Origin of the sequence: Faecalibacterium sp. Marseille-P9590 (assembly GCF_017377665.1) — a bacterium.
Classification (GTDB): Bacteria; Bacillota; Clostridia; order Oscillospirales; family Ruminococcaceae; genus Faecalibacterium.
The window spans coordinates 1-55,067 of sequence record NZ_JAFREF010000011.1 but is presented as its reverse complement, the minus strand read 5'-3'; the positions used below and the strand labels follow the sequence as shown (position 1 = coordinate 55,067).

Sequence of the window (55,067 nt, the reverse complement as noted above, 5' to 3'; positions counted from 1 at the left end):
CGTGACCGTGGGCAGCGACGGGGCATTTACCGGCGCGGCTACCTGTATGGGATACGCGCTTTTCTTCAAGGAAAACACCCTTCACAAGCTTTACGGCTCCAAGCCCTCGGATTTCCAGCTCAGTAGCCTGCGCTGCCGGGGCGTGGCAAAGGGCGCTGCCCGGAGCCTCTGCGTCATCAACGAGACGCTTTATTATCTCTCGCCCGACGGCGTGATGGCCTGGGACGGCAGCATCCCCACCAAAGTCTCGACGGCCCTCGACCCGGCCCGGCTGCGGAACGTGAAGTCGGCGCTGGGCGGTGCGCTGGACGGGCGGTATTATCTGCACCTCGTGCGGGGCAGCGGCGAAGCCCAGGCCGTGCGGCTGCTGGTCTACGACACCGAGCGGGGGCTCTGGCAGGAGGAAGATGTCTGCTCCTACGAGATGGCCGGAAGCGGCGGGCAGCTCTATCTCTGGGACGGAAAGGCCATCTGGGCCGCAGATGCAGACCGGGAGGAGAACTGGCAGCAGGCGGGCGGCATCGAGGACGGCGTGAGCTTCGAGCTCGTCAGCGGGAACATCGGGCTGGACAGCCCGGAAGAGCTGTATCTCTCCCGGCTGACGCTCCGGCTCGAGGCCGAGGTGAAGAGCCGCATCGAGGTGGCTGTGAGTTACGACAGCGGAGCGTGGGAGACACTGGCCCAGCTGACCGCCGACGGGCGGCGCTGCTTCGATGTTCCGTTTGTGCCGAGGCGGTGCGGGAGCCTGCGGTTCCGGCTGAAGGGCAGAGGTCAGCTCACCCTGCGCAGCCTGACCCGGACGAGCGCCGCCGCGAAGGGCGGCATTCTGGCACAGGAGGTGAACTGAACATGGCAAGTGTCACGGGACTTTCGAAGATCGGACTGCCCCATCTGAGCGAGAACATGGACGCGGAGGATGCCCGCGCCATCCGTAACTACTTATACCAGATGCAGGAGCAATTACAATATGTGCTCTGCAATCTGGACGTGGAAAATATGTCGGAGCCGCTGCGCGCCCGGCTGAACAGCATCCAGTGAGAAAGGAGAATTTATGAGCACCGAGAAAAAGAAAGAACAGCAGCTGCTGGAAGATGTGACTGCCCAGCCTGCAGTCCAGTCCTCCTACAGCACGGCGGGACTGAACAGCCGCAAAGAGGTGGAGAATGCACTGGCAAATGCGGTGTACACCCCCGGTCAGAGCGTCACCAACGCAGCAGCGGACCTGAAAAACTGGCAGCAGAACCGTCCGGGCAAGTATGAGAGCACCTATCAGGGCCGCATCGAAGACCTCATCGGTCAGCTGCTGGAGCGAAACAGCTTCCAGTACAGCTATGCACAGGACCCGCTCTACCGCCAGTATGCCCAGCAGTACACCCAGAACGCCCGCAACGCCAGCGCGGACGCCGCCGCACAGGCTGCGGCCCTCACCGGCGGCTACGGCTCCAGCTATGCGGCCAGTGTGGCCCAGCAGGCGTACCAGCAGCAGATGGGCGTGCTGAACGACGCCCTGCCGTCCCTCTACCGGCTGGCGTTGGACACCTACAACAGTGAGGGCGACGATGTCGTGACCCGAATCGACCAGCTCAACACGCAGGAGCAGAACGCACAGGCGCAGTATAACGCGGAGCTGTCGGACTATTACAGTCAGCTCGACCGGAAGGGTAGCGCCTACAACGCTGCCTACGAGCAGGACTATGGCCGCTATCAGGACTATCTGGGCCGGCTGGACACCCTGTACGGCTACTATTCCAATCAGGAGCAGCAGGCCATCGCCAAGCGCCAGCAGACGTTCAATAATGTGCTGAGCATTCTGGGCGTTATCGGCGACGCGGTGCAGCTGGCCATCACCGGAACCACCGGCATCGGCTCGCTGATGGGTACGCTGGCCAACACCGGGTATAATATGTATGCCAAAGACCGCGCCTACGCGGCCGAGCGTGCTGACGCTGCGTGGGACCAGCAGATGCAGGAGACCCAGCGGCAGGACAGCCTTGCCCAGCAGAAGTATAAGAACGAGCAGGCGGAGCGGCAGTATCAGGACACCCTGCGCCAGCAGGAGTTCAACAACAATGTGACCAGCGAAAAGCTGAATATCGCCAAGGGCGAATGGGCGCTCAAGCAGTCCAAGGCAGCCCAGAGCGCCCAGCAGGCTGCGGCAAACGCCGGGGCAAAGAGTGCGGGCAGTTCGGGAGGCTCGGGCAGCGGGTCAGTGCTGTCGTCCGGAGGCAGCACCATCGTACCTTACAGCGCCGCCCGTCTCTACCGGCAGGGCAGGAGCGATACGGCCATCCGCAGCGAACTGCTGAAGGAGGGCTACTCCAACGATGAGGTCGCCAATATCCTGAAGCAGTTGGGAAGCTGAGAAATACGAAAAGGCCGCAGCGTGGAACACGGAAAGGTGTTCTGGGCTGCGGCCTTGGTTTGTTTATAAAGTAGAAGAGGAGGGAGAGTAGCTCACGAGTTGCGCTTGCTGATTTTTCCGCAGCCCCTTGGCGGGGCCTTGAAAAATCAGAGCGCGGCCCCAGCCTCACCTCCCTGTTTCCGCCGCAGGCGGCGGTCGGTTCGGCTGCACTGGGCATCCCCACAATAGAAAAAGACCCGCAAGCATATGCTCGCGGGTCTTTTTAGTGGGGTGCCCAGTGGGACTCGAACCCACGGTCTCCAGATCCACAATCTGGCGCGTTAACCGACTACGCTATGGGCACCACATCAATGCGCCCGAAGGGACTCGAACCCCCGGCCCACTGCTTAGAAGGCAGTTGCTCTATCCACCTGAGCTACGGGCGCACGTTGTTATCCCATTGGGTTCTGATATGGTTCGCAGCTGTGAGTCGAAGCACGCTGCGAGAAGTATAATACCATAGCCCCGGGGTTCTGTCAAGAGAAATTTGAAACTTTTTTGCGCTTTTTGCAAAAGGCTTCTCACAGCAGCCACATCCCCACAAAGCCGAACGTAAGCCCGAAGGCTGCGCCTGCCAGCACATCCCGGACGAAGTGCGCCCCAGAAAGCACCCGCAGCAGACAGATGAGAGCGGCGATGGCCAGCATCACGACGCCGACGGCAGGGTAGAAGTAGAGCCACACCATCCCGAGGACGGCGGCACTGAGTGCGTGGCGGGAAGGGCAGGAATTGCCGTGGGTCTCCTTAGATACCAGCGGCACGAAGCCCGGCTGCTCATAAGGGCGGGGAAAGTTGAGCCTCGCCCGCAGGATGGTTCCCAGCCAGAACGCCAGACCCGGAACGAGAATGGCCCGGGCAATGACCTGCATAAAATCAAGAGCGCCGCCGCCCCGTCCGATGGTGAGCATCGTGAACCACCGGAGGTTGAGCAGTACCAGAAGCACCGGATAGCAGACGAAAGGCACGAGGGGGAGCCAGCGGTTGAGCAGGATGATGCCCTCCCGCAGGGCGGGATGTCCCTCGAGCCAGTCTGTCAGTCTTTTATATCGTTCCGGTGTCATGCAATTCCCTCCCTGAGAGATTCATTCAAAACAGGTGTTGAGGTAGTTTTCCACATCGAAAGGCTCCGGTGTGGAGTCCTTGCGCAGGTAGAGGGGATGGTGGGGGTGGCCCTTTTTGCTGCGGGGGCCGAAGGTCACCCAGGGGATGTTCTTTTCCCGCGTCAGGGCAACCATCTCCCGCATCAGGTCGGGCAGATAGTCCCGCTTTTCAATCAGAGTACCCCATGCGGCCCACATGGTGGGCTCGGTCTGGGCCAGCACGGCCTGCAGCCAGCGGAGATTTTCGTCGCAGAGGGTGCGGTCAGGCGTTTTGTCCATGTCGTTGGGGTTGGTGGCCCGCTGGGGGTAGACGTTGAACATGATCCAGCTGTCGAAGCCGTTGGCGTTGGCCAGACGCTCGACGCTCTTCAGAGTGGGGTCCAGCGCACCGGGCTGGGCGGTGCTGGGGTTGATGCCGATGCACACCAGCGGGCGGCGGCCCACCCGCCCCAGCACATAGCGGTAGGGCTGGTAGGTGTGGGGCTCGTAGTACCACAGACCGCCGGGATATTCGTCGGCTTCCAGCCGGGGAAGAGTTTCACAAAGCATAGCTTACCTCACAAGAAACGTGTGTTTCTTTTATCGTACCTTAAAATTTGTGCGAAAGCAACACCTTGCGGCGAGAAAGTCTCCCATAATTTCGATTTTCATGCTATACTATCCCTTAGAGGAAAGTATCCCTCTTCGCTTGCTGAAAAAGCAGAAGGAGTTTTGTTTATGATAGAAGATTACCGCAGCGCCCAGCGTGCGGGCCAGCGCGCCTACCGGGCCAATGTGGCCCGGGGGCAGTCGCCCTATCTCGCGGTGCTGGACGACATCCTCACCGATGTGGACATCGTGGCGCAGGAGCCTCTGGGGCTGGTGGACATCCCGGCCGAGAGCATCGTGGGTACCAAGACCGCCGGACGCCACACCGCCTTTGCCTCCAATTTCATGCCTCTTCTGGACGACGACACCGAGTTTGCAGTCAAGTGGTCGAACCTCTGTGACGCCCATCTGGAAGAGGGCATCCACACCCCTATTATTGCCTTCGAATACCTGAACAAATTCTATGTGCAGGAGGGCAATAAGCGTGTCTCCGTCCTCAAATACTATGAGGCCGTGAAAATTCCCGGCACTGTCACCCGGCTCATCCCGGCAAAGAACGACACGCTGGAGAATAAGCTCTATTACGAGTTCCTTGATTTTTACAAGTTTTCCCGCATCAACTACGTCAGCTTCTCCCGGCTGGGGGGCTATGCAAAGCTGCAGACGCTGGCCTGTAAGGCCACGGGCGAGGCGTGGACGGACGACGACCGGCTGAATTTCTCGTCCCTCTACACCATGTTCAGCCAGCAGTTCTATGCGCTGGGCGGCGGCTCACTGGGCCTGACGCCGGGCGACGCACTTTTGGTGTACCTGTCGGTGTACCGTTATGCCGACGCCTGCGAGTCCACCCCGACCAAGGTGCGGGAGAATCTGGCCCGCCTCTGGGACGAGGTGAAAATTCTGGCAGAGCCCCACGCTGTGGAACTGCTGCTGGAGCCGAAGCAAAGCTCGGAGCCGCTGCTGAGCAAGCTGAATATTTTCAGCTCCCGTCCCAGCGAGCTGCGGGTGGTGTTCCTCCACGAGCACAACGCCCAGACCAGCGCATGGGTGCGCGGACAGGACAAGGGCCGTGCCGCGCTGGTGAAAGCTTTCCCGGATAAGCTCTATGTCAGCTGCCGGGAGAACGTCAACCCCGAGGTGGATGCAGAGCAGGTGCTGGAAGAGGTGGCCCATGACCATGCGGACATCGTCTTCACCACCAGCGCCCGGATGCACACCGCCTGCCTGAAGGTCGCGGCCCAGCACCCCAAGACCCGTTTCTTGAACTGTTCCCTCAATGCGCCTCATCCGCTGGTGCGCACCTACTACCCCCGCACCTATGAGGTGACCTATCTGCTGGGAATGCTGGCGGGCATCGTCTCCCACAGCGACAAGGTGGGCTATGTGGCTGCAAACCCGGTGTACGGTGTGCCTGCGGCCATCAATGCCTTTGCTCAGGGCGTGCGTGCCGTCCGGCCCGACAGCCGGGTGGTGCTGCGCTGGGCCTGTCTGTGCGATGCGGCACACCCGCAGGATTTCTCTGACAGGAAAGACATCGAAGTCTTCTACAGTCAGGACTTCCGGGAGCCGGAAGGCACCTACCGCGATTACGGCCTCTGCCGCCGCCTGCCCGACGGCGTTCTGCAGCCGCTGGGCCTGCCGGAGTGGCGGTGGGATGTGTTCTTCACCGAGATCGTCCGCTCCGTGTTCGCCGGGACATGGGACAGCGCCCCCGGCGGCAGGGCAATCAACTACTGGTGGGGCCTCAAGAGCGGTGCCGAGCGGGTGGAATACCCCACCCGGCTGAACGACGGCACCATGCAGCTGCTCAAGATGGCAGAGCGCCAGCTCTGCGATGGGGAGATACAGGTTTTCCCGACCGAGAGCTACAGTCAGGGCCATGCCCTTCACCATGCGGCTTCCGGCATCTATACGCCCAAGGAACTGATGGAGATGGACTGGCTGGAAGAGTGCGTGGAGGGCGAACTGCCCAGCTACGACGAACTGGACGCCAAGACCCGCAGCCTTTTGAACATCAATGGTCTGGACAACGTAAAGGGAACGCCGCAGTAACAGGCAAAGACCCAAGGATAGAAAAGAATGGAGCAAAAGCATCGTGAAAATACTTGCGATTTCGGATGTGCCATCCAAACTGCTCTGGGACGAGAGCGTCCGCAAGCGGCTGGAAGGCATCGACCTTATCCTCTCCTGCGGTGATCTGCCGAAAAAATATCTCGAATACCTCACAAACTTCACCACCGTCCCCATCCTGTACGTCCACGGCAACCACGACGGCAGTTACAAGGAGTCAGAACCGGGTGGCTGCATCTGTGTGGACGATGCGGTCTATGTCTGGAAGGGGCTGCGCATCATGGGTCTGGGCGGGTGCAATCGGTACAACAGGGACGATACCTTCCAGTACACTGAGGCTGAAATGCGGCGGCGCGCCCGGAAGCTCTGGCTCGCGGCCCGGCGGGCGGGCGGCATCGACATCCTGCTGACCCATGCCCCGGCATCCGGCCTCAACGACGGCACCGACAAGGCACACAAGGGGTTTCAGGTGTTCAACGATCTGATGGACCTGTATCAGCCCAAGTGGTTCATCCACGGGCATATGCATCTGAATTATGGGGCAAACCTGCCCCGTGTCTGCACCCGGGGCGGCACGACGGTCATCAACGCCACCGAGCGGTACGAGTTTGAGATACCCGATCCCGTTCAGGTGCCGAAGCGGAAGCTGTTCGGTTGGGGATAAAAATCAAAGAAAAAGGAGAACGACAATGGAGATAGAACGCGCCTTGCAGCAGCTGGAATTGCTGCAAAAGAAGCTGTACGCCTACCACTGTGCGGACAGCTCCCTTTATCTGGACGCCGTGACCACCGCGCCCAGCGATACCTCCGAGGGCCGGGGCGTGGCCATGAGCATTCTGGCGGGAGAAAGCCAGAAACTGATGACCTGCCCCGAGACGAAAGCGCTGCTGGATGAGCTGAGCGCCCGGGCCGGGGAGCTGGACCTCGTCCACCGCCGCGAAGTGGAGGAGCTGCGCCGCAGCTGTGAGCAGCTGACCCGCATCCCGGCTGACGAATATATGGCCTACAAAGAGCTGTGCAACCGGGCGGACGACGTCTGGCACAAGGCCAAGGCACAGGACGATTTTGCATTGTTCTGCCCCGTTTTGCAGGAGCTTGTAGACTACAATCGCCGCTTTGCCGGTTATTATGATGCCTCGAAAGCGCCCTATGACGCTCTGCTGAACGAGTATGAACGCGGCGTGGATATGAAGATGCTGAACAGCTTCTTTGCGACGCTGCGGGAGGGGCTGGTGCCGCTCATCCACAAAATCGGCGAGAAGCCGCAGATCGACGACAGCTTCCTGCATCAGGAGTACCCGGCAGCACAGCAGAAGGCCTTCGCCGACTATCTGATGGAGGTGATGGGCCTCGACCGCAGCCATTGTGGTCTGGGTGAGACGGAGCATCCCTTTACGCTGGAATTCAACAATAAGGATGTCCGCATCACCACCAACTACGACGAGCACAATGTGGCATCCTCGATGTACTCTGTCCTCCACGAGGGCGGCCATGCTCTGTATGAACTGGGCATCCGGGATGACCTGCAGTACACCTGTCTTGCGGGCGGCGTCTCAATGGGCGTCCACGAGAGCCAGTCCCGTTTCTATGAGAACCTCATTGGCCGGTCGCGGCCCTTCGTGGAAGCTATCTATCCCAAGGTGCAGGAGTTCTTTCCCCAGCAGCTGGGCGGCGTGAGCGCAGAGCAGTTCTACCGCGCTGTCAATAAGGCTCAGCCCAGCCTCATCCGCACCGAGGCCGACGAGCTGACCTATTGCCTCCACGTCATGGTACGGTATGAGATCGAAAAGCAGCTCATCGGCGGCACGCTGGAAGCAAAAGATGTGCCGGCTGTCTGGGCGAAGCTTTATAAGGAATATCTGGGCATCGAGGTGCCGAATGACCGGGATGGCTGTTTACAGGACAGCCACTGGTCGGGCGGCGCGTTCGGCTACTTCCCGTCTTACGCGCTGGGCAGTGCCTACGGCGCTCAGATGCTCCGCCGGATGGAGCAGGACGTGGACGTCTGGGGCGCGGCGGCAAAGGGCGACCTCACACCCATCACGGCGTGGCTGCGGGAAAAGGTCCACCAGTACGGCGGGCTGATGGAGCCTGCCGACGTGGTGAAGAATGCCTGCGGCGATTTCAGTGCTGAGGATTATATCCAGTACCTTACCCGAAAGTACACCGGGCTGTACGGCTTATAAAAAGAAAAGGCGTCTGCACAAATGACTGTGCAGACGCCTTTGTTCGTGTTGAGGAACATCACAGCTCCAGCTTGCCGGAGACTTTGTTGATGACATAGTAGGCCATACCCTCTTCAGGCTTGACGTAGACCTTGCAGGACTGGACGCCCACTTTATGAGTGGCGCGGTAGTCGGCCTTGGCGCGCTCGATGACATCGGTGATGTTGTACTGGTTGGTGCCGAACTCGACATAAACCTCCGGGGAGAGCGGGGGACGACCGCGCCGCTGTGCAGCACCAGAAGATTTGCGCTTCTTCGGCTCTGCCGCAGGAGTCTCAGGAGCAGCGACAGCTGCGGGGGCAGCAGACTTTTTCTCAGACATAGCTTATACCTTCTTTCCTGTATTCCACTGCAAATTGGAAACGTGGATGATTTCCGGGCCGGAAGCTGTATTACCGGTCAATCCGACCGCTTTCTGTTCGTGCCAACGATTGGAAGCACTATACTTATATAATAGTTATTTCTTTGACGTTTGTAAAGTGTTTTTTGGAAAAAGCATCCCCATATTTCTGCGCCCGGAGCACTAAATTCCGACAAAAAGGGGAAAGAATGCCCTATAAAAAAGAAACTGTCCGGATTTGTGTGCGGCGCAGCGGAGAGAAAAGAAATGCAGCGCGCGGGGAAAAGCAGAAATTTCCGGGGAATTTACCCGGCACAGCAGTCCTCGGCCCGCTTCACGACGGGGGCGAGAAGTTCCTCGTCCCAGTCTTCGGCGAGGACAAAAAGGGCCTGATCAATGACCTCCTGTGCGCAAGCATCCGGGCGGCCCTGTGCCAGCCGGAATACTGCTGCCAGCAGCCGCAGTTTGAGGGCGCGGATGTCCTCCGGCGCGGCCCAGAGCCGGGCGAGGTCGTAGTTGTCGGTGTTGCCGCAGCGCATGGTGCAGGTGGCGCAGTTGGGGGCGACGCGGTGCTTTTCTGTCTCGACGATGCTGTACATCCGGCGCAGCGCGTCTTCGGCAGCGTCCGGGTCTGCAGCCAGCCGGAGACCGGAGGCCAGCACACGGTCGGTGTCCTCGGTCTTCGGCTCGTTGACGGTGGAGCGGGCCAGCCCCACCAGCGCCCCTAACAGCGCGTCGCGCTGGCGCTGGGCGTCGGTAACGGGGGCAGAAAGAAAATGATTCATAGAGAGTACTCCTTTGGGTACGATGTTGTCTCTCTCAGTATACACGCCCGCGGCCCAAAAAGGGAGAGGAAATTTGCAGAAATTTGATGAGTTGTGAGCTGCATCTTGATTTTGAGAGAAAAATCCGCTATAATAACTATGTTGTCTGTAAAACAGAATACGCCGGTGTGTCGGAATGGCAGACGAGGGGGACTCAAAATCCGCTTCGTAATTTTTCGTGTCTGTGCGACAAATCTACGAGTGTTCGTTGAATTTTGATAGTTTGTCGAAGCAGGATTTCTTACATCCCTCCTGAACATCCCTCCAATCTTCAGAAACCGGTACTAATGTCCCAAAATTGAATATAAGCCGATGTGGCGGAATGGCAGACGCAAACGACTCAAAATCGTTCGGGAAACCATGTGGGTTCGAGTCCCACCATCGGCACTCCATCATAAAACAGCTTAGAATCAAAAGATTTTGGGCTGTTTTTCTTTTTCTGCTCAGTTTCTTATACTTTGGTGTTTTCTGGGAAGATATTGACGATTGCATTCGCCGAGGACACCTTACTGGAGAAATCCAGATGTGTATAAATGTTGCTTGTTGTGCTGATGTCACTGTGACCGAGCCACTCCTGAATCTCCTTCAGGCTCACGCCATTGGCATAGAGCAGACTGGCACAACTATGGCGCAGATCGTGAAAGCGGATACGCTTCATCTGGTGTGCGACCAGAAAATCCGGGAAATGCTGACTCAGAAAGTCGGGCCGAATCCGCTTTCCAATCGGGTCTACATAGATATAGTCAAGATAATCGTTGCAATAGCTTTTGCCGCAGACCTTCCGATTCTGCTCCTGCTCCTTTTTCATTTTATTGAGCATCTGCTCACAGGCAGGGATTAGGGGAAGTGTCCGGCAGCTCGACTTTGTTTTTGTCTTATCTCGTGCGATTTCCGTTACCGTTCCGTTGACCTTTGCGGTCACAACCGTATGCTGAATGCTGATTTTCTTGTTCTCAAAGTCAATGGCATCCCATTTCAAACCAACAATTTCACTGCGCCGCAGCCCGTAGAATGCAGCCATGATGACGCCAAACTCCGAAGGGTCACCTTGAATCACCTTGAAAAGTTGCTCCAGTTCTTCACCGCTGTAAATCTCCGACTTGAACTTTTCCTTACGAGGACGTTCAACGCGATCTGCCGGGTTGGAACGGATCATGCCGATTTGAAAAGCATACTGTAAGCATTTGCGGATGTTGGCGTGATAGTGAATGACGGTATTTGCCGTAAGGCCACGATCCAACTCATGCTGGTAGAAGTCTTGGATGTATTTGGGATGCTGTTCCATATCCTGCAATGTATAGTGGAGCGGTTCAAAATATGGGACGATCTTATAACTGCGTCCTACACGCGCCGAGTGGATCTTATTCTGCTTGACCAGCAGATACGCATTCTTCCGGCAGATGCCAAGCATTTCCTGAAGAATGTCTACGGATACCACATCCGGGTAATCCTTGAACATCATCATGTACCGCTCTGTCTTGCGGTCGGGCTCTTCCTGAATCAAAGTGCAGGCTGCGATCTCGCTCATTCCGGTCCTCTCCTTTCCAGTTCAATATGTCAATTATTTGAAAGAAAATACTATATGTAAAGAGCAATGGCCTTTTTCCGGGTACCATCGCCCTTGCCAAAGGAGATATTTGAGTTTAGAACTTCATCGGCAGCGCATCCTTCCTGCACTTGCCGTTGTAGGTGGTGTAGATGGGGTAAACGTACCGCCGCCAGCCCGGAAGCTTGGCGGGATTATCCCGGCTGATACGGTAGAGCTCCATGGGATGGACTCCGCTCAGCGCACGGACAAGCCGCTCCGCGCTGTACTGTCCATGATACAGCTGCACAAAGTACATCACGCCCCGCAGGACAGCCGCCCGGAAGGAATCCGGTCTGCCCTCCCACGCTTCCACGATGTGCCGCAGGGCTTCGCAGTAGATTTCTTCGCCCAGCTGGTCGTACAGCTTCAGCGCCGTGCCCACGCAGCTGATACGGTAGTCGCTCAGCTGCATGCTGTCGTAGTTGAGGGACAGCCCCACCCGGTTGGTGGCTGCGACGAACGCCTTGGAAGGCGCATCGCCGCCCACTACCTTGGCGCGTAGCTTGATGCCCGCCGACAGGGGTGCGGAGTGACCGTTCTGCTCCGCAAAGAGCAGGGCCTCCTGCTCCATCGTCAGACCGGTGTAGACCTTGCAGAGGATCGGGCGGTCCTCGCCGCCGTTGAGGAGGATGCAGCCCTCGATGGTGTGCTGCCCGTCCATCACATAGTACCTGCCGTTGCGGAAGCTGACCTTCGGCTCGTTGACGATGTACTCATTGAAGTCTCTGGCAATCAGCTCCACCCGCTTGCGCTCCACGCCCCGCTGGTAGATCTCGCGGGGATAGATCAGCTTGCTACTGTGGATGACCGAAAGCTGGTACGGCGGGTTGATACCGATGAAAGAATTGTTGTCGTTCAGGCGCATCGCATTTCCTCCTTGATTCTCCAAATGTACTTTTCGGCTTCCTCTAAGATCTCAGTCACCTGCTGCTTCCGCTTCGGGCTGGTGAGCAGGCTGGGATTAAAGGTGAAGCTGTATTCCAACCGCTGGATCATGGCATGAACCGCGGATTGTAGCTCGGTGTACAACATCATTTCCTCGATGCTTCCAGCGTTCTCAAAGGACGACCGGATGGGCGTATAGGGGTAGACAGGCGGTTTGCCATCCACCACCTCAGGCGGTGCGTAAAGCGCCGTAGAGCGCCGGATAGGCTCTATCTGCTGGATGCTGCCCATGGGGTTCAGCGCAAGGCTGATCCGCACCGCATCATCCACCCGGCGCATTTCCTCCGGGGTCAGATGTCCCAGATACTTCAGTACCCGGCTCTTGTCGATGGTGAAGATCTGCTCTGCCTGCACAACGGACGGCATATTCAACCCTGCGTTTTCCAACAGGCAGTGGGTCGGCTGATTTACTTTCTTTTCCGCCTTGCTTGTCATGGTCGCAACGATCAGGGTCGGCGAGTGATAGTTGCCCACGTCATTCTGAAGAATGACCGCCGGACGGTCGCCGCACTGTTCCGAGCCAGTGCTCGCCCCAAAATGGGTGAAGAAGATGTCTCCGCGTTGGAATTTCCAGTTTTGCTGCAAAATTGTACCTCCATGTTGTTATGTGCAAAGCCCGCTGCCGGATGTTCCGCAGCGGGCTTCGTTCACGGTATGGTGGTATGGTTGGGTCAGCGGTGCATGACCACATAATCGTAGCCGCGCCGTATCTGGCAGACGGTGCAGGTGTCCATGCTCCGGTCTGCGCTGGGTACAAGTGCGATCTTGAATGCCTTTGCATCCACAAAGTGCCGCAGACAGGTACCGCAGAGGGTGCGGATGGACCTGATCATCTCAGGGGTCAGCTCCATCTCCTCGTAGATCTCCTGCTCGCGCGCCGTGGGGTTCAACTCGTCCATAAAAATGTCCTCCTATATGTATCAAAGTGGATATTCGGGTAAAGATTAAATTGGGATACGTAAAAAACGGGAACTGCCGAATGCGCAAAAACGTACCCGGCAGTTCCCGGATCAATATGATTAAAGGTCTCGCATATTCGCCCTCGGCCCCCTGCGAGTGGGGCATGAACATCTGGCAGCGGACTTGTACCGCTTCATTGGCATTTCAGCCACCCCGTCTGCTTTGTGACCGGGCCGCGAATTACGGAAGTATCATTATCGGAGTACCAGATGATGGAACTATTCAGTTTTCAAGGTTCATGAGGTCGGACGCTTTGCCCTGCGGTGAGTGCCGCTTGGGAAATTGTCCCTTCACTTACGAGCCATCGAGAAGGGGCAAATTGTTACCTGAAAAAGAAAATAGTTCAAAAGTTCTTCAAAAACATAGTCATTCGCTCGATTCGCTTATGAATCGTAATCCTTTTGGATTCCAAGGCACTTGCAATCTCGGACTCGGTGTACCCGGCATAGACATAGAGCGTAAGGATTTTGAGATCAAGTTCCGATAAGCTTTCAAGAGCAGCCAGCAACCGCTCATTCTCGATTTCGCCGATCCATCCAAAGCGGCTCTTGGTTTCGTGGTAGGTATCTGTTACCGTGATCGCAGCCTCATATTGCTTAAGATCTGCTGCTTTCCTTGCGTCAACGTCATCTTCGCCATCACAGACTGCCACCGTGCTGGCATCATAGGCGCGTTCACTGTTCAGGACGCCCAAATCAAACTCATACATCGCCTGAATTGTCTCTTCGCTCATTCCGGCTTCGCGGTACTGCACACGGAGTTGCTCCCACTTTGCGTTCAGCTTGCGACGTTCATTACCATTATTGAAACTCATGTGTAACCTCCAAATTTTCGATAAAGCGTAAAAAGTCGAAAATTTGGAAGGCTACGGATATTTCGCCGCTTGGGGCATCCACGAAAAACGGACAAACATAAAGCCTGCTCCTTTTTGCGGGAGCAGGCTTCCTGAAGGCTAAAAAATAGCCGGACAACCAACTAACAGAGCGGTTCTAAAAGCAGAATCACTCTATCAGCTGTTGCCCGGCTATTTGGTGCGTGTTTCATACATTGCCTTGCGGCAATGGCCCGTTGCTCGGTGACGAACAGTCCATATTCAGGGTGCAATGCACCCGATTTTTGAAATTGTGTTTTGTCTAAAAAAGTCAGCGCCTGCGGTAGGCTAAATCAACCGTTGCTACGTTGCCGCACTCGAGGCACTTTATGCGGATAGTGCCTGAACAGCTCTCATCTTTTTGGTAGAGCTTGTGTCCGCAAACGGGGCAAAACCTCCAGCCGATGCTGAATTGTGCCTGCTGTATATTGCTCAGCGGTTTATTTTTAAAAGGACGATTATTTGATTGAATCATGTTTATTCTCCAAATCGGATGATGTCCAATGGATGGCAGTGGATGGGTTTGCCTTTTATGACCTGCATCTGCTGTAGTCTGATCCTGATCGCAGACCACGATACTCCCATCCGCACAGCCATCTCCAGAATTTTTTCATAGTTCGGGTCAGATGCGGATTTGTATAGGATTCCATTCGGCAGGCACAGCGCTGCCCGTTCTATTTCGGCATTGATCAGAAATGTTGGCATCAGCAGCTCTGCTGCAAGGGTATCTGCCTGCCATTCTTCCCACGAGGGCTGACCATTTCGCTCTCGATAGGCAATGTGCCTGCGGCAGTTGGCTGCTTTTCCGTAATCATTCGGAAACTGGTCAGCCAGAATCTGGTGCGCCGTTTCATGTGCTATCGTAAAATTCCGGCATCCAGTGCATCTGTCTGCTGCAAGGGAGGAATCAATCACAATGTCTCTCGGCATAAATACTTCAAGAAGCTTTGTCCCATCCCCAAGGGTTGCTGTGAAGCTACATCTCTGGAAAACCGTTAATCCAAGGATGTGACCATCGCTACACAGCGGCAACATCTTCAGATTCAGTCCAAGAACAGAACTTGCGAGCCGTTCAGGGTCAATGGGTTCCGGGGCATCTTTGCTGATCCCGAAGCGGGTATAGTACTGGTCGATATACTTACCCGCTATGCGCGAAAGGTCTGCGCGGGATAAGTACCTTGCCATTACGAAGCACGGCTTTCCGGCACGGAGCAGTAGGCTTCCACGAACCACTTGCCCTGCTCAAGCCAAAGATTCCGCTTCTGCCCGCAAATCAGGCAGGTGAAGCAATGTCCTTTCACGCCAAAACGTGATGTACCGTGCTTGACTGCCAAGACACGATCAATTCCATAAGTGCGAGTCTTGTCATAGTTTATGGCAAGAGGACGGATCTTACCGTCAGGAGTAAAACGAACATCCACTTCGACGTATCTTTTCTCACGGCGAAGGTTGTAATCACCACACATCAGAAATCCTCCTTTTTGCAGATTTATCAGAATGCAGCGTGCATTATTTGCGAGTCATACTGCGTGCCACGAACTGTTTTTCGTTTAACAGAGGAACGGACACTGTATGCTTTTTCCACTCATCCATAGAGCAGGTTACCGCTTTGCACAGACGGCATTTTGTCCAGCCATCGGTTGCATCAAGATCTACATCATAGTTCATGGTTCCGCACATCGGGCATCTTACGTTTTCTTTTCTCATAATATCACCTCTTAAAAACACCGAACAAATACGATTTCGGTCCAGAATCAACACCAAAAAGCTGTTATTCGTGGATTTGATTCGATTATATACCTACTTTATGGAGATTTCAATTACGTATTTGTCGCTATTTTAGAGATTTCTTATTGATTTCCTGTATTTTCTATACTATAATAGAGCTACCGGATCACAAAGGAGTGTTCTTGTTATGAAAAAGAAAACCACGCTCACCAAAATACACATAGCCCCATCCACAGTGCGCTATGATGCAGTCGCTGCGAGGGATAGCAATGAGGTTGGTCAGATTCTCGCAGGCACACGAAAAAGGAATGGCTATTCACTTGTAGCTTTCTCTGAACTTCTCCGTCACTATGGCGTCGATGTCAGTGATAAAGGAATCAGCAAATGGGAAAAAGGCTATACCACTCCTAGCATCTATCAACTAGTTGCAATCTGCTACGCATTGAACATCAAGGAGGGTCCTTCCTACTTTACAAAGAACTTTCAGAAACCCGCCCTTCTAAATGACATCGGGCAAAAAAAAGTCGCTGAGTACGAAATGGACTTGATTGCATCCCGGCGCTACCAGCCAGACGCAGAAGAGCCCGCGGAAATCGACTACATAATGATGCCTGTATCAGAGTTGCCAGTATCGGCAGGTCTAGGAGCTTTTCTTGAGGGTGAAATGTTCCAGCAGATACAAGTGCCTGCCAGTAGCGTTCCGGCTGGTGCCGAGTTCGGGATATACGTTAGCGGTGATAGTATGGAGCCGCGTTATCATAACGGACAGATTGTATGGGTGAAGCGCTGCGAAGAACTTGAATGCGGGGATATCGGGATATTCGTATATGATGACTGTGGATATCTGAAAAAATACGACGAACATACCCCAGACAAATCCCAAGCAGAGTTCCTTACCGACAGCTATGGCGTGGTGCATAACCAACCGGTTTTGGTCTCTCTTAACACCAAATATTCGCCAATCCTTATATCTCCAGAGCAAAGATTTGAGATCGTTGGAAAAGTTTTGAACTAAAAAGATGGGAGGGGTTTTCGTGGATACGATCAAGCGTGTTCAGGATTTGATGCAAGAGCGTGATATGAATCTATGTGTGTTGACAAAAAAATGCGGGATATCGTACTCCACAATCCAAAGTACTGCCCGTCGAGGAGGGCAGTTAAGCGTAGAGACGATTGAAAGAATTTGTCAGGGTTTAGGAATTACATTAAAAGACTTCTTCGATTCCGCCTACCTGTAAATATAGGGGCAGCAAAAAAGCCGTTCGCCACGCTGGAAAATCTGCGTGGTGAACGGCTTTAATACTGCTTCTATTTATCCTTTGGCAATCTCCAGATAAACGCTAATCTCCATGATTGTTACCATTGAAGGAATACATTTGCGACGATCTTCGGGCATACCGAATAAGATTTGCATTGTCAGTTGAAAACAGCTCAGGTTACCTATTGCAATTCTGACTATTTGGAATATACTTGTAAGTATCAAATTATTTCACTGTATGAGGACATCCGCACCAAACTTATCCAGTCCGGTGTAATGAAATGCAGAGAATAAAAGACAAAATTGGTATGTTCCACGAAATTTAGGGAGAAAACTGAGCAAGTAGGAAGGCGGAATATATATGAAACAAGATACTTTAGAGGGCAAAGCAAAAACAAAAAATGGGGTAAAACGGCTGTGTTTTTCCATAATCTGCATTCTTCTGGAAGTGATTTTTATTATTACTATCGTAACACGCTTGAATGAATATGCAGAAGTCATAAATTTATTTACAAGGATTTTGAGTGGGATCTTGGTTTTGGGATTGTACGCATCAAATAAGACATCCTCTATGAAAATGCCTTGGGTCATCTTAATTCTAATTTTCCCAATTATGGGTGTAGGCCTATATTTGTTGATTGGTTTGAATGGTGGCACACATAAAATGCGTGAGCGGTATGCAGAAATTGATAGCAAATTGTTACCAATGCTTCCGGACAGTCAGGAGTGTTTGAACAGAATAAAAGAAACAATTCCGAAAGCAGGAAATATAGCAAGTTACATACAAAGAAATTCGCAGTATCCAATCTATCAGAATACGGATGTTGTGTATTTTGATGAAGCAGTGAAAGGATTAGAGGCACAGCTTAAGGATTTGGAGAAAGCACAAAAGTTTATCTTTATGGAATATCATGCGATAGAAGACGCTGAAGCATGGCATAAGATTCAAGATGTTCTGGAAGAGCGAGTAAAAGCAGGTGTGGAAGTTAGAGTATTCTACGATGATATGGGTTCTATAGGCTTTATTAACACAGATTTTGTGAAAAAAATGGAGACAATAGGAATTCATTGCCGTGTATTCAATCCGTTTATGCCAGGTTTAAATCTGTTTTTGAACAATCGTGATCATAGAAAAATAACAGTTATTGATGGAAAAGTCGGATTTACAGGTGGATATAATCTAGCAAACGAATATTTTAATTACACACACCCGTATGGACAGTGGAAAGATACAGGTATTCGTTTAGAAGGAGATGCTGTTCAGTCGCTTACAGTGACATTTTTAGAAATGTGGAATGCTGTTAGTGAAAAAGCTACGAATGATACTGATTTTAGTAAATACATTATTCATTACGATTATAAAGCACAGCAAACAGGTTTTGTTCAGCCTTATGCAGACAGTCCTATGGATAATGAGCAGGTCGGAGAAGAAGTTTATATCAGTATGATAAATAAAGCTGAAAAATATTGTTGGTTTATGACTCCATATCTAATCATAACAGATGAAATGACGCATGCGTTATGTCTGGCTGCTAAGCGAGGGGTAGACGTAAGAATTATCACACCTGGTATCCCTGATAAAAAATTCATTTATAATGTAACTCGTTCTTTTTATCATGGATTAGTTAAACATGGTGTTCGTGTTTATGAGTGGACTCCTGGTTTCTGTCATGCAAAAATGAGTGTGGCAGATGACTGTATGGCAACTTGTGGAACAATTAATTTGGATTATCGAAGTTTATATCACCATTTTGAAAACGGCTGTTTTATGGCAGATTGTCAGGCAGTTGTGGAAATAAAAAATGATCTGATAAGAACGATGGGAGAATGTCGTGATGTGACAGACCAATATCAAACCGGACGAAGTGCATATTTGCGACTGGGACAATTATTTATGAGATTATTTGCTGGATTGCTATAAGAATCTGATGAAACGACCTTTCAAAAAACAGTTGATTTAGAAGTTAACTGTTTTTGAAAGGCCGTTTTTGCTATATCTAACAGTCTGTTGTACAAAGAAGATTTTGCATGGATGAAAAAACAACCCTTGTTGAGGTTAAATTGAGTTTTCCATTGTATTGTATTGCTAATGAATAAGAATAAGAAATAAAAAGGAATCAGGTGATGTACAATGAAAAAGCATAAAATATGTAAAATCCTTCTTGTTATACTGGCAATTTTTTTATGTGTGGCTTTTTATGAATTGCTCGGAATCTGCGTTGCATATAAAAAGCAGCCGGAAGTGTCCAATACAACCAAAAAAGAAACAAAAAATGGGTCATGGAACGAATGCAGTGAAAATACAGAACGGGCAGTAATCATAGAAAAGAATCCAGAAGCGCTTTTACAAAGAGTGCGTTTGATCAAGAATGCAAAAAAGGAAATTATTCTTTCTACTTTTGCATTTCAATCCGATGAAAGTGGAAAATTGATCTTAGGAGCACTGCATGATGCGGCAGACAGAGGTGTACATATTCGTCTGTTAGTAGATGGAATGGAGAGCTGGATTGATATGGAAGGAAATCCGTATTTCTATGGATTATCTTCCCATGAGAATGTTGAAATTAAACTGTATAATAAGGCCAATCCGTTGAAACCGTGGAAAATAATGGGTAGAATGCATGATAAATATTTGATTGCAGATGGAAAGAGATATATTCTTGGGGGAAGAAATACATACAATTATTTCCTGGGTGATTTTCCGGGACATAAGAACTATGACAGAGACGTGTTAGTGGTTTGCGATGAACCTGAGAAAGAAAATTCAGTTAACCAGTTGTTAGAGTATTTTGAAACGATATGGAAACAAGAAGACAGTGATTATTTTCATGACAATAAAAAACTGGCAAATAGAAAATCTGTAAAGAACGCAGTTTTAGAGCTGCAGAACGGCTATCAGAAATATTTTGAAGAGAATAAGGAAAGAATCTGCGATACCGATTACACGGACGAAACTTTTGAGACAGAAAAGATTGCATTAGTGTCAAATCCTATTCACACAGGTTCCAAAGAACCAGTAGTGTGGTATCAGTTGGGAGAATTGATGAAAAATGCAAAAAATCGTGTGAAGATCCACACGCCATATATTATCTGTAATGATATGATGTATAATACATGGGAGGAGATTGCAGAGAACGTTTCAGATTTTTCTATCATGACAAATTCAGTTGCGAATAATGGGAATCCATTTGGGGCTGCCGATTATGCGAAAAACAGAAATAGAATCTTAAGTACAGGAATTAATATCTGGGAATATGAAGGCGGTTATTCATACCACGGAAAAAGTATTCTGATTGACGATGATCTGTCTGTAATCGGTTCCTTTAATATGGACATGAGAAGTGCATATCTGGATACGGAACTGATGCTTGTAATTCGCAGTAAAGATATTAATAAACAGTTGGAAGAGGGCATGATGGAATATGAAAGAGTGTCCCGCCAGGTATTGGAAGATGGAACCTATCGTGATCCATATCATGTAGAGCCAATCGAATTAACAAAGAAACGTCAGGGAAAAATATTTTTGGTACAGCATCTGCTTGGATGGGCAAGGTATCTGTTTTAATAAGGAGGAAGGAAAACGTGTTTCAAATATTGATTGTAGAAGATGATAAAGAATTAAGCCAGCTATTCCAAAAAGTGCTTGAGAAGAATGGATATCAAGTCAAAAGTGCATCGGATGGAGCACAGGCATTAGAAGTATTGGTTAAGGAATATATTGATCTGATCATTTCTGATATTATGATGCCGGTTATGGATGGTTATGAACTGGTGTCGGAACTCCGTTCAGCAGGATATCAGATACCTGTACTTATGATCACTGCGAAAGGTTCCTTTGATGATATGCGCCAGGGATTTCTTTCGGGAAGTGACGATTATATGGTAAAACCGGTAAATGTGAATGAAATGGTTTTAAGAGTCGGAGCACTGCTTCGCCGTGCACAGATACTGAATGAACACAAAATTGTGATCGGTTCAACAGAGTTTGATTATGATGCAATGACGGTTACAACTGATAAGGAAAGTCTTGTTTTGCCTAAAAAAGAATTCCTGCTTTTATATAAGCTTGCAGCTTCGCCAGGCAGAATATTTACAAAACAACAGTTGATGGATGAAGTATGGGGATACGAGACGGAGGCAGACCCACATACGATAGAGGTACATATAGGAAGAATCAGGGAGCGTTTGAAAGATAACCCTGATTTTGAAATCGTAACAATGCGTGGAATTGGATACAAGGTGGTGAAAAAATAATGGAACAAAAGAAAGAAAAAGGATTGCGGATCCGATCCTGTCTGACTGGTGCAATCTGGCTGGCACTTGTATTTTCAACAGTCATATCTGCGTTATTATTTGCTTTTTTGAATCATTTTTTTAATCTGCCGGGCAGCATACCTGTGCTTGGCTGGCTTTTGATTTTCAATACATTGATTGCAGGGCTGATCACTTCCTTTATTAATGCAAAGTTACTGGAACCAATTACAAGACTTAGTAAAGCAATGAAGGAAGTTTCTCGGGGAGATTTTGAACAGCATTTGGAAACGAACAGCCGTATAGCAGAAGTTGGAGAATCTTATCAAAGTTTTAACGTTATGACAAAAGAACTTCGTGCAACAGAGGTGCTGCAGATGGATTTTGTATCTGATGTTTCTCATGAGTTTAAGACCCCGATTAATGCCATTGAAGGATATACAATGCTGCTTCAGGGAGAAGAACTGTCTCCGGATCAAGAGGAATATGTAGAAAAAATCTTATTTAACACCCAAAGGCTTTCCGGATTGGTTGGTAATATTTTGCTGTTATCCAAGTTAGAGAATCAGAATATACCAATGAAAAAAACAGAATATCGTCTGGATGAACAGATCCGCCAGGCAGTTCTTTCATTGGAAACAAAATGGACAGAAAAAGAAATTGGTTTTCAGGTAGAATTGGAGGAAGTTAAATATACTGCGAATGAAGGACTTTTTATGCATATCTGGATAAATCTTTTAGATAATGCGATTAAGTTCAGCCCTTCAAAGGGGACAATTACGATGTTTCTGAAACAAGAACAGGATTCTGTTAAGTTCATTCTGGAAGATGAAGGACCAGGAATAGAGGATGATGTAAAATCCAGAATATTTGACAAGTTCTATCAGGTAGATGGATCTCATAAAGCAGAAGGAAATGGCCTAGGTCTTGCACTTGTAAAACGGATTGTAGATAGTGCCGGAGGAACAATCAAAGCAGAAAACCGTGAATATGGTGGATGCAGATTTGTTATAGAGCTGCCAAAGCAGAAAGATGAGATTATCTAGTTTTAAGATAAATTAGAAGATGGGAGAATTTATATGACATTTTATCAGGAGTTGCAGTTAAATCAGGCAGGTTCTAAAAACCTGTTGAAAAAGAGTGAAACACTAAAAGAAAAATTATATCATATGTGGGTATATCTGGTGAAGATAGCTGCTACAATGGCATTTTGTTTTTTCTTTGTTAGTATTTTCAGCATCCTATTTGGAAATGAGAACAGCATTGTAGGTGTAGTAGTCTTATTATGTCTCATGGTGTTTAGGAATGCGGATCTGGGGATCCACACCGGACAATCTACGATGCTTTTGGCTTTGTTCTTTGTAATTATGACTGTATGTCCGCATTTAGCAAATCAGTTTTCACCGGTATTGGGAATGCTGTTAAATATTGCGGCACTGGCTGTGTTGATTCTGTTCGGATGCCATAATCCATCCATGTTTAATCAATCTACATTGGTTCTTGGGTATCTGCTGCTATATGGTTATGATGTTACGGGAAAAAGCTATCAGATGCGATTAGTCGGAATGGCTTTAGGTGCAGCACTTACCTGCTTCGTATTTTATCGAAATCATAAAAACAGAACTTATAAAAGAAATCTGAAAGATCTGATACAAGAATTTGATATCACTTCTTCCAGAACAAAATGGCAGATATGTCAGATTTTATGCGTACCGATTGTCCTTTGCATTGCAGAACTTTGTAATATGCCACGTGCAATGTGGGCTGGTATTGCGGCCATGTCCGTGATTTTGCCGTCTATGGAAGATATGCACTACAGAGTCCGTAAAAGGATTGTCGGAAATATTGCAGGTGTTATATGTTTTACAGTATTATATTTTCTGCTTCCTTCGTCAATCTATGCATATATAGGAATTCTTGGTGGAATCGGTGTAGGATTTTCAGCACAATATGGCTGGCAGGCAGTATTTAACACATTTGGTGCTTTAGCCATTGCTGCAGAGACATATGGACTACAAGGAGCGGTTAGTCTTAGAGTGAGTCAAAATGTTTTTGGTGTTGTGTTTGCTTTAGCATTTTGTGTTATATTTTATTGGTTTATGCCTAAAAAAAAGGAAAGTGAGGTGACCGTACATGCAGAGTGAAGTGAATCAGGAAGAAAATTTGAATACCACTGATTTTGACGAGCACTTCGCTAAAATTTCGTCCTATATTGTAGACACATTGCACGGCGTTCCACTTGAGATGACCGAGGATGAAAAAGAACAATTTCGCATACAGGTTATTTCAAATCAGTATGCAGAACGGTTGCTAAGTGAAGCCGAAAAGACAGAAACGTATAGAGGTTTATCAAAAATTGATATTCTCCATACAGTTTCTATCCCTCAACTGGCTAGAACAATCCCACTTAAAGGTTTGAATCTCAGTTTAGAAAAATACAGAATGCCGGATGGTGTAATAATAGAGGTTGAGAGTTCGTCACATTATTTGGGGTCATTTAGTGAGAAAAATGATTCTTCCACAAATTGGATAGAAAATATCATGGAGGGTGTCGGTATTCACTAGATGGATTCTCAAGAAGCATATGCACGAAAGTTCTGCACGCGATAAGTATCTTGCCATTATGAAGCCCTACCTTCTGATGTGGCACAGTAGCAGTTGAAAACAGATCAGGTTACCTATTGCAATTCTGACTATTTGGAAATATACTTGTAAGTATCAAATTATTTCACTTTATGGGAGGAAATTATTATGGCAAGACCCAAGGGAAGCAAGAATAAGGCTCGTACTGTAAAGGCCAGCGTTGATTATGCAGCCGTCGTTGCAGAAAAGACCGCTGAAAAGGAAAAAATCGAATCTGAGGTTGCTACGCTGACTGCAAATCTCGATGATCTGAAAACGCAGATGAAAGCCAAGAAAGCAGAATTGAAAGCCGTCACCAAGGAACTTACCAAAGCCGAAAACAAAAAAGCTGCCGCCGAAGCAAAGGCAGCAGAAGAAGCAAAGAAAGGCGAAGCAGAAGATGTGCTGAAGAAGCTGCTTGCCAGCGGTATGTCCGCTGATGAAATTGTTGCCAAACTCCAGTAAATTTTTATGGAAGCCAGCAAGCGAATCTGTCCGAACTGCGGACGTAAAATGAAGCAGCAGTTCACAGGGCTGCTCCATTGCAAGTGTGGGACAAGCTGGCGGCGTGATATAGGATTCTTTGAACGCACTCCAGACATGGTGTTCTCACTGGAACGCAAAAAAGTCGGAAACAAAGTCAAGCAGTTACCGACGATACATCATAAGTAAGCAAGACCACCAGCCGTTTTTTCGACTGGTGGCCTTTTTTGTGCTTAATCCTCTGTAATGCCGAGATATTGGTCAATCTCCATGATGCTTTCCCCACTGATCTCGACCAGATCTTCAAAGGGCACTACGGTTTCGCCCACCTGCAAGATGCGGAACACTGGGTCGATGCGGTCCGCTTTTCCGGTCAGCGTGATGTAGTTGCCCACTGCGGGAATCTCCGGGTGTGCGGTATCCTCTTTGAAATACCGCACTGTGATGGTCATGCCCTTGGTGACCTGCATCAGCCGATCGGACAGAGCCGACATTTCTTCTTCGGTCAAAATTCGCTTGGTCACCCGCTCGGTGCGCTGTTTTTCTGCGGCAAGCTGCTCATCATAACCCCGCAGTGCTGCAAAGGGAGAGAAAATCTTTGCCCGGTTCTGTAAAGTCATGCGGGGGTGCTTGCGAAGGGATTCTTCGGTCTGGGTGCGTTCCATCTCTATGATGTCCCCGTACTTTTGGGCGGTCTCTTGTCCGATCTTGCTATTTTTGTAGTTTTCCATCCGGACCTCCTGCGCTGTGACCACCGATCTGCGCATTGCGCTGGCGCATGGTGGCACCTTCCTCGTAGCTGCTGGCTTTCAGTACGGCATTTTTGCCGTACTTGTTCTTGATGCCCAGCATGGCTTGCTGGAGTTTTTTCTCCTTTTCCAGCTTCTTGGTGTCGGTAAAAAAGTCCACCTGATAGATGCCCTCGTCCGGCGTGACCTTGTTGGCATTGATGGTAATGCGCCGCACCGTCAGCGCAGGGTTAGTAATGCGCTCAAACAGCTTTGCGCTTTCGTTGATGATGGTGCTGCCTAGATTGGTAGGGGTATCGAACCGGACAGTGCCGTGTGCCGCTTTGGGGATGATTCTGCCGTAGCGGTCGGTCTGGGTCAGACCACGGTAGCCACCCTTGTCCACGTTCTCCCGGTCGTAGCCTATCTCCAAAGTGATGGATTCCGCCACCAGCTTCTTTTCCGTGAGCCGGAACATCAGAATCTCCGCCATCTCCCGGACAATGAGTTTTGCTTTATCATACGGGTAAGGAGTGGATAGTACCTGCCCCTCGCTGATGCTGTTGGTGCTGGGCTTGTAGCTTTTGATCTGCTCCATGCCGCAGGGTTCGCAGCCCCATGCGTGGTCGATGAGAATTTCTGCATCCACGCCGAAAATCTCATACAGACGATCTTCTCCATGGATGGAGAACCGTGCCAAGTCCCCCATGGTGTAGATGCCATGAGCTTCCAGCCGCTTGACGGTTCCGGGACCGGTCATCCAGAAATCCGTCAGGGGTCTGTGGTTCCACAGCAGATACCGATAGGACTGCTCATCCAGTTCCGCAATGCGGACACCATCTTTGTCTGCCGGGATGTGCTTTGCCACAATGTCCATGGCCAGCTTTGCAAGGTAGAGGTTAGTGCCGATGCCTGCCGTTGCGGTGATGCCGGTGTTGTACAGCACCTCCCGCACCATGGTCATGGCAAGTTCATGGGCGCTCATGTGATAATAAGGCAGATAGCCCGTCACATCAATGAAAACCTCGTCGATGGAGTAGGGGTAAATGTCTGCCGGGGACACATATTTGAGGTAGGCCTTGTAGATCTGGGTGGACACATCCAGATACCGCTGCATCCGGGGCGGCGCAACAATATAGCTCAGCCCCAGCGTCGGGTCTGAGTTCAGGGCATTGGCATCAAAAGAGGTGCTGGCAAAGTGGTATTTGCCATCCTCTCCCCGGACTGCCTTTTTCTGCCGGATGGCGGTCTGCAGCCGCTGGGCATTGACCTCCCGGACACGCTGGACGGCTTCAAACAGCCGCGCTCTGCCGGGTATCTTGTAGGCTTTCAGGGAGGGCGATACCGCAAGGCAGATGGTCTTTTCGGTGCGGGAGGCGTCTGCCACCACCAGATTGGTGGTCAGGGGGTCGAGATGACGGTCTACGCACTCCACCGAGGCATAGAAACTTTTCAGGTCGATTGCCAGATAGGTGTACTGCGTTGCCATGATTCAGCCCTCCTTTGTGTTATTTGGATTCCACCTCCACGAACCATCTTCCAAACCGGGATGGAAATCGTGGGTCGCTGCGTTCAAAGAACAAATGCTTTTCTTGACCTTTTACCATTACAGTATAGCAATCGCCGGGTAGATCGGCAATGGTATTTGCAGGGCGAAAATCTCGTACCTGTTCGATGGGATAAGTTCGCCCATCACCCCATGTAATTTGTCGGGGCTGCATATAACCTGTTGCATCAAAATCAGAAGTCACTTTCACATAGACCTTTTCCGCTTTGCGACGGCAGTTTCGATTCATTCTTCACAGCTCCTTTGCAAAGTCCACAACTATTTATCTTATTATAATAAATCTTTACGCTGTTTTCAAGAGAAAGCACAACAATTGTTAGCGATGCAAAAAAAATACAGCTATATTTCAGTGTGAAGCCTGAATATAGCTGTATTTTTTTCTTTATGGATGATTTAATTGTTCTCCTCAAAGTTCTCGACTTGCTCCATGACCTTTTTGAAAACTTCGGGGCTGTACTGTGGAGGATAGCCGTTTTTTACAAGGCAGATCTTGATCTCCAGCTTCAACTGATTGCGGACGTTCTGATTGTTCAGCCAGTCAGCAAACGAAGATTTGGTGTCGATAATCTCTTTGACCTTTTGCGCCAGAGTCTTGCACTTGTCGTTGATGACAGCACCATCAACCTCTTTATCGGTTCCGTATTCAAAATCATACCGGTCCCGCAGGGCAAGGAGAATAAAGATAAAGAAAGGAAATTTTTTGTTTAACTATTCTCACTATTATTTGATTTAGTGATTTTTTTCTTCTTTGGAGAAACCAGTTTGTGACCGGAATAAATGGACATGCCCATACAAAGCAATGAGGAATAGGCAAAGTATTTATGCGCAGTCATAGATTTTTTGATTCCAGAATAAATGCATCCCAACATACAGAAAAGTGCGCCTAAGGACCAGTATTTATGTGATTTCATGATTTGATACCTCCTTTGATTTAACTGATTCGATTATAACGTTTTTTTACGAAAATGCAAGCATTACCGGGAACGCTTTCATGTGGATACTGTGACTGCCGCTACGGTCATGATCGGTGGGCATTACGAACAAGGCTCACATGTAGCATTCGACTCCGAATATCAGCCGGCACACATATGAGGACGGAAAATGTAGCAGCTTTTGAAAAAAATTGCTTTTTTCTGCTCAAAGTGCTACAATCGGAATATACCGAATACAAAGGGAGGAAAGCTCCCATGCCAAGACCGCCACGGTGCCGTCAAATTTGTGGCGTACCACAGGTCGATACATTCTGTCCCAACGGGTGCGGGAATACCGAGCCGATCCTGCTGACGCTGGATGAATACGAGGTCATTCGACTGGTTGACTTGGAGCAGCAAACCCACGAGCAGTGTGCCGCTCAAATGGACATTTCCCGCTCTACCGTGCAGGAGATTTACGAAAGCGCACGGAGCAAGATCGCAGCGTGTCTTGTCCACGGGAAACCGCTGCACATCACCGGGGGAAACTACCGCATCTGCGGAGGACAGGAGGCAGCTCACTGCGGCCGTTGCTGCCGGATGCAGAGAGCCAACATGGAAAAATCAGGCAAAACTTGCAAAGGAGATTCCATTATGAAAATTGCAGTTGCCTATGAAAACGGTCAAATCTTTCAGCACTTCGGTCACACCGAGCAGTTCAAGCTTTATGAAGCTGTGGACGGCAAAATCACTCATGCGAAAGTCGTTGACACCAACGGCAGTGGTCACGGCGCACTGGCAGGCTTTCTAATGCAGCACGGTGTGGACACTTTGATTTGCGGAGGCATCGGCGGCGGTGCGCAGGCAGCTCTGGCCGAAGCGGGCATCAAGCTCTACGGCGGTGTCAGCGGGGACGCTGATGCTGCGGTGAGCGCATTGCTCAACGGAAATCTGGGCTACGATCCCAATGTTCACTGTGACCACCATGATCATGAGCACGGCGAGGCTGGTCACTCCTGCGGTGACCACGGCTGCGGCAAGCATAGCTGCCATTGATATGGAACGCACACTGACACAACTTCCGTTCTGGTCATCCTTGACCGAACGCGAAATGGACACACTACGCCGAAGTGCCTTTGTCCGTCATTATAAAAAGGGTGCGTTCGTTCACAGCAGCGACAATGAATGTCTCGGAATGCTGTTTATTCTTTCCGGTGAGATTCGCACCTATCTTCTCTCTGATGAGGGGCGGGAGGTAACGCTGTTCCGCCTGTATCCGGGCGAACTATGCGTGCTTTCCGCCTCCTGCGTGATCAGTCAGATCACCTTTGATACGCAAATGACTGCCGGAATGGATACGGACGTTCTGATTATCCCTGCAAATGTCATTGCTGCACTCAAGGAGAAAAATCTCCATGTCCGCTGTTTTCTCTATGAACTGGCAACGAAACGGTTTTCTGATGTGATGTGGGCGATGCAGCAGATCATGTTCAAGGGGCTGGATCAGCGGCTGGCAGAATTTCTCTTTGCCGAAGCGGAACGTACCGGCTCCGACACGATACGTATGACCCATGAGCAGATCGCCCAGCACATCAGCTCGGCACGGGAGGCAGTGGCACGGATGCTCAAAAGCTTCTCGGAGGACGGACTGGTGGAGCTGAAGCGTGGTGCAATCACGCTGCGGGATAAGAACAGACTAAATCGTCTAAAATAAAAAGGAATGTGACTTCGTCACAGAATAAAATCATAGATTTGCTACAATAAAAGCAGAAAAGCAGGAAGGAGTATCCACCATGAAAGAAACGAATACGCAGGAACTCAAACCGAAAAAAACCTGATGGCTACCTTTGCCGGTGAGTCCGAGGCACGCAACAAGTACACCTATTTTGCATCCAAGGCCAAGAAGGAAGGCTTTGAGCAGATCGTGGCACTGTTCCTCAAAACCGCTGATAATGAGAAGGAACACGCCAAGCTGTGGTTCAAAGAACTGAACGGCATTGGCGACACCGCAGAAAACCTTCTCGCCGCCGCTGAGGGCGAGAACTACGAGTGGACGGATATGTACGACGGCTTTGCCAAAACAGCCGATGAGGAAGGTTTCCATGCGCTGGCCCAGCGTTTCCGCCTGGTCGCCGCCATTGAAAAGCACCATGAGGAGCGCTACCGTGCCCTGCTGCACAATGTGGAGATGGCGGAGGTCTTCGCCAAGAGCGAGGTCAAGGTGTGGGAGTGCCGCAACTGCGGTCACATCGTCGTGGGCGAGAAGGCCCCGGAGGTTTGCCCCACCTGCAACCATCCCCAGAGTTATTTTGAAATTCACGCAGAAAACTATTAAAGAAAGAAAAGGAGAATTATCATGGAGCAGAAGTTTTACATTTGCAAGCATTGCGGTAACATCATTGCCAAAGTTAAGGACGCAGGCGTCCCTGTTGTCTGCTGCGGCGAGCCGATGAGCGAGATTGTTCCCGGCACCACCGATGCCGCCGTGGAGAAGCACGTCCCTGTCTGGACAGTGGAAAACGGCATCGTCCATGTCAAGGTCGGCTCCGTGGAGCACCCCATGCTGCCGGAGCACTACATCGAATGGGTATCTCTCCAGACCAAGCAGGGCAATCAGCGTAAGGAACTGCATCCCGGCGAAAAGCCGGAGGTCTGCTTCGCTCTCTGCGAGGGCGATGAGGTCGAGGCGGTCTACGCCTACTGCAACCTCCACAGTCTGTGGAAAGCGTAATTCACCTTCTTAAAATCCGGTGCTCAAAAAGCACCGGATTTTTTTTATCAATGTAACCTCGTCACAGAAAAAGACTTTGTCCTGCGGTATGATAAAGCCACAATCAAGAAAGAGCTGGCGAACATGAAAATCAAGCTCAATCCCGATCAGGAGATTGTCAGCACCATCAGAAAAGGACTCAAGCGCACCGGCGGGTACTGCCCCTGCCTCAGGGAGCGCACAGAGGCAACCAAATGTATGTGCCAGGAGTTCAAGAATCCAATTGCAGATCCGGGCTTCGAGGGGGTCTGCCACTGTATGCTCTATTACAAATCCTTGTAGGATTAAGGGAGGAAAGCTATGCTGTCAAAGAAACTGGCTGCCATAGATAAGACGCGGTGTGTCGCCTGTGGTGTGTGTGAAAATACCTGTCCACTGGGGGCCGTCAAGGTGCGCCGTGGCTGCTACGCCGCCGTGGAGGCGGAACGCTGCGTAGGCTGCGGCAAGTGCGCAAAACTCTGTCCCGTCGGCTGCATTGAGGTGAAAGTGAGGGCTGACGCATGAAAGCAAAGCATTGGTACGATTACCTGTGGGTATATGCCATCATCTATTTTGCACTGGGCTTTTTCAATATCCTGTTCGCGTGGCTGGGTATGATTGATTTTCTTCTGCCGCTGCTTTTAGCCATCTTTGGCGGGAACAAATTCTTTTGCAACCACCTCTGCGGACGGGGTCAACTGTTCAGCAAGCTGGGGACAGACCTTAAATGCTCCCGCTGCAAGCCCACGCCCCGCTGGATGTCCTCCAAGTGGTTCCGTTATGCCTTTTTGCTCTTTTTCCTGACGATGTTCGGCAACATGGTGTTCCAGACCTATCTGGTCGCTGCTGGTGCTACGTCCCTGCGGGAGGCCATTAAGCTGTTCTGGACATTCCGTGTGCCGTGGAGCTGGACTTATACAGCCGGTACGGTCACTGACTGGGTGGCGCAGTTCAGCTTTGGCTTTTATAGCCTCATGCTGACCTCTCTGCTGCTGGGTCTGATCGTTATGGTGCTCTACATGCCCCGCACATGGTGTGCGTTTTGCCCGATGGGAACCATGACGCAGGGCATTTGCAAGCTGAAAAACAAAGAATAAACAAAGATAACAGAACGGAGCCTTTCTCATGGCTGAACTGAAAATTACCGCTGCGAATTTTGAAAATGAGGTACTGCATTCCGACAAGCCCGTCCTGCTGGATTTCTATGCGGACTGGTGCGGACCGTGCAAAATGCTCTCTCCCGTACTGCATGAGCTTGCCGAAGAAAAAAGCGGTACGCTCAAGGTGGGCAAGGTCAACGTGGACGAGCAGATGGAGCTGGCAATGCGTTTTCAAGGATCCAGTATCCCGATGCTGGTCGTATTCAAGGATGGAAAGGCCGTTGCCAAATCGGTCGGCTATCGGCCTAAGTCGGAGATTGCCGCAATGGTGGAGGGCGTGAAATGAAGGTCGTAATTGTAGGCGGCGTGGCGGGCGGTGCTTCTGCTGCTGCCCGCATCCGCCGTTTGGATGAACACGCGCAGATCATCATGATCGAGCGCAGCGGCTATGTGTCCTATGCCAACTGCGGCCTGCCGTATTATGTGGGTGGTGTGATCAAGGAGCAAGAAGAACTGACACTGCAAACTCCGGAGAGCTTTTGGGATCGCTTTCGCATTGATGTGAGGGTACGGCAGGAAGTAACTGCGATCAATCCCGCAGAGAAAACCGTCACTGTCCGCACGCTGGACAGCGGGAAGATCTATACGGAAACCTATGACAAACTGCTTCTTGCCCCCGGCGCAAAGCCGACGGTTCCTGCGCTTTCCGGCGTGGACAGCGAGCGCGTTTTCACACTGCGCACAGTGGAGGACACCCTCCGCATCAGGCGCTTTGTAGAGGATCAGAAGCCGAAAACCGCTGTTTTGGCTGGCGGCGGCTTTATCGGTCTGGAAATGGCGGAGAACCTTGTGGAGATGGGCGTTTCCGTCACCATCGTCCAACGTCCAAAGCAGCTATTAGCGCCGCTGGATACGGATATGGCGAGCTTTGTCCATGCGGAAATGCGCAGACACGGCGTGGCTCTGTGGTTGGGTGAAACCGTCACCGGATTCCGGCAGGACGGAGATTCCGTGCTGACGCTGCTGGAGGAAAGTGAGCCGCTGAGCTCCGACATGGTGCTGTTGGCCATCGGCGTCACGCCGGACACCCATCTGACAAAAGAGGCCGGACTTGAGCTGGGCATCCGGGGCAGCATCGCTGTCAACGAGCGGATGGAAACCTCCGTGCCGGACATCTATGCTGTGGGCGATGCCGTAGAGGTCACCCATTTTGTAACCGGGCAGAAAGCGTTGATTTCGCTGGCGGGACCCGCCAACAAGCAGGGACGCATTGCCGCTGACAATATCTGTGGCGGCAATAGCCACTTTCACGGCTCTCAGGGCTCGTCTGTTCTGAAACTGTTTGGCTTGACAGCGGCCTCCACGGGTATCAATGAAAAGGCAGCGCAGGCAGCAGGAATCGCTTACGGCAAAGTCGTACTTTTCCCGGCATCCCACGCTGCCTATTATCCCGGCGCACGGTCAATGGCAATGAAGGTACTGTATGAAAAAGAAAGCCTGCGGTTGCTCGGTGCGCAGATCGTTGGCGGCGAGGGCGTGGACAAGCGTATTGATGTACTGGCAACGGCCATTCGCGCAAAAATGACAGCCTTGGAACTGACGGAACTTGACCTTTCCTATGCGCCGCCCTATTCCTCTGCCAAAGATCCGGTCAATATGGCCGGTTTTATGATCGAGGATTTGGAGAGCGGGAAAGTGCAGCAGTTCCATTGGAATGATGTTGAGGACTTGCCCTGCGATGGCAGTGCGACGCTGCTGGACGTCCGCACGGAAGGCGAATATCGGCGTGGGCACTTGAATGGATTCCGCAATATTCCACTGGACGATCTGCGGGAGCACTTGGACGAGTTAGAGCGGGACAAGCCTATCTATGTGAATTGCCAGACTGGGCTTCGCAGTTATCTGGCCTGTCGGCTTTTGACGCAGTATGGTTTCAGCTGTTCCCATCTCTCCGGCGGATACAGTTTTTATCAGGTCGTAACACAAGAGCAGCAGACAGCGCGGAGCGCCTATCCCTGCGGAATGGAGAAACTATGAGTGAAAATTTATTTGGCTTGACGGTTGCGGCAGATAAAGGCTTAGATGATCTGCAGTGCCAGCGCCTTTTAAGCGAAAATCGCAGGTATCAGGAAGTCATGCTGCAATACCGATGTGCGCTGAAAGCACTGGAAAACAGGTTGGAAATTCTAAACGAAGAGTTTTCATTGCAGCATGATCGCAATCCGATAGAAAGTATGAAAAGTCGCTTGAAGTCGCCGTCCAGCATTATGAATAAGATGCAGAAGCGCGGACTTTCTCTGGATTTTCCGACCATGCAGGCAAATATCATGGATATTGCCGGTGTGCGGGTGATCTGCTCTTTCGAGGAGGATGTGTTCTTTTTGGCAAAGTGCTTAAAAGATCAGTCTGACATTGAAATCATCACGGAGAAAGATTATATTTCACACCCTAAGCCAAATGGCTATCGCAGTCTGCACCTGACGATCCGGCTGCCGGTATTCTTTGCGGAAAAAGAGATCCATGTGCCAGTGGAGATACAACTCCGTACAATCGCTATGGACTTCTGGGCAAGCCTTGAGCATACCATCCGCTACAAGAAAAACTTGCCGATAAATGCTGAAGTCGAAACTGAATTGAAAGAGTGCGCCGATTCCAGCAGAGAATGGGACAGAAAAATGGAACATCTACTGCACATCTTAACATAGTGCGTCGGATATAAAATGAAAAGCACGCACTTTGGTGCTTGCCTTAGGCTTGTCAGGGATCGCCTCATCCGCCTTGGATGGGCGACCCCTGCGAGCCCCAACCAATTTCTCCGCTTTCTGGTTTTCAGGCATAGTCTTTTCTGCTTTCGGCGGACTGCCACGGCACAGCTTTTTCGGCTTCTATAATTGTAAGGAACATGGCTTTTCGCTGAATGGAAAGCGAAGTTGACCCGGGCTGGGGCGGTCTGTATGAAAGCAATATTTTTTTTGAAATAATCTTGACAAAATTTATCAAGATTGATATGATAGTATTAACAAGCAAGCGAAAAGAGGATGTGGAGCATGATCATCACCAAAGAGACGGACTACGCGCTGCGCATTTTGCGGGTGCTGCTGGACGGGGAGAAGCATTCGGTGGCCGAGATGTCGGAAACGGAATTGATCCCCAATCAGTTTGCCTACCAGATTCTGCGCAAGCTCTCCGCCGGCAATTTGGTGCGGGTGAGCCGCGGCGCTCTCGGCGGCTGCGCTCTGTCCTGCGATCTGGACGCGACCTCCCTCTACGATCTCATGGGGGTCGTGGGGGAGCGGGGCATCCTGTGCGCCTGCATGGAGCCGGGATATGAATGCCGCTGGCAGGACAAGCATGGGCGGTGCACCATCCACTGTCAGCTGGCGGCCTTGCAGCAAAAGCAGGACGAGGCGTTCCGTGCCGTGAGCCTGCGCAGGCTGCTGACCGGCGGATCCGATCCCCAAGATACAAGCAAGCTGTAAAATTTTAAAAGGAGGTACCCGTATGCTGTTTCAAACCACGTCGGCGCACGAAGAGCTGCGCGCGAAGATCCGGAGTTTTGCGGAGGAGGAGATCAAGCCCCTCGCATTTTTAATGGATCAGAACAATGAGTTTCCCGAGGAGGCTGTCAAGAAGCTGGGTAAGCTGGGCTGGATGGGCATTCCCTACCCCAAGGAGTACGGCGGTGCCGGTCTTGATGCTCTGAGCTACGCCATCGCGGTGGAGGAGCTGGCCCGTGTGGACGGCGGCACGGGCGTAATCCTCTCCGCCCACGTCTCCCTCGGCTCGTGGCCCATTTTCGCCTATGGCACCGAGGAGCAGAAGAAGAAATATCTGGTTCCGCTGGCCAAGGGCGAGAAGATCGGCGCCTTCGGCCTTACGGAGACCAACGCCGGATCCGACGCCGGCGGCACGGAGACCACGGCGCTGGATAAGGGGGACTACTACCTCCTCAACGGCGGTAAGATCTTCATTACCAACGCCCCTAAGGCGGACACCTATGTGGTTTTCGCCGTCACCACGCCGGACATCGGCACCCGGGGTATCTCCGCTTTCATCGTGGAGAAGGGCTGGAAGGGCTTTGAGTTCGGCGACCACTATGACAAGATGGGTATTCGCTCCTCCTCCACGGCGGAGCTGATCTTCAACAACGTGAAGGTTCCCAAGGAAAACCTATTAGGCAAGGAGGGCGAGGGCTTCAAGATTGCCATGTCCACGCTGGACGGCGGACGCATCGGTATCGCCGCGCAGGCGCTGGGCATCGCCCAGGGCGCGTTTGAGCACGCGTTGAGCTATTCCAAGGAGCGCGTCCAGTTCGGCAAGCCCATCGCGGCCCAGCAGAGCATCGCCTTCAAGCTGGCGGATATGGCAACCAAGCTGCGCTGCGCCCGGTTCCTCATCTACTCCGCGGCGGAGCTGAAGGAGCAGCACGCGCCTTACGGCATGGAGTCCGCCATGGCGAAGATGTACGCCTCGGACATCGCGCTGGAGGTCACCAACGATGCCTTGCAGATCCACGGCGGCAGCGGCTACCTCAAGGGCATGGAGGTGGAACGGGCCTACCGCGACGCCAAGATCACCACCCTCTACGAGGGCACTAACGAGATCCAGCGGGTGGTCATCGCCTCTCATCTGTTGGGCAGGCTGGGCAAGAGCTCCGGCGGCGAGAGCCGTTCGGCGGCCAAGAAACCCGCGCCCATCACCGGCATTCGCAAAAAGACTATCTTCCGGGAGGGGGATGCTGCCCAGCAGGTGGCCGACCTTGTGGCGGCGCTGAAGAAGGATGGTCACGACTTCTCCGTCGGCATCCCTATGGATACGCCCATCCCGCAGGCGGAGCGGGTGGTCTCCGCGGGCAAGGGCATCGGGGAGAAAAAGAACATGAAACTGGTAGAGTCGCTGGCCAAGGCCGCCGGCGCGGCCATCGGTTCTTCCCGCCCTGTGGCGGAGACTCTCAAATATCTGCCGCTGAACCGCTATGTGGGTATGTCCGGTCAGAAGTTCACCGGCAATCTGTACATCGCCTGCGGCATCTCCGGCGCATCCCAGCACCTTAAGGGCATCAAGGACGCCTCCACCATCGTGGCCATCAATAAGAACGGTAACGCGCCTATCTTCAAGAACTGCGACTACGGCATCGTGGGCGATGTGGAGGAGATCCTGCCCCTGCTCACTGCCGCGCTGGATAGCGGCGAAAAGCTGCCCGCGCCGCCCATGGTAAAGATGAAGCGGCCCACGCCGCCGAAGCCCGCCCCCATCGGCGACCGCTACGTCTGCAGCGGCTGCGGCTACGAGTATGTGCCGGAGTTGGGCGACGAGGACGGCGAGATCGCGCCCGGTACGCTCTTTGAGCAGCTTCCCGCCGAGTGGGTGTGTCCCGAGTGCGCGGAGACGAAGGATCAATTTGTAAAGGCTTGAGGCCGTGAAGGAGGCAAGATAAGATGTATTGCGTGCGTAAAGTAACGAACGACCTCTACTGGGTGGGCGCCAACGACCATCGCCTGGCCCTGTTTGAAAACTGCTTTCCCATTCCCCGGGGCGTAAGCTACAACGCCTACTGCCTGCTGGATGAAAAGACGGTGCTCTTTGACACGGTGGACTGGTCTGCCTGCCGCCAGCTTTTGGAAAATCTGGCGTATGTGCTGGATGGCCGCGAGCTGGACTACCTGCTGGTCAACCATCTGGAGCCGGATCACGCCGCCTGCATCGAGGAGATCCTGCTGCGCCATCCCAAGGTGAAACTGATCTCCAACGAGAAGGCATTCATGCTCATGCGGCAGTTCGGCTTCCATGTGGACGGACATGAGTGCATCGAGGTGAAGGAGGGCGATACCTTCTCCTTCGGCAAGCACACCGTCACCTTTGTGGGCGCGCCTATGGTTCACTGGCCGGAGGCCATGGTGACCCTCGATGTCACCGACGGCGTCCTCTTTTCCGCCGACGCCTTCGGCACCTTCGGCGCGCTGGACGGCAAGCTGTTCGCCGACGAGGTGGACTTCGAGCGGGACTGGCTGGACGACGCCCGTCGCTACCTTACCAACATCGTGGGCAAGTACGGCCCCCACATCCAGCTCCTGCTGAAAAAGGCCGGCGGCGTTTTGGATCAGATCAAGTACATCTGCCCGCTCCACGGCCCCGTGTGGCGCAAGGATCTGGGCTGGTTCATTGAAAAGTACGACACATGGAGCCGCTATGCCCCTGAGACCCAGGGCGTGCTCATCGTCTACGCCTCTATGTACGGCAACACGGAGAACGCGGCGCAGGCGCTGGCGACGTCGCTCTGCGATAAGGGCATGAGCAAGGTGGCGATGTACGATGTGTCCTCCACTCATGTCTCCCAGCTGATCTCCGAGGCGTTTAAGTACAGTCACATTGTCCTGGCCTCTGTGACCTACAACCTCGGCATCTACCCTGCCATGCATGACTTCCTCATGGATATGAAGGCACTGAATCTGCAAAACCGCACCTTTGCCATCATTGAAAACGGCTCATGGGCGGTGAAGTCCGGTGACCTCATGCAGAAATTCGTCAACAATGAGCTTAAGAACATGACGGTGCTCAACGAGCGGCTCAGCCTCGCCTCGTCCATGGGCACGGACAAGCGCACTGAGCTGGAAGCACTGGCGGACGCCATTCTGGAATCTATGAAGTAACTGGCAGGAAAGCCAAAACCAAGACAACAGACAACAAACAGCCCTGCCGCGTCGGCTGCAGAAAAACCGGCTTTCAAAAACAGAGCGGGCAAGCGTGATACTGCGCTTGCCCGCTCTTTGCCCAAAAGGACATGAGAAGTGACCGGAGAAGATGAGAGGATCGAAATGGAGATCAGAAAACGAAACGGGGAGTCGGTTCCCTTTCAACAGGAGAAAATTTTCAACGCCATGAAAAAGGCGTTTGACGGACAGGGCAAGGAGATCGGGAGCAGAGAGATGGATGAGATCCTCGCCACCGTTCTCAACAATCTCTCCGTCACAGTGCCGCTCACCGTGGAACGTGTGCAGGACGAGGTGGAGCGAACGCTCATGGAGCGCGGACACTATGAGGTGGCCAAGGCGTACATCCTCTACCGCGAAAAGCGGTCTGCGCTGCGCCGTGTCCGGCATACCATCGCGCGGACGGTGGGGGATGACTCGCTTGACGAGGTGCTGCGCCGCATCCAGATGGATTTTACCGAGGAAGTCTACTCCCTCGCGGCGCTTCAAATGAAGTTTGAGAGTTTCTGTCGTCTGGGCATGACGGAGGATGAGCGGGCTGAGGCACTGACCAAGGCGGCGGTAGAGCTGACTACGGCAGAGGCACCCAAGTGGGAGTTCATCGCGGCGCGGCTTCTGAACCACTCCTTTCGCTGTCGCAACGCACAGGAATGGGAGGGGCGCGGCGTCTGCGACCTCTATGGCAAGCTTCGCTATCTGACGGATAAGGGACTCTACGGTGACTATATCCTTGCCCACTATACCCACGAGGAGATTGCCATGGCGGAGGACTTTCTCTGCCCGGAACGGGACGAGCTGTTCACCTACTCCGGCCTTGACCTGCTGCTCAAACGCTATGTGATCCAGTCACGCAGCCGCGTGCCGCTGGAAACACCGCAGGAGATGTTTTTGGGTATCGCGCTGCATCTTGCTATGAACGAAGGCTCTGACCGCATGGGGTGGGTAAAACGCTTTTACGATATGCTCAGCCGTATGGAGGTCACGATGGCGACACCTACCATGTCCAACGCACGAAAGCCCTACCATCAGCTTTCAAGCTGCTTTGTGGACACTGTGCCGGACAGTCTGGACGGCATCTACCGCTCGCTGGACAACTTCGCAAAGGTCTCTAAATTCGGCGGTGGAATGGGGATGTACTTCGGTAAGGTGCGCGCTGCAGGCAGCACCATCCGCGGCTTTCAAGGGGCGGCAGGCGGTGTTATCCGCTGGATCCGGCTGGTCAACGACACCGCCGTGGCGGTGGATCAGTTGGGGATGCGGCAGGGCGCTGTGGCGGTTTACTTAGACGCATGGCACCGGGATCTGCCGGAATTCCTTCAACTGCGCACCAATAACGGCGACGACCGCATGAAGGCACATGATGTGTTTCCCGCCGTGTGCTATCCGGATCTATTCTGGCGACTGGCGGAGGAGAACATAGACGCGCCGTGGCATCTCATGTGTCCGCATGAGATCCTCACGGTCAAGGGCTACGCACTGGAGGATTACTGGGGTACAGAATGGGAGAAGCGGTATCTGGACTGCGTCAATGACCCGCGCATCGAAAAGCGCAGCGTCACCGTCAAGGACATCGTGCGGCTGGTGCTTCGCTCGGCAGTGGAGACCGGCACACCCTTCGCTTTCAATCGCGACAGTGTAAATCATATGAACCCAAACGGCCACACGGGAATGATCTATTGCTCCAATCTCTGTACGGAGATCGCGCAGAACATGGCACCCATCGAGCACATCAGCACTGAGGTGCACACGGAGAACGGCGACACAATTGTGGTGACGGCCACACGCCCAGGTGAGTTTGTGGTCTGCAATCTGGCGAGTCTGTCTCTCGGTAATCTGCCGGTGGAGGACGAGGCCTATATGGAACGCACGGTGGAAACGGCTATCCGCGCACTGGATAATGTGATCGACCTCAACTTCTACCCGTTGGAATACGCGCGGCTTACCAATCAGAAGTACCGCAGCATCGGCCTGGGCGTCAGCGGCTACCACCACATGCTGGCAAAGCGCGGCATCCACTGGGAGAGCGATGAGCACCTTGCCTTCACCGACGCAGTGTTCGAGCTCATCAACTACGCCGCTGTCAAGGCGGACACAGCTCTGGCACTGGAAAAGGGTCGTTACGCGCTCTTTGAGGGCAGCGACTGGCAGACTGGCGCGTATTTTGAAAAGCGGGGTTATACCTCCGAAAAGTGGCGGGCGCTTGCGAAAACGGTGGCGGTGCAGGGAATGCGCAACGCCTATCTGCTGGCGGTCGCACCGACCTCCAGCACATCTATCCTCTCCGGCACGTCGGCGGGTATAGATCCAATTATGAAGAAATTCTTTTTAGAGGAAAAAAAGGGCAGTATGCTGCCCCGCGTTGCTCCGGAGCTTTCTATGGATACATGGTGGTACTATAAGGCGGCGCATCTGATCGACCAAAGCTGGTCGGTACGCGCCGCGGGCCTTCGCCAGAGACATATTGACCAGGCGCAGAGCATGAATCTCTATATCACCAACGACTATTCCATGCGTCAGGTGCTCAGACTGTATTTGGAGGCGTGGAGGGCCGGCGTCAAGACCATTTACTATGTCCGCAGCAAGGCCCTTGAGGTCGAGGCCTGCGAAAGCTGCTCGTCATAAGGAGGATAGCATGACGGAACTGAAGAAAAAGCCCCTCTTTAACCCGGAGGGCGACCCTGATGTGCGCCTGCGGCGCATGATCGGCGGCAATACCACCAACCTCAACGACTTCAACAATATGAAGTACGCTTGGGTCAGCGACTGGTACCGGCAGGCCATGAACAACTTTTGGATTCCTGAGGAGATCAATCTCTCGCAGGATGTGAAGGACTATCCCCGCCTGCTGTCAGCCGAGCGCAGCGCCTACGATAAAATTCTGAGTTTTCTTGTCTTTTTGGATTCCATTCAGACAGCGAACCTGCCTAATATCGGCGCCTACATTACCGCCAACGAGGTTAATCTCTGCCTGTCCATTCAGGCGTTTCAGGAGTGTGTCCACTCACAGAGCTACAGCTATATGCTCGACACCATCTGTTCCCCCGTGGAGCGCAATGACATCCTCTACCAATGGAAAACGGACGAGCATCTGCTGCGCCGCAACACCTTCATTGGGGACTGCTACAACGAGTTTCAGGAGAGGAAGGACGCTCCCACGCTGCTGCGCGTGATGATGGCAAACTATATTTTGGAGGGCATCTATTTTTACAGCGGCTTTATGTTCTTCTACAATCTCTCCCGAAACGGGAAGATGCCCGGCTCGGCGCAGGAGATTCGCTACATAAACCGCGATGAGAACACGCACTTGTGGCTGTTCCGCAATATCATCACGGAGCTGCAAAAGGAGCAGCCGGAGTTGTTCACCGCCGAGAGCGTACAAGCGCTGCGCGAGATGATGCGTGAGGGCGTGGAACAGGAGATCGCATGGGGGCATTATGTGATCGGCGACGACATCCCGGGGCTGAACCGGCAGATGATCAGCGATTACATCCGCTATCTCGGCAACCTCCGCTGGACGAGCCTTGGCTATCCCGCATTGTATCCAGGCTTTGAGAGCGAACCGGAGAGCATGGAATGGGTCAGCCAGTACGCCGACGCCAACATGGTCAAGACCGATTTCTTTGAGGCACGCAGTACCGCCTACGCCAAGAGCACCGCACTGATAGACGATTTATAAGAAAACCAAAGACATCAGAATAGGAGATACTACTATGAATTACAGCGCTATGATCCAATATCGCAGATCCGTTCACTCATTCCGCGAAAAGGAAGTTCCGAGCGAGGCTATCGGCCAGCTCCGATCCTACTATGAAAAGACCTGCCCCCGTCTTGTCCCGGAGATTGCAACGGAGTTGATCGTCTTGGACAAGGATGCACAGCCGGCGCTGGAGAGCTCAGCGGGCTATAATCAATTTCTCATCGGAGCACCGCACTACCTGCTCCTTATGTCTGCCCCGCATTCCTACGCAGCCATCAACGCCGGCTACATGATGGAAGATCTTGTCCTCAAGCTGACTGAGTTGGACATTGACACCTGCTGGATGACCTTCACCGACAGCGACAAAATCAAAAAGGCACTGTCTCTCGCCACCCCGTTAGAGGTGGCGGCAATCGTTGCCTTTGGCTACGGGGAAAAGACCGCAAGAAAGCTGCGGCTGAATATCCTAAGTATGTCTCAGATCGATGTGCGGGCCGAGCAGCAGTACTACGCGCCCAAAAAGGGCGTGCACGATTTGGTTCACATGGGGAGCTGGAGCAACAAGTCTGGGCTTGACGAGATGATGGACTTCTACGACGATATGCTCTGGCAGTCCTTCTACGCCGCTTCGCTCTCCCCCAGCTATCTCAACCGTCAGCCCTATGGCTTCCTTGTGCAGGATCACAGCATCTATTTGGTGCAGCAGGAGGATGCCTACACCGATAATTTGGATGCCGCATTGGATCTCGGTATTGTCATGCTCCACTTCTCCGCCGTCGCCTCCCAGTGGGTGGGGCAGGTACGCTGGGAACTTTCACCTGCTGCGCCCGACGGCCTGCCGGAAGGACTTCGCTCCGCTGCGGTGTACCACATGTAACGACTCTGGGGGAAGCAAGGCAACGGTAAAATGCGCGACCGTCGATCTGCGGTTGAGCGTATGTTCCATTAGAAAAGAAGAACCTATCAGTCAGAGTCTGAGTAAGGAAAATAGGAGGTATTTTTTATATGGCTATCCAAACGGTAACAGATGCCATCCGCTATGTAGGAGTGGATGATAACACATTGGCACTCTTTGAAAACCAGTACTCCGTCCAGCCTATGGGAGTGAGCTACAACTCCTATGTCATTCTGGATGAGAAGATTGCCGTGATGGACAGCGTGGACGCACGGGCAGCGGAAGAATGGCTTTCCAATGTGGCGCGGGTGTTGGAGGGGCGCAGCCCCGACTATCTTGTGGTCACACACATGGAGCCGGATCATTCCGGCAGCCTCATGCGGCTGGCACAAAAGTACCCGGAGATGAAGATCGTGGGAAACGCGAAAACATTTACCCTGATCAAGCAGTTCTTCGGCACAGGTGCATTGTCGGAAGACCGTATGCTGGAGGTTGGCGAAAGAGATACGCTTTCCTTGGGTTTGCACCGGCTGCGCTTTCTGCTGGCGCCGATGGTACACTGGCCGGAGGTGATGACGGCGTATGAGGAAACGGAAAAAATCCTGTTCTCGGCGGATGCCTTCGGACGCTTTGGCTCACTGGAACGGACTGCCCGTGCCCCCTGGGTGCCGCAGGCCCGACGGTATTATTACAATATTATCGGGAAATATGGCGCACAGGTGCAGGCTCTGCTGAAAAAAATCTCCGCGCTGGAGATCAAAACGATCTGCCCGCTCCATGGCCCCATGCTCACAGAAGACTTGGGGGAGTACCTGCGGCTCTATGATCTCTGGTCACAATGGAAACCGGAAGAACCGGAGGGCATCCTGATCGCTCACGCATCCATCCATGGAAATACTGCCCATGCGGCGAAGACCCTCAAGGGTAAATTAGAGAAAAAAGGCGTACAGGTCAACATCTGTGATCTCACTGTGTCAGATCTTTCCTACGCTGTTGCCAGTGCGTTCTACTGCGGGAAGTTGGTTTTAGCCAGCGCCACCTATGACGGAGAACTGTTTCCGCCCATGAGGGAGTTTTTGGAACATTTACGGACAAAGGGATTCCGAAACCGCCGGGTTGGCCTTATTGAAGACGGCTCTTGGGCACCTGCTGCCGCGCGGCTGATGCGCACCAAATTGGAGGAGATGAAGGATATCCACCTTTACGAAACGGTAGTGTCTCTGCGTGGTGCATTGAACCAAACCAGCGAAGCGCAGATGGACGCTCTGGTGGCTGAGCTCTGCGCAGAATAAGCTGCAATAAACCGCAGCTATTTTCGTACAGATGATGGTCTTACTCATCTGCTTTATGTCCCAAGGGCAGAGTACCGTCATCTCAGGTTGAGGTCACGATGTGGTGTGGGGCGAGACCGGAGTCTTGAGAATACCCAAACAAAGGAAAGGAGCTGACAGATATGGCAGCTATGAACATGAATCAGGAGCAGTTTGAGCAGGCGATCCGGGAGAAAAAGCCCGTTTTGGTGGATTTCTGGGCGCCCTGGTGCAGCTACTGCCGGAGGATCGGCCCCGCGTATGAGAAGATCGGAGAGGAATACGCGGACAGCCTCGCCGTCGGCAAGATCAACATTGACGAGGAGCCGCGGCTGGCGGGGGCCGAGGGAATCGAGGACATCCCAACTCTGGTGCTGTACCGGAACGGAAAGGCCGTGGATTCCATCATCGCGCCCGGCTCAAAGGCAGAAATCGACCGTTTCATTCAGGAAGCCTTGGCGAAATAACGGAGGGTTCAGATATGAACAACAATCATGTTTATGATATGCTCGTGGTGGGCGGCGGCCCGGGCGGCTACACCGCCGCCCTGTACGCGGCACGGGCGGGGCTGGACACCATCGTGCTGGAAAAACTGTCCGCCGGTGGGCAGATGGCCCTGACCGAGCAGATCGACAACTACCCCGGCTTTGAGAACGGGATCGACGGCTTCTCTCTGGCGGAGAATATGCAAAAGCAGGCGGAGCGTTTTGGGGCACGCAGCGAATACGCGGAAGTTCTCCGCATGGATCTGACGGCGGTTCCCAAGCTCGTGGAGACCAGCGAGGGGATCTTCCGGGGGAAAACCGTGGTGCTGGCCACCGGCGCAGACCCCAGAACGCTGGGCGTGGCCAGAGAGACGGAGCTGTTGGGCCGGGGCGTGGCCTACTGCGCCGCCTGCGACGGGATGTTTTACAAGGGCAAAACGGTGGTCGTGGTGGGCGGCGGCAATTCCGCCGCGGCAGATGCCCTCCTTCTCAGCCGCGTGGCGAAAAAAGTGATCCTCGTCCACCGCAGAGACACCCTGCGGGCCACCAAGATCTATCACGAGCCGCTGGCACAGGCCGAAAACGTGGAATTCCGTTGGAACAGCGTCGTTTCCGCGCTGCTTTCCGGGGACAGGCTGACCGGCGTCCGCCTGCGGGACACCGTCACCGGTGAGGAAAGCGTGGTGGACTGCGACGGCGTATTTGTCAGCGTGGGCCGACAGCCCGCCACGGCGCTGGCGGTGGGTCAACTGGCGCTGGACGGCGGCGGCTATATCGTGGCCGGAGAGACCACGGAAACCAGTATTCCCGGCGTTTACGCCGTGGGCGACGTGAGGACGAAGCCCCTCCGTCAGGTGGTCACCGCCGTGGCGGACGGCGCGGTGGCAGTCCACATGGCGGAGAAATATATCGCGGAAAACCGATAAGGGAGGTAGATTGAAAAAGCCATGTTTAAGGTCAGGCCGGATACGACCGCAGTGGGGATGCCGACATATCTGCAAGGCAAACTGCCAGAGTGATGGCAGATAAGATAACCCATGTAAGATCGGGAGATATGTTGTCTCTCCATATCCAGTCCACACAACAGTGAGCAACTGAACACAAAACACAGCCACAGATGTACTCTGCGGCTGTGTTTTTATGCGTAGTATTACCGCGTGACAAGCGGTTTTACTGTGACGGCGTCACATAATTTGAGAAAATCGGCTTCGAGGCAGCTTTTGGAGCACAAGCCCTTTGTGGTTGTTGACAGAGAAAAAAATATAGGTATAATAAAAGCAAAATAATAAGATTCATTCTTGCATTTGGAGAGTTGGCGGTATGCCAAAATACGCAGAGGAGATATTGGCCGCCGCAACGGAGCTGCAGCAGCATCCCAAGGCGGAGCAGGTGTTCCTGGAGATGAAAAGGGAGCATCCCAGCATCGCTCTGGGTACGGTATACCTGCCCCCCATGCCGGGAGCAGGAAAAGACAATCTTATGGAGGAGAAGTATCATGAACGCTAACGTATCTCTTCGGCTCAACGAGCAGATCAATAAGGAGTTCTACTCCGCCTATCTGTATCTGGACTTTGCCAACTACTACGCCGCCGTCGGACTGGACGGCTTTGAGAACTGGTACCGGGTACAGGCGCAGGAGGAACGGGATCACGCCATGCTGTTTTATCAGTATTTGCAGAATAACGGCGAGGACGTCACCTTTGAGGCTATCGCAAAGCCGGAGTGGGAACGAGGCGACCACATGGCCCCGCTGAAAAAAGCACTGGAACACGAGATGCTGATCACCGCCAGCATCAATGCCATCTACGCCGCCGCATACGAGGTCAGGGACTTCCGCACCATGCAGATGCTGGACTGGTTCATCAAGGAACAGGGTGAGGAGGAGAAGAACGCCGCTGACCTCATTACCAAGATGGATCTGTTCGGCGGTGACAGCAAGGGGCTGTATATGCTAAACAGCGAGCTGAAGGCACGGGTCTACACCGCGCCCTCGCTGGTGCTGTAAGCCCCGCGTGTCTGCGGGCTTTCGCATCAGGCAAAAGGCAGACTACATACAGGTGGCCTGCCTTTTCTTCCACCAGACGGTTAGAAACGACTAACTGTGTATAAAACAGAAAGGACTTCAGAACTTGAACAAGGAAAAGGAGATCGAAACCGTTACCCTCATGGTGCGCCGGTATTGTTGTGGCGTGCATGGGACAAGGGGCGAGGCGCTTTGTCCGGCGTGCAATGCACTGCTGGAATACGCCAGAGAGCGGCGGGACAGATGCCTGCACGGGAAAATTTAGTGGCACTTTGAATCCTTTCCGAGAGGCACAATGGCGTTTCTTACTACAACTGCATCGGCACTGTCTCTTTTCTCACAGCTGCTTATGCTTCTGTCCCGGATGGCGAAGCTGTTCGGCGTGTTTGCGTAAGGAAGGAGGCGGCTCATGCAGAGTATAATAAATAAGCAGCGCCCGCCGGGAGATCTCCCGGCGGGCGCTGCTGTGTTCAGAGGAACGTTATTTTTCTTGCCTTACTTTGCGGCATCCACCAGCACACCAACGTAGCCGGCAGTATCCACCAGCGTGGCACCGGAAACGGCGTCCACAGCCTTTTCATCTTTGCTCAGAGCCTCGGCGTCGGCAATGCTCATGCCGTTCACGTGGTTCTGGATGGCGTCGTAGTTGGCATCCAGCGAAACGGTGGAACCAGCCTTTTCGGCCATCATCTTGCTGTAGTAATCGGCGTTGACCCGCTTGGACATCAGCACCTTGCCCTCGGCGTAGCCTGCGCCGAAGTCAGAATCGGAGTTGGGCACGCCGACGACCCCGGCGTCCGAACCGGCAAACTGGAACTCGTCAATGTAGCTCAGCACGATGGTGTCCCCGGCGGTGGCGACAGCGCCGGAGGTGAAGCACTTGGTGCCGTGTGCGGCCCCATAGACCACATTCAGCTTCAGGTCCTCGGAGCTGCCGTTGAACTCCACGGCCTGAGTGGTCTGGGCGTTTTTGGCGGCATCCACGATGGCGGAGAGATAACCGGCGGTATCCACCAGCGTTGCGCCGGAGACGGCGTCCACAGCCTCGGCACCCTTGGCGGCCACATCCTCCAGCTCGGAGATGGTCTTGCCGACAGCAAAGTTCTGGATGGCGTCGAAGTTTGCGTCCAGAGCGACCGTGGAACCGCCCTTTTCAGCCATCATCTTGCTGTAATAATCGGCGTTGGCCCGCTTGGACATCAGCACCTTGCCCTCGGCGTAGCCTGCGGCAAAGTCGGAGTCGGAGTTGGGCACGGCGGTCACGCCTGCATCGGTGCTGGTGAACTGAAAATCGTCGAGGTAGGCGGCGAGGATGACGTCATCCTTCACCACAGCCACCGCTTCGGTGAAGCACTTGGTGCCGTGGGCGGCAGCATAGGCCTGACCGATCTGGATGCCGCCTTCCACCGGGACGATGGCGGCGGGCTCAGCGGGGGCTGCGGCAGCAGAGTCGGCGGGGGCTTCTTCGGCCAGCTCCACACCCAGTGCGGCGGCAACGGCCTTCCGGACGGCCTTGGTGGTCACCGTGGCACCGGCAACGCCGTCGATGGCGGGGCCGTTGGCGGCCACGACCTGCTTGGACAGCTCTTCCAGTGCAGCGCCGCCGATGCTCTCGGTCTCCTGTGCGCCTTCCAGCTTGCAGTCGGTAACGGTGCCGTTGGCATCCACGGTCAGGGTGGCGGTGACAGCACCGCCAAAGCCTTCGGCAGAGCCGGTCTTAGTCACACCAGCGGCGGTGGAGCTGCTGCCGCCGCCGCAGGCGGCCAGAGAGACGCCAACAACGAGGCTCATGGCCACGGCAGCGCTCAGTTTGCGGATGATCTCCTGTTTCATGGGTCTTTCCTCCAGAGAAAAATCGGTTTGTGTTCGGTCCCCAGAAAAGGTCATATCTTTTCAAGGATGTTTACAAAAAATAACATATTTTGTGAGGTGCTGTCAAGAGATTTTAGCACAGACTTCGTGAAGAATGATAAATTGGTGTCAATTTGTGACGCTGACGGTATACGAAGCGAACGGACGGTCTACGCTGTTAGTAATTCCTGAATGGAAACCAAGCAAGCAGTTTTGCCACTTTCAGTCCCAGTTAGTACTTCAATATTACTATGTTTTGGAAATCGGCACAACCATATAACCGTCTTTGATGAAACTATTTTTGTTTCATCGATGACATTGTACCAGCAAGCAGTGCAGACGTATATACATCTGCTTATTTTGCGTTGCAAAACGCTTGCTGGAGAATGCCCCAAGCCCCTTTAATCTGCATTTTCCAATGCAGGCTGCGCATCCCTTCGGGACGCTTTTTACCCCGTGATGTGCTCTGGGTCGTTCAAAACTTGCATGAGGTGAGAAGCGGCTTCTGCAAGAGAATCGTACTTCATCTGTTCAGGAACAGGCGCATCCAGAAGCGTAATGCCCCATTTCTGCATACATTCCGCAAGCTCCTTCTGCGCCAGCAGTGCAGCTTCCCGGCGCATTTCCGGGGAAGTGTTTCTGTCCAGAACGTAGGCAGTATTAAATCTGCCGTTGCGATCTTCCGTCAACTGCACCATGGAGTAGTGTTCCTCCCAGTAGTGGCAGTACCAGACTCTGCCGCCGATGTTCGCCATGTCATGATGCAATTCTTCTTCGCTGCTCCATTGCGGAGTTTCGGACAAAATGCGCTCCAGTTCCGAAAGAGCCTGCTGTTCTTCGTCCGATAACTTCTGACGGTGACATTCACGGTATAGGTCGTTCTGCCAATACGGACTCAGCTTTCCATTCCGGGCATCTTCCGTTGCATCTTCGATATTGGGTAGAATTGTCATGTCGTTCACCTCAAACACTCACTGTTAGCGTTATGTACACGCTTATAGTGTTGATTATAGACTATTTGAGGGCAAAAAGAAAGAGCGTCAGCACGTTTGCTGGCGTTCTTTGACATAGGTGTTATTTTGTAATATAGGGAATGTTGTCGGTGTATGCATTCAGAATGTCAATGGCTGCTTTCTTCTGCCCCGGTGTGAGCTGGCTCAGCTTTCTGCTCAGTTCGTCATCTGCCACATGGGATGCGGATGGAACGGAATCCCGGATCAGCACATCAGCAGATACGTCCAACACCTCTACGATTCGGATAAAGGTTTCCAGTTTGGGGATTTTTACTCCGCGCTCTAAATCTCCAACATAATTTGCCGACAAATCGACCCGTTCTGCAAACTGTTCAATCGTCCAGCCTTTTTCCTTGCGCTGTTCTCGTATTCGTTGACCCAAAAGCGTATTCATAGCGACCTCACATTCTAATTGTGTTTGTTACACACAAATAGCATACCTATCGCAATTTTTGTTATACACAATCCAATAGCGTTTACTCAACGCCATCTGGATACTTTTTGGACGAAAAATTTTTGTGCGTATCTTTGGTCAAAAAAGCAATGGTCTTTTGGGACGGTACATGGTACAATAGCAAACGTTGTGCCCCTTGGCACATGAACGAAGGTAAAAGGAGCTGCTGAACATGGATACGATCTATCTGCTGCCCGGTGAGGAACGCTGTGTTGATTTTCGAGATGCCAATGGAGTCCCGAAGGTACACTACACCTACTGCTCTTTCCGTGGCAGGCTTTTCAACTGCACCTGCTGCACAAAGGATGAAGCCCAGCGGCTGTGTGAAGATTGGCTTATAAAACAGGACCGCTGCTATATAAACTAAAAAAGCCGTCGAGGACGCTTCCCAAGTAGGAAAGCTCCTCGGCGGTATTCGTTTATCGAGTCTGGGTTTTCTCGGTGGTGTCCTTTTCGTCTGCAAAAAAGCGTTCTACGTTTTTCTGCGCACGAACCAGTTCTTGCATCTCGTTCCGTGCCTTGCGGTAGTCCGGGTAGGCGGCTTTCTTCTTGGTCAGCAGTTCTGCAAACTCCGCATCCAACTCCTTGACCTTCGGCAGCTTTTGCAATCCTGCCTCGTCAAAGGCAGCCTTCGCCGCCTTGTGCAGGGTGATCTCCTCCCGGTGAGCTTCCAAAAACTTTTTACTGTACCCCGACTTGCGGTAGGCATCATAGACCGGGCGAGTCTTGGCATAGTTGATAATGTGGGTTTTCCGGACGGCGATTTCGGCCAACCTCGTTTCCGCCGCCTTGATGGAATCGCCCATGGCATGATAGCGTTCCGTTGCCGCCACTGCACGTTCCCGCAGTTCCTCGGCACTACTGATCTTCTGCTCCTGTAAAAATAGCAGCGTCTTGGACATCTCCTTCAGGTTGAACTTGGTCGCCCACCTTTTGTAGCCGACACTTTTGCCCTCTGCCATTTTCCCCTGAATATCCACCAGCAACTGGAAGGGCTGTTCTTTGGGCAGCTTTCTCTGGTACGGCTGGTGTTTCGCTTTGCCCTCTAGCACTGCCTTGATTTCTTCCTCACTGTACCCGGTGCCCAGAGTTCGGAATCGAATAAAGCGTTTCTGCCCCTTGCCCTTTACCGCCGTGTGCTTGCCACGCTTCGCCTCATATCCCTGCTGCTCCAGCTTTTGCAGAAAAACTTCAAAGTCCTTCGGCTTTTCCGCAAGGATGGTGTCGATGATTCCACACAGGCGGTCACGGTTGCTCTCCTTTGGAGGATAGAGAACACGCTTCTGCCGCTCCCGGTAGGGTTTCTTCTCAATGACGGACAACTGGTGTTCTAAGCAAATCAGGTCGCTCAACCGCTGCACTGCCAACGCCGAAAAGAAAAAATCCCGGAACTTTCTGCTGCCATCCAACGCTGTGGAGTTGAAGATCATATGGTTGTGGATGTGCTGCCGGTCAGTGTGCGTTGCCACTACAAAGGCGTGCTTGCCCTTGGTAAAACGCATGGCAAGTTCGTAGCCCACCTTGTTAGCCTCTTCTGCGGTGATCTCACCGGGCCGGAAGGACTGCCGTATCTGATAAGCGATCACATCGCTTTTCTGCCTGCGTCCGTTCACAAGGTCGTACTGCCGCTTGGTGAGCATAAATTCTTCATCTGCCGTCAGGGCGCTGCAAGCATAGCTGCTAACATACTGCCCATGCTCGGTCTTGTCCGGGTTTTCAATATAGTCCGTGCGATTTTTCAGGCAGGCCGCAACGGTCATGCCCTTGTTTTTGTGCAGCGCAATCAGCCGTGTTGCTGCCAGCATCATCACCCCCTATTGCAAAGAAAAAATGCCGCCCGGAGGCGGCATTGAGATCATTTGGATATTTTTTCGTAATCGGCAGCACCCGCCAGATACATTGCCTTGTATCGGGCACATTCCAACTCGTTGCAGATTTCATCTAAGGCGAGATATTGATTCCACGCTTCTTTGCTGATAACGCTCTGCAAGGCTTCCTCAGCTGCTCGTTTGGCTTTTTTCAGTCGCAGATACTCTTCATCCTCACCCAGCATCTCAGAAAAAATCGTGCTGTTGTGTTCAAAATAACAATCCTCTATCCTCTGTTTGGGGTCGTCCGGCAGCATAGGGTTCATCAAGCGAACGTCCAGGCCGATCTTTCTGCCGTCGTTTGTGACGCAGAGCATATTGTCCACGGAGGCATCTACTGCACCGGAGTGGATTTCTGCAGCACGTTTGCTCAGTTCCTGCACCATTTCCTTTTGAATCTCGGACGGCTTTGCCACCACAGTTTCAAACTTTGCTTCGGGCACAGGCAGATGGAGCTGGTCGCTAGTTTTAATGTCCGCAACCTCCTTGAACATGGACATCAGTTCCGGGAGGTTGAAGAACTTGGCAAATCTCGTTCTCGCCCGATAGCCTGTACCTTCGGGCTGGACTTCGTCAAGAGGTTTTCGGTAATTTTTCTAAATTCATCAGGTTGTCCGCAAGGAAGCCCCTTGTGACCTCATGTCTGCACATATCCTTGAACATCTTTTCAATTGGCTTTTTGGCAGTTTCGGACTGCTTCACACACACAATAAAGGTGGTCTTGCCAATCTGTACCGAATAACTCGAATTCTGATTTTCCATTCAATTCCTCCTTAAATCGTCATTTTCCCAATTTGGCTGGCAGACTGGCAACTGTGGGTGTACCATGATTTTCTTGCCAGCCAAATTTTTCTGCCAGTCAAATGGCTTATTCCATCCAAAAGACCTTTTTACGGCCTTCCACGATCTTGCTTTTCAGGGCATCGCCCAGTTCCCGCTTGGCATCTCGGACAGTTCTGCCGGGGATGCCCCTTTCCAGTGCAGCCTTGTCGATGTCCTCGCTGAGCACCTGCTTTCCTCCGGCAAGCAGGGTGCAGATCAGGTCTTTGGCTTGCTGGGTCTTGGTTTCCCGCTGCGGCTCGATGCCGGACAGCATCTCGTCTGCGGTAATGTCGTACTCGCCGACCCAGCGGAAGCCACCCTCGTCCCCCAGAGAGAACGCCAGTGACGCTCCCGGCGGGGCAAGAGAACTTTTCTCGTGGGTCAAGATGCGCATGGTGGGGTCGTGCTTCAGCTTGCCGATGAACATGACGCTGCGCACGGCGGCAGCAATGTCGATGGAGCCGAGGCCCCGCTGCAAGCTCTGCATTCCAGCGGCCTTGTTCAGATGCCCAATCAGCAAAATAGCGCAGCCTGTTCGCTGCGCTACCTGTCCCAACCGCATGAAGATGGGCCGGACTTCATTCGCCCGGTTCATGTCCACATCGGCACCGAGATACGCCTGGATCGGGTCGATGATGACCAGTCGGGCGTTGTTCTCAATAATGGCTTTTTCAATTCGTTCATCGGAGAGCGTCAACTGCACCTCGCTGTCGTCAATGACCAGCACCCGGTCAAGGTCTGCCCCGGCTTCGATCAGGAGGGGCTTGACCGTATCGCCCAGACCGTCCTCTGCGGTCTGGTAGATCACGTTGAAGGGTTCCATGCGCTCCATGTTGGGCAGCAGCTTTCCGTTGGTGCAGGCAGCGGCAAGGTGCATGGCAAAGTAGGTCTTGCCCTCGCCCGGATTGCCTTGTAGCACACTGAGTTTTCCAAAAGGCAGATACGGCTTCCAGAGCCATTCCACCGGGGTCAGTTCCACGTCGCTCATGCGGATAATCTTGACCGTTTCCGGTTTTGACGGCTCTTTCGGCACGATGCTTTTGAAATAATTGCGGTTCGGGATTTCTGCCCGGTGCACGAGAACTTCGTTCCAGTCTTTCATGCAGGGCTGGATGCGGGTCACGCTCACGGTGTCCGGCAGCAGAGCAGCCAGCCGCTTGCAGGCATCCTCTCCGGCTTTGTCAGCATCCAGACAGAGGAACACCCGCTCCACGTCCGGGCGTTCAGAAAGAAATTGCCGCAGCGCCTTGCCCGACACCCCGCCCAGCGACAGATAATTGTGCTGCTGCCAGTTTTTCGGGAACAGTTCGATGAAGGACAGCAGGTCGATGGGGGCTTCAAAGACCAGCAACTGTTTGCCGGTGCCACGATGGGCAAAGCCAAACGCCTTTTCTGCACCGGCTGCATCCTGCCGAAACTTTTCCCGAATCCCACGGCTGCTTGCGTAGCGGGGATGCCCGTCTGCATCCCGCCCCACAAAAACCACGTTGTGGTGGGAGGAATCCTCGTAAATATCTCCGGCGGCGATGAAGAAGTTCACCAGTGATGGACTGAGTTTCCGCTCCTGCGTCAGGTAATTCAAGATGTTGGCGTTGGTGACGTTCCGCAGCGGCAAACGAAACGCCGGAGAGGGGGCGGGGTCAGCCTCCGGCTGGGCTTTGCCCGGCTCTCCGGTCAGCATCTGCACCGCTTCGGGGAAGGACTTGCCGTAAAATTCCATCACAAAATCCACCGGAAAGCCACCCTTGCTCTGGCTGTGCCGAAACCATTTGTTTCCGCAGACGGTCAGACTGTCGTGGGCTTTCCAGCGGTATTCTTTTCCGCTGCGCACCAGCGTTTCGCCCTGTGCCCGGAGAAATTTTTCCAGATCCACCGCATTAGCTTTGTCAATCTGGGCTTGGGTGTAGGTCATGCTGCTCCCTCCTTAAAGCTCCTGTGTGTGATTTTTCGCTTCCGTTTTCTTTGTGGTCTGCGCCGCCTTGGCTTCTTCCAGCTTTTTCAGCACTGATTCCTTCTCCGGGGTCTTGCCGCCCGGTGCGGAAAGCTGCTGCTTATTCAGCACCATGTCGATATACTTGCGGATATTTTTCAGTGCGGAGACGTCCGGCTGCAAGGTTTCCAGTTGGGTGTGCAGCTCTGCGCTGCCGGATTGCAGTGCAGAAAATTCGGCATTCAATGCCGAAAAATCTACCGCTGTGCTGCCGTTCAGCTTCATCAGGGTGCGGACGGCTTTGTTGAACGTGTCCAGTTCCTCCTTGTGCTGGGCGGCGTAAGCGTCCTTGGTCAGCTTGAAGTTCTTCTTCATAAAGGCATCATGGAGGGGCTTCAGCTTGGCATGGACGGCGGCAGCGTCCTTGATCTGGGCAACTGCCCGCATACGGTTTTCGTTCTGTTTCAACTGCTTGCGGAGAGGAGCGGCGGTCTGGTTCAGGTTAGAAATTGCGGTATCCAGATCCTCGATGGTGTTCAGAGAATGGGCTTTCAGGTAGTCCACCGCTTGCCGAATCTCCTCAAAGTCCCGGACAGTGCATTTCAGTTTTGCCTTGCCAGACCAATCGCTGCGCTGCTCGTTGCAGAGATTGAAGTAGTCCACCAGCAAATCAGAAAGCGTGGGTTCTTTTGCTTTTTCT

61 protein-coding genes, 3 tRNA genes and 1 pseudogene (1 of these 65 running past the window's edge) are annotated in these 55,067 nt (G+C 52.6%); 38 read left to right on the top strand and 27 right to left on the bottom strand.

What is annotated here, in order from left to right; genetic code table 11:
- The 3 genes in view from J3349_RS11510 to J3349_RS11500 are tightly spaced (at most 13 nt apart) and all read left to right on the top strand, a layout consistent with a single transcriptional unit that may run on beyond the window.
- Window positions 1-847: the end of a hypothetical protein gene (locus J3349_RS11510; RefSeq protein WP_207677491.1), read on the top strand. 1,037 nt of this gene lie to the left of the window's left edge; 847 of the gene's 1,884 nt are visible here — the last part of the coding sequence; its start codon lies beyond the left edge, outside the window; the stop codon is at window positions 845-847.
- 2 nt (window positions 848-849) lie between these two features.
- A complete protein-coding gene (locus J3349_RS11505) occupies window positions 850-1,038 on the top strand; it encodes a hypothetical protein (RefSeq protein WP_149794530.1) in 189 nt (62 codons plus the stop codon).
- Between the two features lie 13 nt (window positions 1,039-1,051).
- Window positions 1,052-2,362: a cell envelope biogenesis protein TolA gene (locus tag J3349_RS11500; RefSeq protein WP_207677490.1), complete on the top strand. Its 1,311-nt coding sequence runs from the start codon at window positions 1,052-1,054 to the stop codon at window positions 2,360-2,362.
- Window positions 2,363-2,628: 266 nt separating this feature from the next.
- On the opposite strand, the gene J3349_RS11495 is transcribed toward J3349_RS11500, so the two are convergent.
- The 4 genes from J3349_RS11495 to J3349_RS11480 all read right to left on the bottom strand — a co-directional run bounded on the left by J3349_RS11495 (window position 2,629) and on the right by J3349_RS11480 (window position 4,050).
- Window positions 2,629-2,705: transfer RNA gene (locus J3349_RS11495), tRNA-His, on the bottom strand.
- A gap of 8 nt (window positions 2,706-2,713) precedes the next feature.
- Window positions 2,714-2,787: transfer RNA gene (locus J3349_RS11490), tRNA-Arg, on the bottom strand.
- Between the two features lie 135 nt (window positions 2,788-2,922).
- Window positions 2,923-3,462, bottom strand: a complete 540-nt coding sequence (locus J3349_RS11485; RefSeq protein ID WP_207677489.1) for a phosphatase PAP2 family protein — start codon at window positions 3,460-3,462, stop codon at window positions 2,923-2,925.
- A 21-nt stretch (window positions 3,463-3,483) separates the two neighbouring features.
- Complete coding sequence (locus J3349_RS11480; RefSeq protein WP_207677488.1) at window positions 3,484-4,050, bottom strand: DUF1643 domain-containing protein; 567 nt, start codon at window positions 4,048-4,050, stop codon at window positions 3,484-3,486.
- A gap of 168 nt (window positions 4,051-4,218) precedes the next feature.
- Between J3349_RS11480 and J3349_RS11475 the strand changes: the two genes are divergently transcribed.
- The 3 genes from J3349_RS11475 to J3349_RS11465 are packed head-to-tail and all read left to right on the top strand — an operon-like array spanning window position 4,219 to window position 8,345.
- Window positions 4,219-6,141, top strand: a complete 1,923-nt coding sequence (locus tag J3349_RS11475; RefSeq protein WP_158394961.1) for a BMP family ABC transporter substrate-binding protein — start codon at window positions 4,219-4,221, stop codon at window positions 6,139-6,141.
- Between the two features lie 43 nt (window positions 6,142-6,184).
- Window positions 6,185-6,823 carry a metallophosphoesterase family protein gene (locus J3349_RS11470; RefSeq protein ID WP_158403667.1) on the top strand — a complete coding sequence of 213 codons (639 nt, stop codon included), beginning with the start codon at window positions 6,185-6,187 and terminating at the stop codon, window positions 6,821-6,823.
- Window positions 6,824-6,848: 25 nt separating this feature from the next.
- Window positions 6,849-8,345 (top strand): carboxypeptidase M32, encoded by a 1,497-nt coding sequence (locus J3349_RS11465; RefSeq protein WP_207677487.1) that lies wholly within the window; start codon window positions 6,849-6,851, stop codon window positions 8,343-8,345.
- A 58-nt stretch (window positions 8,346-8,403) separates the two neighbouring features.
- Here J3349_RS11465 and J3349_RS11460 read toward each other — a convergent pair whose 3' ends face one another.
- Entirely contained in the window at window positions 8,404-8,706 is a 303-nt protein-coding gene (locus tag J3349_RS11460; protein WP_207677486.1) for a DUF6465 family protein, read from the bottom strand.
- A 323-nt stretch (window positions 8,707-9,029) separates the two neighbouring features.
- On the bottom strand, window positions 9,030-9,509 hold the full coding sequence (locus tag J3349_RS11455) for a hypothetical protein (protein WP_207677485.1): 480 nt from the start codon (window positions 9,507-9,509) through the stop codon (window positions 9,030-9,032).
- 347 nt (window positions 9,510-9,856) lie between these two features.
- Between J3349_RS11455 and J3349_RS11450 the strand changes: the two genes are divergently transcribed.
- Window positions 9,857-9,935, top strand: a tRNA-Leu gene (locus J3349_RS11450).
- 64 nt (window positions 9,936-9,999) lie between these two features.
- Here the strand turns inward: J3349_RS11450 and J3349_RS11445 are convergent.
- From J3349_RS11445 to J3349_RS11410, 8 genes are all read right to left on the bottom strand, one after another.
- Window positions 10,000-11,076 (bottom strand): tyrosine-type recombinase/integrase, encoded by a 1,077-nt coding sequence (locus J3349_RS11445; RefSeq protein ID WP_347565010.1) that lies wholly within the window; start codon window positions 11,074-11,076, stop codon window positions 10,000-10,002.
- A gap of 115 nt (window positions 11,077-11,191) precedes the next feature.
- On the bottom strand, window positions 11,192-12,001 hold the full coding sequence (locus J3349_RS11440; RefSeq protein WP_207677484.1) for a DUF6551 family protein: 810 nt from the start codon (window positions 11,999-12,001) through the stop codon (window positions 11,192-11,194).
- Window positions 11,992-12,666, bottom strand: coding sequence for a type II toxin-antitoxin system PemK/MazF family toxin (locus tag J3349_RS11435; RefSeq protein ID WP_207677483.1), 675 nt, complete (start codon window positions 12,664-12,666; stop codon window positions 11,992-11,994). The genes J3349_RS11440 and J3349_RS11435 overlap by 10 nt, the downstream gene beginning before the upstream one ends.
- Window positions 12,667-12,752: 86 nt before the next feature.
- Window positions 12,753-12,980: a hypothetical protein gene (locus tag J3349_RS11430; RefSeq protein ID WP_207677482.1), complete on the bottom strand. Its 228-nt coding sequence runs from the start codon at window positions 12,978-12,980 to the stop codon at window positions 12,753-12,755.
- A 404-nt stretch (window positions 12,981-13,384) separates the two neighbouring features.
- Entirely contained in the window at window positions 13,385-13,855 is a 471-nt protein-coding gene (locus J3349_RS11425; RefSeq protein ID WP_207677481.1) for a sigma factor-like helix-turn-helix DNA-binding protein, read from the bottom strand.
- A 534-nt stretch (window positions 13,856-14,389) separates the two neighbouring features.
- On the bottom strand, window positions 14,390-15,097 hold the full coding sequence (locus J3349_RS11420; RefSeq protein ID WP_207677480.1) for an ImmA/IrrE family metallo-endopeptidase: 708 nt from the start codon (window positions 15,095-15,097) through the stop codon (window positions 14,390-14,392).
- On the bottom strand, window positions 15,097-15,378 hold the full coding sequence (locus tag J3349_RS11415) for a hypothetical protein (protein ID WP_156069504.1): 282 nt from the start codon (window positions 15,376-15,378) through the stop codon (window positions 15,097-15,099). Before J3349_RS11415 ends, J3349_RS11420 begins: the two co-directional genes overlap by 1 nt.
- Window positions 15,379-15,421: 43 nt before the next feature.
- Entirely contained in the window at window positions 15,422-15,619 is a 198-nt protein-coding gene (locus tag J3349_RS11410; protein ID WP_081027658.1) for a hypothetical protein, read from the bottom strand.
- Window positions 15,620-15,827: 208 nt separating this feature from the next.
- On the opposite strand from J3349_RS11410, the gene J3349_RS11405 reads away from it, so the two are divergent.
- The 9 genes from J3349_RS11405 (at window position 15,828) to J3349_RS11365 (ending at window position 24,236) form a co-directional block, all read left to right on the top strand.
- Complete coding sequence (locus J3349_RS11405; protein ID WP_177284151.1) at window positions 15,828-16,655, top strand: LexA family transcriptional regulator; 828 nt, start codon at window positions 15,828-15,830, stop codon at window positions 16,653-16,655.
- Window positions 16,656-16,674: 19 nt separating this feature from the next.
- A complete protein-coding gene (locus tag J3349_RS11400; RefSeq protein ID WP_249233494.1) occupies window positions 16,675-16,878 on the top strand; it encodes a helix-turn-helix transcriptional regulator in 204 nt (67 codons plus the stop codon).
- Between the two features lie 381 nt (window positions 16,879-17,259).
- Window positions 17,260-18,819 carry a cardiolipin synthase gene (gene cls, locus J3349_RS11395; RefSeq protein WP_158394949.1) on the top strand — a complete coding sequence of 520 codons (1,560 nt, stop codon included), beginning with the start codon at window positions 17,260-17,262 and terminating at the stop codon, window positions 18,817-18,819.
- 210 nt (window positions 18,820-19,029) lie between these two features.
- Window positions 19,030-20,463 (top strand): phospholipase D family protein, encoded by a 1,434-nt coding sequence (locus tag J3349_RS11390; protein ID WP_207677478.1) that lies wholly within the window; start codon window positions 19,030-19,032, stop codon window positions 20,461-20,463.
- Entirely contained in the window at window positions 20,442-21,152 is a 711-nt protein-coding gene (locus J3349_RS11385; RefSeq protein WP_005946428.1) for a response regulator transcription factor, read from the top strand. The genes J3349_RS11390 and J3349_RS11385 overlap by 22 nt, the downstream gene beginning before the upstream one ends.
- A complete protein-coding gene (locus J3349_RS11380) occupies window positions 21,152-22,195 on the top strand; it encodes a HAMP domain-containing sensor histidine kinase (protein WP_005929825.1) in 1,044 nt (347 codons plus the stop codon). Before J3349_RS11385 ends, J3349_RS11380 begins: the two co-directional genes overlap by 1 nt.
- Before the next feature lie 33 nt (window positions 22,196-22,228).
- Window positions 22,229-23,293 (top strand): FUSC family protein, encoded by a 1,065-nt coding sequence (locus tag J3349_RS11375; RefSeq protein WP_005946426.1) that lies wholly within the window; start codon window positions 22,229-22,231, stop codon window positions 23,291-23,293.
- On the top strand, window positions 23,283-23,714 hold the full coding sequence (locus tag J3349_RS11370) for a hypothetical protein (RefSeq protein WP_207677477.1): 432 nt from the start codon (window positions 23,283-23,285) through the stop codon (window positions 23,712-23,714). Before J3349_RS11375 ends, J3349_RS11370 begins: the two co-directional genes overlap by 11 nt.
- A gap of 186 nt (window positions 23,715-23,900) precedes the next feature.
- Window positions 23,901-24,236, top strand: a complete 336-nt coding sequence (locus J3349_RS11365; protein ID WP_207677476.1) for a hypothetical protein — start codon at window positions 23,901-23,903, stop codon at window positions 24,234-24,236.
- 251 nt (window positions 24,237-24,487) lie between these two features.
- On the opposite strand, the gene J3349_RS11360 is transcribed toward J3349_RS11365, so the two are convergent.
- The 5 genes from J3349_RS11360 to J3349_RS11340 all read right to left on the bottom strand — a co-directional run bounded on the left by J3349_RS11360 (window position 24,488) and on the right by J3349_RS11340 (window position 27,460).
- The gene (locus J3349_RS11360; RefSeq protein ID WP_207677475.1) at window positions 24,488-24,985 is read right to left on the bottom strand and encodes a hypothetical protein; all 498 of its coding nucleotides are present in this window, start codon (window positions 24,983-24,985) and stop codon (window positions 24,488-24,490) included.
- A complete protein-coding gene (locus J3349_RS11355) occupies window positions 24,966-26,471 on the bottom strand; it encodes a DNA methylase (RefSeq protein WP_207677474.1) in 1,506 nt (501 codons plus the stop codon). The genes J3349_RS11360 and J3349_RS11355 overlap by 20 nt, the downstream gene beginning before the upstream one ends.
- A gap of 19 nt (window positions 26,472-26,490) precedes the next feature.
- On the bottom strand, window positions 26,491-26,778 hold the full coding sequence (locus J3349_RS11350; protein WP_207677473.1) for a hypothetical protein: 288 nt from the start codon (window positions 26,776-26,778) through the stop codon (window positions 26,491-26,493).
- Between the two features lie 164 nt (window positions 26,779-26,942).
- Entirely contained in the window at window positions 26,943-27,113 is a 171-nt protein-coding gene (locus tag J3349_RS11345) for a type I restriction enzyme endonuclease domain-containing protein (RefSeq protein ID WP_242965721.1), read from the bottom strand.
- A gap of 140 nt (window positions 27,114-27,253) precedes the next feature.
- On the bottom strand, window positions 27,254-27,460 hold the full coding sequence (locus J3349_RS11340) for a DUF6219 family protein (RefSeq protein ID WP_082210884.1): 207 nt from the start codon (window positions 27,458-27,460) through the stop codon (window positions 27,254-27,256).
- A gap of 276 nt (window positions 27,461-27,736) precedes the next feature.
- Between J3349_RS11340 and J3349_RS11335 the strand changes: the two genes are divergently transcribed.
- From J3349_RS11335 to J3349_RS11235, 21 genes are all read left to right on the top strand, one after another.
- The gene (locus J3349_RS11335; protein ID WP_207677472.1) at window positions 27,737-28,516 is read left to right on the top strand and encodes a DUF134 domain-containing protein; all 780 of its coding nucleotides are present in this window, start codon (window positions 27,737-27,739) and stop codon (window positions 28,514-28,516) included.
- A complete protein-coding gene (locus J3349_RS11330) occupies window positions 28,446-29,174 on the top strand; it encodes a Crp/Fnr family transcriptional regulator (protein WP_223384185.1) in 729 nt (242 codons plus the stop codon). The genes J3349_RS11335 and J3349_RS11330 overlap by 71 nt, the downstream gene beginning before the upstream one ends.
- 123 nt (window positions 29,175-29,297) lie before the next feature.
- A complete protein-coding gene (gene rbr, locus J3349_RS11325; RefSeq protein ID WP_207677471.1) occupies window positions 29,298-29,795 on the top strand; it encodes a rubrerythrin in 498 nt (165 codons plus the stop codon).
- Window positions 29,796-29,816: 21 nt separating this feature from the next.
- Window positions 29,817-30,191: a desulfoferrodoxin family protein gene (locus tag J3349_RS11320; RefSeq protein WP_005946408.1), complete on the top strand. Its 375-nt coding sequence runs from the start codon at window positions 29,817-29,819 to the stop codon at window positions 30,189-30,191.
- An 81-nt stretch (window positions 30,192-30,272) separates the two neighbouring features.
- Complete coding sequence (locus J3349_RS11315; protein WP_278251813.1) at window positions 30,273-30,512, top strand: ferredoxin-thioredoxin reductase catalytic domain-containing protein; 240 nt, start codon at window positions 30,273-30,275, stop codon at window positions 30,510-30,512.
- An 18-nt stretch (window positions 30,513-30,530) separates the two neighbouring features.
- Window positions 30,531-30,734: a 4Fe-4S binding protein gene (locus J3349_RS11310; protein WP_005946404.1), complete on the top strand. Its 204-nt coding sequence runs from the start codon at window positions 30,531-30,533 to the stop codon at window positions 30,732-30,734.
- Entirely contained in the window at window positions 30,731-31,306 is a 576-nt protein-coding gene (locus J3349_RS11305; protein WP_156060467.1) for a 4Fe-4S binding protein, read from the top strand. The genes J3349_RS11310 and J3349_RS11305 overlap by 4 nt, the downstream gene beginning before the upstream one ends.
- 28 nt (window positions 31,307-31,334) lie before the next feature.
- A complete protein-coding gene (gene trxA, locus J3349_RS11300; RefSeq protein WP_207677470.1) occupies window positions 31,335-31,655 on the top strand; it encodes a thioredoxin in 321 nt (106 codons plus the stop codon).
- The gene (locus J3349_RS11295; protein WP_207677469.1) at window positions 31,652-33,346 is read left to right on the top strand and encodes an FAD-dependent oxidoreductase; all 1,695 of its coding nucleotides are present in this window, start codon (window positions 31,652-31,654) and stop codon (window positions 33,344-33,346) included. Before trxA (J3349_RS11300) ends, J3349_RS11295 begins: the two co-directional genes overlap by 4 nt.
- On the top strand, window positions 33,343-34,014 hold the full coding sequence (locus J3349_RS11290; protein ID WP_207677468.1) for a GTP pyrophosphokinase family protein: 672 nt from the start codon (window positions 33,343-33,345) through the stop codon (window positions 34,012-34,014). Before J3349_RS11295 ends, J3349_RS11290 begins: the two co-directional genes overlap by 4 nt.
- A 342-nt stretch (window positions 34,015-34,356) precedes the next feature.
- Window positions 34,357-34,788 carry an Rrf2 family transcriptional regulator gene (locus J3349_RS11285; RefSeq protein WP_117533881.1) on the top strand — a complete coding sequence of 144 codons (432 nt, stop codon included), beginning with the start codon at window positions 34,357-34,359 and terminating at the stop codon, window positions 34,786-34,788.
- A gap of 22 nt (window positions 34,789-34,810) precedes the next feature.
- The gene (locus tag J3349_RS11280; protein ID WP_005946387.1) at window positions 34,811-36,724 is read left to right on the top strand and encodes an acyl-CoA dehydrogenase family protein; all 1,914 of its coding nucleotides are present in this window, start codon (window positions 34,811-34,813) and stop codon (window positions 36,722-36,724) included.
- Between the two features lie 23 nt (window positions 36,725-36,747).
- Window positions 36,748-37,959, top strand: a complete 1,212-nt coding sequence (locus J3349_RS11275) for an FprA family A-type flavoprotein (RefSeq protein ID WP_005946385.1) — start codon at window positions 36,748-36,750, stop codon at window positions 37,957-37,959.
- Between the two features lie 165 nt (window positions 37,960-38,124).
- Window positions 38,125-40,641 carry a ribonucleoside-diphosphate reductase subunit alpha gene (locus tag J3349_RS11270; RefSeq protein ID WP_207677467.1) on the top strand — a complete coding sequence of 839 codons (2,517 nt, stop codon included), beginning with the start codon at window positions 38,125-38,127 and terminating at the stop codon, window positions 40,639-40,641.
- 10 nt (window positions 40,642-40,651) lie between these two features.
- Window positions 40,652-41,695, top strand: coding sequence for a ribonucleotide-diphosphate reductase subunit beta (locus J3349_RS11265; RefSeq protein ID WP_005946381.1), 1,044 nt, complete (start codon window positions 40,652-40,654; stop codon window positions 41,693-41,695).
- A gap of 34 nt (window positions 41,696-41,729) precedes the next feature.
- On the top strand, window positions 41,730-42,593 hold the full coding sequence (locus J3349_RS11260; RefSeq protein ID WP_207677466.1) for a nitroreductase family protein: 864 nt from the start codon (window positions 41,730-41,732) through the stop codon (window positions 42,591-42,593).
- 128 nt (window positions 42,594-42,721) lie between these two features.
- Window positions 42,722-43,903 carry an MBL fold metallo-hydrolase gene (locus J3349_RS11255; RefSeq protein ID WP_207677465.1) on the top strand — a complete coding sequence of 394 codons (1,182 nt, stop codon included), beginning with the start codon at window positions 42,722-42,724 and terminating at the stop codon, window positions 43,901-43,903.
- Window positions 43,904-44,064: 161 nt separating this feature from the next.
- A complete protein-coding gene (gene trxA / locus J3349_RS11250) occupies window positions 44,065-44,388 on the top strand; it encodes a thioredoxin (RefSeq protein WP_005921771.1) in 324 nt (107 codons plus the stop codon).
- Between the two features lie 14 nt (window positions 44,389-44,402).
- Window positions 44,403-45,332 carry a thioredoxin-disulfide reductase gene (gene trxB / locus J3349_RS11245; RefSeq protein WP_207677464.1) on the top strand — a complete coding sequence of 310 codons (930 nt, stop codon included), beginning with the start codon at window positions 44,403-44,405 and terminating at the stop codon, window positions 45,330-45,332.
- 394 nt (window positions 45,333-45,726) lie between these two features.
- Window positions 45,727-45,912, top strand: coding sequence for a hypothetical protein (locus tag J3349_RS11240; RefSeq protein WP_186825153.1), 186 nt, complete (start codon window positions 45,727-45,729; stop codon window positions 45,910-45,912).
- Complete coding sequence (locus tag J3349_RS11235; protein WP_207677513.1) at window positions 45,899-46,411, top strand: ferritin; 513 nt, start codon at window positions 45,899-45,901, stop codon at window positions 46,409-46,411. The genes J3349_RS11240 and J3349_RS11235 overlap by 14 nt, the downstream gene beginning before the upstream one ends.
- Window positions 46,412-46,924: 513 nt before the next feature.
- Here the strand turns inward: J3349_RS11235 and J3349_RS11225 are convergent.
- The 3 genes from J3349_RS11225 to J3349_RS11215 all read right to left on the bottom strand — a co-directional run bounded on the left by J3349_RS11225 (window position 46,925) and on the right by J3349_RS11215 (window position 49,687).
- Window positions 46,925-48,262, bottom strand: a complete 1,338-nt coding sequence (locus J3349_RS11225; protein WP_117506318.1) for an FMN-binding protein — start codon at window positions 48,260-48,262, stop codon at window positions 46,925-46,927.
- Window positions 48,263-48,729: 467 nt separating this feature from the next.
- The gene (locus J3349_RS11220) at window positions 48,730-49,233 is read right to left on the bottom strand and encodes a hypothetical protein (RefSeq protein ID WP_207677463.1); all 504 of its coding nucleotides are present in this window, start codon (window positions 49,231-49,233) and stop codon (window positions 48,730-48,732) included.
- A 121-nt stretch (window positions 49,234-49,354) separates the two neighbouring features.
- Complete coding sequence (locus J3349_RS11215) at window positions 49,355-49,687, bottom strand: helix-turn-helix transcriptional regulator (protein WP_005921759.1); 333 nt, start codon at window positions 49,685-49,687, stop codon at window positions 49,355-49,357.
- Between the two features lie 232 nt (window positions 49,688-49,919).
- Here J3349_RS11215 and J3349_RS11210 point away from each other — a divergent pair, with 232 nt between their 5' ends.
- Window positions 49,920-50,114: a DUF3873 family protein gene (locus J3349_RS11210; protein ID WP_156075293.1), complete on the top strand. Its 195-nt coding sequence runs from the start codon at window positions 49,920-49,922 to the stop codon at window positions 50,112-50,114.
- A gap of 52 nt (window positions 50,115-50,166) precedes the next feature.
- Here the strand turns inward: J3349_RS11210 and J3349_RS11205 are convergent, their stop codons facing one another.
- The 5 genes and pseudogenes from J3349_RS11205 to J3349_RS11185 form a co-directional block, all read right to left on the bottom strand.
- A complete protein-coding gene (locus J3349_RS11205; protein WP_207677512.1) occupies window positions 50,167-51,549 on the bottom strand; it encodes a relaxase/mobilization nuclease domain-containing protein in 1,383 nt (460 codons plus the stop codon).
- A 53-nt stretch (window positions 51,550-51,602) separates the two neighbouring features.
- The gene (locus J3349_RS14100) at window positions 51,603-52,115 is read right to left on the bottom strand and encodes a hypothetical protein (RefSeq protein ID WP_242699632.1); all 513 of its coding nucleotides are present in this window, start codon (window positions 52,113-52,115) and stop codon (window positions 51,603-51,605) included.
- Window positions 52,116-52,188: 73 nt separating this feature from the next.
- Window positions 52,189-52,377: a transposon-encoded TnpW family protein gene (locus J3349_RS11195; protein ID WP_098924812.1), complete on the bottom strand. Its 189-nt coding sequence runs from the start codon at window positions 52,375-52,377 to the stop codon at window positions 52,189-52,191.
- 106 nt (window positions 52,378-52,483) lie between these two features.
- Window positions 52,484-54,349, bottom strand: coding sequence for an AAA family ATPase (locus J3349_RS11190; protein ID WP_207677462.1), 1,866 nt, complete (start codon window positions 54,347-54,349; stop codon window positions 52,484-52,486).
- 12 nt (window positions 54,350-54,361) lie between these two features.
- Window positions 54,362-55,067: pseudogene (locus J3349_RS11185) on the bottom strand (conjugal transfer protein); the annotation flags it as partial.

What these genes read in the sequence shown, in the direction of transcription:
- J3349_RS11500 (WP_207677490.1), top strand. Translation starts at nt 1,052, where the DNA reads ATGAGCACCGAGAAAAAGAAAGAACAGCAGCTGCTGGAAGATGTGACT.
- J3349_RS11195 (WP_098924812.1), bottom strand. Translation starts at nt 52,377, where the DNA reads ATGGAAAATCAGAATTCGAGTTATTCGGTACAGATTGGCAAGACCACC.
- J3349_RS11275 (WP_005946385.1), top strand. Translation starts at nt 36,748, where the DNA reads ATGTATTGCGTGCGTAAAGTAACGAACGACCTCTACTGGGTGGGCGCC.
- J3349_RS11305 (WP_156060467.1), top strand. Translation starts at nt 30,731, where the DNA reads ATGAAAGCAAAGCATTGGTACGATTACCTGTGGGTATATGCCATCATC.
- J3349_RS11190 (WP_207677462.1), bottom strand. Translation starts at nt 54,349, where the DNA reads ATGACCTACACCCAAGCCCAGATTGACAAAGCTAATGCGGTGGATCTG.
- trxA (WP_207677470.1), top strand. Translation starts at nt 31,335, where the DNA reads ATGGCTGAACTGAAAATTACCGCTGCGAATTTTGAAAATGAGGTACTG.
- J3349_RS11430 (WP_207677482.1), bottom strand. Translation starts at nt 12,980, where the DNA reads ATGGACGAGTTGAACCCCACGGCGCGCGAGCAGGAGATCTACGAGGAG.
- J3349_RS11260 (WP_207677466.1), top strand. Translation starts at nt 41,730, where the DNA reads ATGAATTACAGCGCTATGATCCAATATCGCAGATCCGTTCACTCATTC.
- J3349_RS11335 (WP_207677472.1), top strand. Translation starts at nt 27,737, where the DNA reads ATGCCAAGACCGCCACGGTGCCGTCAAATTTGTGGCGTACCACAGGTC.
- J3349_RS11420 (WP_207677480.1), bottom strand. Translation starts at nt 15,097, where the DNA reads ATGGCAAGGTACTTATCCCGCGCAGACCTTTCGCGCATAGCGGGTAAG.
- J3349_RS11215 (WP_005921759.1), bottom strand. Translation starts at nt 49,687, where the DNA reads ATGAATACGCTTTTGGGTCAACGAATACGAGAACAGCGCAAGGAAAAA.
- trxB (WP_207677464.1), top strand. Translation starts at nt 44,403, where the DNA reads ATGAACAACAATCATGTTTATGATATGCTCGTGGTGGGCGGCGGCCCG.
- cls (WP_158394949.1), top strand. Translation starts at nt 17,260, where the DNA reads ATGAAACAAGATACTTTAGAGGGCAAAGCAAAAACAAAAAATGGGGTA.
- J3349_RS11255 (WP_207677465.1), top strand. Translation starts at nt 42,722, where the DNA reads ATGGCTATCCAAACGGTAACAGATGCCATCCGCTATGTAGGAGTGGAT.
- J3349_RS11445 (WP_347565010.1), bottom strand. Translation starts at nt 11,076, where the DNA reads ATGAGCGAGATCGCAGCCTGCACTTTGATTCAGGAAGAGCCCGACCGC.
- J3349_RS11240 (WP_186825153.1), top strand. Translation starts at nt 45,727, where the DNA reads ATGCCAAAATACGCAGAGGAGATATTGGCCGCCGCAACGGAGCTGCAG.
- J3349_RS11505 (WP_149794530.1), top strand. Translation starts at nt 850, where the DNA reads ATGGCAAGTGTCACGGGACTTTCGAAGATCGGACTGCCCCATCTGAGC.
- J3349_RS11465 (WP_207677487.1), top strand. Translation starts at nt 6,849, where the DNA reads ATGGAGATAGAACGCGCCTTGCAGCAGCTGGAATTGCTGCAAAAGAAG.
- J3349_RS11425 (WP_207677481.1), bottom strand. Translation starts at nt 13,855, where the DNA reads ATGAGTTTCAATAATGGTAATGAACGTCGCAAGCTGAACGCAAAGTGG.
- rbr (WP_207677471.1), top strand. Translation starts at nt 29,298, where the DNA reads ATGGCTACCTTTGCCGGTGAGTCCGAGGCACGCAACAAGTACACCTAT.
- J3349_RS11390 (WP_207677478.1), top strand. Translation starts at nt 19,030, where the DNA reads ATGAAAAAGCATAAAATATGTAAAATCCTTCTTGTTATACTGGCAATT.
- J3349_RS11285 (WP_117533881.1), top strand. Translation starts at nt 34,357, where the DNA reads ATGATCATCACCAAAGAGACGGACTACGCGCTGCGCATTTTGCGGGTG.
- J3349_RS11480 (WP_207677488.1), bottom strand. Translation starts at nt 4,050, where the DNA reads ATGCTTTGTGAAACTCTTCCCCGGCTGGAAGCCGACGAATATCCCGGC.
- J3349_RS11270 (WP_207677467.1), top strand. Translation starts at nt 38,125, where the DNA reads ATGGAGATCAGAAAACGAAACGGGGAGTCGGTTCCCTTTCAACAGGAG.
- J3349_RS11455 (WP_207677485.1), bottom strand. Translation starts at nt 9,509, where the DNA reads ATGAATCATTTTCTTTCTGCCCCCGTTACCGACGCCCAGCGCCAGCGC.
- J3349_RS11415 (WP_156069504.1), bottom strand. Translation starts at nt 15,378, where the DNA reads ATGTGTGGTGATTACAACCTTCGCCGTGAGAAAAGATACGTCGAAGTG.
- J3349_RS11310 (WP_005946404.1), top strand. Translation starts at nt 30,531, where the DNA reads ATGCTGTCAAAGAAACTGGCTGCCATAGATAAGACGCGGTGTGTCGCC.
- J3349_RS11460 (WP_207677486.1), bottom strand. Translation starts at nt 8,706, where the DNA reads ATGTCTGAGAAAAAGTCTGCTGCCCCCGCAGCTGTCGCTGCTCCTGAG.
- J3349_RS11440 (WP_207677484.1), bottom strand. Translation starts at nt 12,001, where the DNA reads ATGCGCCTGAACGACAACAATTCTTTCATCGGTATCAACCCGCCGTAC.
- J3349_RS11365 (WP_207677476.1), top strand. Translation starts at nt 23,901, where the DNA reads ATGGCAAGACCCAAGGGAAGCAAGAATAAGGCTCGTACTGTAAAGGCC.
- J3349_RS11225 (WP_117506318.1), bottom strand. Translation starts at nt 48,262, where the DNA reads ATGAAACAGGAGATCATCCGCAAACTGAGCGCTGCCGTGGCCATGAGC.
- J3349_RS11385 (WP_005946428.1), top strand. Translation starts at nt 20,442, where the DNA reads ATGGGCAAGGTATCTGTTTTAATAAGGAGGAAGGAAAACGTGTTTCAA.
- J3349_RS11350 (WP_207677473.1), bottom strand. Translation starts at nt 26,778, where the DNA reads ATGAATCGAAACTGCCGTCGCAAAGCGGAAAAGGTCTATGTGAAAGTG.
- J3349_RS11340 (WP_082210884.1), bottom strand. Translation starts at nt 27,460, where the DNA reads ATGAAATCACATAAATACTGGTCCTTAGGCGCACTTTTCTGTATGTTG.
- trxA (WP_005921771.1), top strand. Translation starts at nt 44,065, where the DNA reads ATGGCAGCTATGAACATGAATCAGGAGCAGTTTGAGCAGGCGATCCGG.
- J3349_RS11330 (WP_223384185.1), top strand. Translation starts at nt 28,446, where the DNA reads ATGATCATGAGCACGGCGAGGCTGGTCACTCCTGCGGTGACCACGGCT.
- J3349_RS11355 (WP_207677474.1), bottom strand. Translation starts at nt 26,471, where the DNA reads ATGGCAACGCAGTACACCTATCTGGCAATCGACCTGAAAAGTTTCTAT.
- J3349_RS11475 (WP_158394961.1), top strand. Translation starts at nt 4,219, where the DNA reads ATGATAGAAGATTACCGCAGCGCCCAGCGTGCGGGCCAGCGCGCCTAC.
- J3349_RS11370 (WP_207677477.1), top strand. Translation starts at nt 23,283, where the DNA reads ATGCAGAGTGAAGTGAATCAGGAAGAAAATTTGAATACCACTGATTTT.
- J3349_RS11320 (WP_005946408.1), top strand. Translation starts at nt 29,817, where the DNA reads ATGGAGCAGAAGTTTTACATTTGCAAGCATTGCGGTAACATCATTGCC.
- J3349_RS11380 (WP_005929825.1), top strand. Translation starts at nt 21,152, where the DNA reads ATGGAACAAAAGAAAGAAAAAGGATTGCGGATCCGATCCTGTCTGACT.
- J3349_RS11210 (WP_156075293.1), top strand. Translation starts at nt 49,920, where the DNA reads ATGGATACGATCTATCTGCTGCCCGGTGAGGAACGCTGTGTTGATTTT.
- J3349_RS11280 (WP_005946387.1), top strand. Translation starts at nt 34,811, where the DNA reads ATGCTGTTTCAAACCACGTCGGCGCACGAAGAGCTGCGCGCGAAGATC.
- J3349_RS11360 (WP_207677475.1), bottom strand. Translation starts at nt 24,985, where the DNA reads ATGGAAAACTACAAAAATAGCAAGATCGGACAAGAGACCGCCCAAAAG.
- J3349_RS11290 (WP_207677468.1), top strand. Translation starts at nt 33,343, where the DNA reads ATGAGTGAAAATTTATTTGGCTTGACGGTTGCGGCAGATAAAGGCTTA.
- J3349_RS11295 (WP_207677469.1), top strand. Translation starts at nt 31,652, where the DNA reads ATGAAGGTCGTAATTGTAGGCGGCGTGGCGGGCGGTGCTTCTGCTGCT.
- J3349_RS11485 (WP_207677489.1), bottom strand. Translation starts at nt 3,462, where the DNA reads ATGACACCGGAACGATATAAAAGACTGACAGACTGGCTCGAGGGACAT.
- J3349_RS11375 (WP_005946426.1), top strand. Translation starts at nt 22,229, where the DNA reads ATGACATTTTATCAGGAGTTGCAGTTAAATCAGGCAGGTTCTAAAAAC.
- J3349_RS11410 (WP_081027658.1), bottom strand. Translation starts at nt 15,619, where the DNA reads ATGAGAAAAGAAAACGTAAGATGCCCGATGTGCGGAACCATGAACTAT.
- J3349_RS11265 (WP_005946381.1), top strand. Translation starts at nt 40,652, where the DNA reads ATGACGGAACTGAAGAAAAAGCCCCTCTTTAACCCGGAGGGCGACCCT.
- J3349_RS11220 (WP_207677463.1), bottom strand. Translation starts at nt 49,233, where the DNA reads ATGACAATTCTACCCAATATCGAAGATGCAACGGAAGATGCCCGGAAT.
- J3349_RS14100 (WP_242699632.1), bottom strand. Translation starts at nt 52,115, where the DNA reads ATGTCCATGTTCAAGGAGGTTGCGGACATTAAAACTAGCGACCAGCTC.
- J3349_RS11405 (WP_177284151.1), top strand. Translation starts at nt 15,828, where the DNA reads ATGAAAAAGAAAACCACGCTCACCAAAATACACATAGCCCCATCCACA.